The sequence below is a fragment of the Pseudonocardia sulfidoxydans NBRC 16205 genome (assembly GCF_007989085.1).
In the GTDB taxonomy this organism is placed as follows: domain Bacteria; phylum Actinomycetota; class Actinomycetes; order Mycobacteriales; family Pseudonocardiaceae; genus Pseudonocardia; species Pseudonocardia sulfidoxydans.
Window position 1 is genome coordinate 1 of sequence record NZ_BJVJ01000044.1, and the last position, 51,775, is coordinate 51,775.

Here is a 51,775-nt window from a genome sequence, read left to right on the forward strand (position 1 = left end):
TAGAACGAGTCGCACGCGAAACCAACCTCCCTGAGAACACGATCGCGACTCGGGGACGCGATGGTGTCGAATTGTCGTGTGGAGACGAACGGCTCGGGTGGTGACCCGTGGCAACGGGGCCGCGAGCCACCACCCGATCGGCTCCTTCGGTGCCTCTGACCGGCGGGTCTGGCCTCAGACGGAGCGCACTCGCACCCCGGACCGTCCCGCCGCCTCCGGCTCCAGGCGGACACGTAGCTGTTCGGTCGCGTCGGCCCTGGCCGCAACCAGGAGTTCAGCCGTCGGGGCAAGCACGTGCCGTCGAAGTGCTCGCTGCAGGCTGCGTGCGCCGTGCACGGGATCGAATCCGACATCGACAAGCGCCTCGAGGGCGCCCGGGCGGCACTCCATCTCCACGCCGCGCCTGCGGAGGAGCTCTCGGGCCTCGTTCAGGTGGAGTTGAACGACGTCATGCGCGACATGCCGGGAGATCTCGTTGAACCGGAGCACCCGGTCGATCCGATTGAGAAATTCCGGATCGAAGAAGTCGCGAAGCGCCGCGTCGATCGTGGCGTGATCCTGGCTGCGACGCAGGCCACCGGTACCGGGGATGGCGTCGAGAACGCGTTGACGCCGTGACCCGCGCCGGCGAGCGATGTCGGCCGAGCCGAGGTTCGACGTCAGGAATACGAACGCGTTCCGGAACGAGATCCTCTGCTCGCCATTGGACAGCGCCAGCATGCCCCGGTCGAGCAGCCCGAGCAGCGCCCGGAGAACGACGGGGTGCGCCTTCTCGACCTCGTCGAAGAGCACGATGCCCGGGATGAACGGGCTGCCCTCGATCGCCGGGCGATCGAACACGCTGCTACCCTCCCGGCTCCCGGAGTAGCCGGGAGGGGCTCCGGACAGGGCCGCGGCATAGTGCTCCTGGGCCAGCTGCCCCATGTCGACTCGGCAGAAGTCGTCGGGACCCGACCGCAACTCAGCTGCGAGCCGGCGGACGATCTCGGTCTTCCCGACGCCAGTGGGCCCGACCAGTAACAATGTCGACAGCGGGCGTTCCCGGTCGTGGAAGCCTGCCTGTACGACGACGAGAGCCTGCCGAATCTCCTCGACGATGTCGTCCTGACCCAGCACCCGTCGGCCGATGCGCTCCGCGATCGCCGCTGCATCGAACGTGCCGGTCCTGTTCAGCCCGTTCAGTGCGGGGGTGCCCCCTTGCTGCTGGTCGTGGAAGCGATCGCTGAGGAACGGCAACCTAGGCCTCGTTGGTCTTGTCGTAAGGCAGATCGTAGACCGGCGCCGAGGCCACCCCGATGGTGTCGCGCGTGATCGCCTCGACCGCCTCCTGGGCCTTCTGCGCGTCGGTGACCCACAGCTTGTAGAAGTCGAAGGGACAGGTCGCAACACCCTTGTCGCCGTCGCCGGCTGCGTGGACCCCGGTGTAGCCACGGTGGAGCAGCTTGAAGAGATGGTTCTGAGACTGGTCGTTGGTCCGGGCGTCACGGATCGCGCTGACCGACAGCTGCGCGTACTGAATCCCGTTCTCTTCCTCACCACATTCGCCCAGGCTGCGGCCGTCGAACCCGATGATGGCCGAGTGGCCGAAGTATGAGTAGACCCCGTCGAACCCAGCTGCGTTCGCCACGGCCACGTAGCAGTTGTTCGCCCAGGCCATGGCCTTCGCCATCAGGACCTGCTGATCCTTGGCCGGATACATGTAGCCCTGCGGACGAACGACAAGTTCCGCACCCTTCATGGCGCAGTCCCGCCAGATCTCCGGGTAGTTGCCGTCGTCGCAGATGATCAGCGAGATCTTGAGGCCTTTCGGGCCCTCGGTCACGTAGGTGGTATCGCCCGGATACCAGCCCTCGATGGGTGTCCACGGCAGAACCTTGCGGTACTTCTGCACGATATCGCCGTTGGAGTTGATGAGAACCAGGGTGTTGTAGGGGGGCTTGTGCGGGTGGTCCTCGTGTCGCTCTCCGGTGATGGAGAAGACTCCCCACGTGTTGGCTCGCCGGCAGGCGTCGGAGAAGATCTCGGTCTCCTCACCCGGGATGATGGCAGCCGTCTCGTACATCTCCTCAGGGTCGTACATGATCCCCATCGTCGAGTACTCCGGGAACACCACGAGGTCCATGCCCGGCAGGCCCGACTTCATGCCGATCACCATGTCGGCGATTGCCCGGGCATTCTCGAGGACGTCGGCCTTGGTGTGCAACCGCGGCATCTTGTAGTTGACGACCGCGACTCCGACCGTATCGGGGCTGGACGAGATGTCACCGTGACGCACGGTTCCTCCTGCACTTGCTGTCGTTATAGACAGTACCGTCATGAAATATTCGAATCGGAACCTACGAGTTGACGGAGTGGTCGTCAAGACCTCCGGCTCCCCGACGATTCCAGCGCGCGGCCTGCTGCAGGCATGACTGCCTCCTGGGCGCCACAGGGACGCGCTGTCAAGGGGCCGACACCCACGGAGATGTTCGAGCTGCCATCACTGAGAGCGAGGACGGAGGGCGAATCCGTCAGGCGAGCCGGCAAGGAGACGCACCGCCGCGCATCGCGAAGGTCCCGCGGAGCGGGCTACCGCAGCCGGCCTCACGCCGGACCGGGCCGAGCCAGACGGGAGGCGAGTGCCGGGATCAAGGAGGTTCCCTCCGAGATGATCGCCGTCCTGCCGTCGATCTCGAAGCCAGATCAGGCGGATCGCCTATGCCCTGGGCTGTAGCAGTCTCGCCTTCGCGACCTGGCCCAGAATCTGGTACATCATTTTTGGGTCGACGCCGATCTCGACGAGGAACTCTCGCTCCACTCTCCGAGCCATGGGGCTGAGCCTGTGATAGACGAGCTGGCCGCGATCGCCGAGAAGCACCAGAACCCGTCGGCGGTCGGCTTGGTCTACGCGCCGATACACCAGCGATGCGTCGGTGAGGCGGTCGACGATCTTGGTCAGCGTTGCACCCGGAACCAATAGATGGTGAGCGATCCGCGACATGGGTAGCCCGACCCCGTCGGCGAGCAGCTCCAGTACCCGCCATTGGTCGATATTGAGGCCTTCGGTGGCCAGAACGGACTCGAGGTGCTGCGTGAGCTGCCGCTCCAAGCTGCCGAGAACCCGAATCAGCGATAGCACTTCAGCCCTCCTTCCGGCGGCCGGGCATGGCCCCGGACGCGCCGTCGCCTTCACGGTGTCGGCCCCCGCCGAGGGGATGCCTGGGCGAGGCTCCATGTGCTGCACCCGAGCCTCGCCCGCCAGTGGGCCGTTCCGTCTCATCGCCGGAGTCCGCTGCTTGCCCGGCACTCATCACATTAGAACACTTTCGGTTGACATACTATCTAAGGGAAGCAACTCTTCATGGGCGCGTCGCCTAGAGCTGCTGCCGCGGTACCGGGGCGCGCCTCACCGGATGCTGGAGAAGTTGGGGCGCGGTAGCCCAGACACGAGCGGTGCACGCACAACGCTAGTTCAATGCCTGCGGGGTTCGTTCAGATGATCAACGACTGCGGCGTACTGGTCGAGCTGCGTGCGCTGGTGGGATGCGTGGACGTCATGCGGGCGGTCCCGCTGTGCCGGCCCGCGAGCCGGGTGGCCCCCCTCGAGCAGGACCTCGCGATGATCCCGCTCCCAGCAGGCAGTTGCGGGGCGGTGGCGGGGTCGCGCGCGAAGATGATGCCGAGACTCGGCTTTAGGTGGATGACGCCCGGCGTCTACGCCGCACTGATCCACGCATCGTACCGCGGGCCGATCGGCTACTTCGAGATCGAATACACCGCCTACTCCGGCTGGGAAGCGGCCGCAGTCTGGGTCGAAGGCGTGCTCGCCTACGGGCCGGAGCACAGCGCTCCGCTTCGAACCGGCCCCCTCGGTGACGCGACTCCGGTGGCGGAGGCACTGCGACGTCTCGGCGCCCTGGTCGACGAGGTGCCTGACGAGGTTGTGACGGTCGGGCTCGACAGGTTTCGATGTACGAAGGACTGGTTTGCCGCGGCGTCTGAGCCTGCTCGGTAGCCCGGCCACGCCCCTTGTAGAGCGTGGTGCGACAGACCGGGTTGCCTCATCCGTCGCGGAGGTTCGCTGTTCTGGGGCAGGCCGGACGTGCCGGCGGCTGACGTCGGACAGCATGTTCCGGCGACCCGACACGGTCCTCCGCCCTGGACGGAAGCGCTACATCCAGAGAAATTTCCGTTGTGATGTATTGATATTGAGCACTGTTCGAGTAGGTTGCATCACAGCACAGCTCGTCACAGCGGGCGTGCGGACCGCGCTTCCCGAGACGGAAGGGGAGGCCGGAACCAGGGTGCCGCACCATCCCGCGGCCCGCCGGGGTTGATGACCCGGCCGCACCGAGAGGATCCTGGCTTCACCTCAACCGACGGGGCTGGGGGAGCCGAGCGGGCGCAGGTCAGGCGCCGGCCGCACTGACAAGCACTACGGCAGTCGCGCGGTGTGGGGGATTCATGGTCACACCTCCGCAGAAGGTTCCGTCGCGATCGCGTCAACATGAGGAATGGGAGATCGACATGACAGGTGCCAACGGCCACGGCCACGGGCACGACCACGCTCCGGTGACTGACCTGTCCCGCATCGAGGACCTGGTACAGCGTCGGACTCACGAGGCGGGAGACCACGAGGGCCCGTTCTCGATCCATGTCCTCGGGCTCGGGAAGACCGGCGCCAACGTGGTGGAAAGCTTCGTGCGCGCCGCCGCCGACTCCTCCCTGTCCGACGGCGGGTTCAGCGCCCTCGCGATCGACATCGGCGATGGCGACCTGGCCGGGGTGCGTGACGCCGCCAAGTCGTCCAGTGGCCAGGTCCGCACGGTGGCCCTGCCCGCTCTGGACTCGGAGACCCTCTTCAGTGGGCTGCGTCGGTACCGGGAGTACCTCAAGGCGGAGTTCCCGCGCTACTACTGGAACCCGAACTACGAGCCGTGGCTGCCGAACGACCTGGAGATCCCCGCGGCGGACGGGCACTTCGACCGCGCGCTGTCCAAGGCCATCTACGGGGTTGAGTACTACCAGGGGCACGAGGTCACCCAGGAGCTCGACGCCTTCGTCGCCGGCATCCAGGACAGCCAGGCCACGCCGATCGTCTGTGTTGTGTTCAGCCTGGCCGGCGGCACGGGTAGCGGCATCGTCGTCGACCTGGCCCGCCACCTGTCGAACATCAAGCTCGGCCGGCGCCCCTGGGTGCTCGGAATGGGCGTGCTGCCGTGCGACGGCGACCCCGACGAGGTCTTCGACGGCCGGCTGTTCCCGGCGATCAACGAGCTGGACTGCATGGTCGACGCCGAGAAGAACCAGGGCGTCATGACGGTCTGGGGCGACCTGTACAAGAACCCGTTCACCGCGGGCTTCTTCGCCATCCCGCAGAACGCGGTCTACGAGCGCACCGGCGACCTCGAGGCGACGCACAAGGCGGTCGACGCCGGCCTGGCTGCCTTCCTGGTCCGCGACGGCGGTAAGCACGTCTACGAGTCGATCAAGGCTCTGAACTGGCTGAATGTCGACGCCAGCAGCTGGCACCCCGCTATCCGCGGCGAGCAGAGCGACCGTTGGCTCAACCTGCTCGCTGTCGACGACGCGGACAACGCGCCGGCCATCAGCGACCGCGAGCTGGTCGACGGTGTCGAGCCGCCGTTCGCGGAGGTGCGGTGGTACGGAAAGTCGGCGGCCGGTGACACGGCTGCTGTCGAACTGCCCAAGACGAGGGTCGACGCGGCGGTGGTGACCTACGCGGACGCGAGCCCCGCGGGCGCGAGCGCCTTTGTTCCCAAGGTCAGCAAGCTCGACCTCCGGTGGTTCGCTCCGACTCGCGACGCCTACGACACCTTCGACTGGGAGCAGAAGCTCATGGCTCACTCCTGGATCCTCGATCTGGGTGTGCTGCTCTGTGAGCCGTCGACTCGCTTCGAGTCGATGGGCGGGGAATGCTTGCTCGGGTGCGCTTGCTGGGTTGTCGTCCCGCACGCCGCCATCCGTGGCGAAGAGCTCGAGAACGTGCCGCTCGCCTGATCAACTGAGGAGTGAACAGCGATGCCTTTGGACTGGTCGTACGTCCTGGAGCGTTACCGCGACGGCGCCGAGGTTGCCTCTCTTCCCGGCACCGCGACGCTGTCGGTGAGTGGTGCGGACGAGGAGAAGATCTACGTCAGCCACCGTCTCTGGAAGGCATCGCTTAGTCGAGGAAATCTCGAACGCGCGATCGACCTGGTCGAGAAGGGTGAGATGACCAGGAGCGCCGCAGATTTCATCGATCAGTACCGCACCGTCATCGCGGACGAACGTCCGACAACGGCTGCGACTGTTCTCAAAGACTTGGGTTATCTAGACTAGGAGCGAAGGCTAGACATGAGTGGTCTCTCTCTTTATCACAGCGCGACCGGGAAGCAGGCTCCGCACTGCATCCACGCCGTCGGTATCGGCAAGACCGGCGCGCAGATGATCGATGCTCTTCTGCGCACCGGTGAGCTCGAGGACATGCTTGACGACCCCCGAGCCCGCTTCACCGCGCTGTCGATCGACATCGGCGACGCCGACATGGCGCAGATGCGCCAGTACGGTGACTCCTTCATCGACCGACTCCGCGACCGCGAGATTCCGACCGACCGGGCTCAGATCCGCACGGTGAACCTGTCGGTCCCGAGTGCCGACGAACTCTACCGCTCGCTGTCGGATTATCCCGAGTGGCTGGGCAAGGAGTTCCCGCGCTTCGACTACCGGCCGGCGTTCCAGCCCTGGCTGACCTCGTCGACGACGATGCCGAAGGCCGACAAGCACTACGTCGGCCAGCTCGAGGTGCCCGGCGAGGAAGAGCACTTTCCCCGGGCAGTGGCGAAGGCCATCTACGGCAGCGCCTACTACGGCGCCGACCGCACGCTCGCCAACGAGCTCGACGACTTCGCCCGCAGCATCGACCAGACCCGTCTGCCGTCGATCGTTCTCGTCTTCTTCGGCATCGGTGGCGGCACCGGTAGTGGCATGGTCGTCGACCTGGCACGCCACCTGACCAACGTCAGGCTCGGGCGCCGGGTTCCGGTCGTCGGTGTCGGCCTGCTGCCGTGCTCCGGAGACCCGGAGTACCAGCGCGGTGCGAGCGTCTACGCCACGCTCAACGACCTTGACTGCATGCTCGACGAGACCAAGAACAACGCGATCACCTCGGTCTGGGGCGATCTCTACAAGAACCCCTTCAACGGCGGTTTCCTCGCCCTCCCGCAGGAGCACGCGTGGGAGCGGCTGCACCGTTACACGACCATCAAGAAGGGTGTGCTGCCGGAGGTTCGGCACCAGCAGGCGTTGCACGTGACGAACAAGTTCGTCGACGACTCGTTCTGCCGCTACGTGCTGCACGACTACGGCCGTGAGCTGTTCCGGGTGCTGCGCCCGTCCGGCTACACCGGCGCCCCGCACGAGCGGGTCAGCCCTGGTGCACGGAACTGGACGCTGTTCGACGTCGCCAAGCTGACTCACCCGGGCGTTCAGGTGCTGCCCGGCGAGCCGATGAGCAAGTGGCGTGACATGATCTCGACCTGGATCGGGTTCATTCCGCAGTATCTGGGCGTGCGTGAGGGCTTCAAGACCGACTACATCGAAGCCCACACGTTCTCGGCACGGTCTCGCTGGAACGACACGATGGAGAACAAGCTCCAGGACACCCTGAAGCAGTTCTTGCTGCCCGGTGAGGACGGCACCCTCACGACGAGCCAGGGCGAGTTCTTCGATGAGCTCACCGTGTACACCAACGTCGTCGTCCCCGGGGTTGCCCGGCCCGACCTGACGGCGTTCCACACCGGCCGTGACGCGTACGACGCTCTTCCGGAGCAGGAGCGCATCCTTCAGCACTCCTTCCTGCTCGAGCTCGGAATCGCGCTCAACGAGCGGAACCAGGAGTTCGGCGACTACGCCGGCATGGCGCTCGGCGAGGGCGGCATCCCCCCGATGATCAGCTATGACGACATCCGGGGCGAGGCCAGCCTCCCCTCGACCGGCGTGGAGATCCAGACCGCCAACATCGCGGCGGCGGTCACCACGGTGGTTCCGACGCCGTAACGCGTCCACCACCCGAGAAAGCACCCTCGCGTCCCCCAGCAGGACGCGGGGGTGCTTTTTCCAGACTGCCTGCTCACGCGACTTCCGATCCACTCGGCGCTTCCTGTGAGCGCTGCGCCACGAACGGGGGCGGACTACTCATGACACATCCCCTTCCACCTGCACTATCAGACGGTTTCCCCTCCGACTCCTACGACGACTGGCTCGATCGAGTTCGATCTACCTACGAATCGGTCAGCTTTTCCTGTATGCACCGGCTCGGGGATCGCCTTCTCGCCGACCGCGTCGGCGCCCAGGTCGTGGCTGGGATGCTCAGGAAACCTGGCGTGTTCAGGTTCTTCGGGCTTCCGTACTCGGCAAGAATCGGGCATCTCGCAGAGGCTCGTATCGCCGAGGCCAAGGCCGGCCGACGAGACCAGATCGCGGAGTGGGACAGGATCCTGCGCAGCCTTCGGTCGATCCCGGCTCCGGATCGCGATGCGTTCGTCCTGACGTGCGTGCAGGGACTAGAGGTGCCTGAGATCGCTGGCCGGCTTGGGCTGACAGACCAGGAGGCTCGCCGCCTGATTGACACAGCGCTCGGGCGGATGCGTGCGATCGCCGACGAGGAACTCGGAGACGAGACGTCGGCAGCGTCCCAGACCGAGTAGGTCGGCTCGCTGGTCTCCTCGCATTCCGCAGGGACGGCAGGTGGGGTCGCGAATGGACTCTCGCACACTTCAACTGACGGAGGCGTTCGTGCAAGTCACCGCAATGTGGCGGTACCCGGTGAAATCGATGCTGGGGGAGCCGATCATGGAGGGCCGGGTCGACGCTGAGGGTCTGCGCGCGGACCGCGTCGTCGCGGTGATCGATGAAGAGTCCGGGCTCGTTGCCACCGCGAAGCACCCGCGTTTGTGGCGGAACCTGCTCAAGTACTCCGCAACGATGGACGTCGACACGGTCGTGATCACCTCCCCGGCGGGGTGGAAGCTCAACGCCGCGTCCCCGGACGTCGACGGGCGGTTGTCCGCCGAGCTGGGCCGGGCCGTGCGCGTGGCCACCGACCGGCCCGACGGTGCGACCGTCGAGCGTCCCGACCCCGAGGACGTGCTCGCCGAGGGTGTCGACGCCGCCGTCCCGGCGGCCACGCTGGAGATCGGAATGGGCACGCCCGGGACGACGTTCGTCGACTACGCGCCCTTGCACCTGATCACCAGTGCGACGCTGGCCGAGGTTGGTGTCGAGCCCCTCCGGTACCGTCCCAACCTCGTGCTGCAGACACCGGACGGGACTCCGCCGTTCGTCGAGAACCAGTGGCTGGGTCGCGAGCTGCGCATCGGCGACGAGATCGTACTGCGGGTCTCGGTGCCGACGCCGCGCTGCTCGGTGCCCACCCTCGAACACGGCGACCTGCCCCGGTCACCGCGAGCGGTGCGGACGGTGCTTGTCCGCAACCGCGTCGACGTGCCCGGGTTCGGCGTCCTGCCGTGCGCGGGCTGCTACGCCGAGGTGGAGCAGGGCGGCACGATCCACGTCGGCGACGAGGTCACCCTGCACTGACAGGGCGCCTTGACCACCCCATGCCGAAGCGGGGATCGGCCCGTGGGCTCGAACCTCGCTCCACAGCTCGCCGGGCCGGCGTCCTGGTCAAATGTCCGGGCATATGACAGAACTGTCCTATGGTGACGATCCGCGCGGTTCGGCTGGTGGACGATCTGGATGGTTCCGAGGCGGTCGAGACCGTAGAACTCGGACTTGACGGCCGAGCGTTCGAGATCGATCTGAATGCCGCGCACGCCGCCGAGCTTCGCCGCAAGCTCGCCCCGTACATCGCATCAGCTCGGCGCGTTCGGCGAGATACCAGACCACGGCCCGGGGCAGGCACCGTACATAGCCGCCGAGAGGCCGCAGAGATGCGCGAGTGGGCCCGTCTCAACGGCATGGAGGTCGCCGATCGCGGACGAGTCCCGACCAGCGTGCACGTCGCCTACGCCAATCGCCAGGGCCCTGCTGAGCCGACGCCCCGCTCGCTACATAGCCGGTCGCACGACAGCGGTTCCGAAGCCCGGCGAAGTCGTACGCGCCCGATGGAGCCGAACGCCTGAGCACGGGCGTCTCCCTCAAGCGATGTCTGCAGGCCCCCCGAGGCATGTCCCTCAGGTTCGGCTGCATCAAGACGGCTCAGGGTATGTCGGCGCCTTTTCGCGCTCCGGTCCCCTCGGGTGAGGTTCTTTGTGCCGTCCGTCCACAGGAACGTCGTCCGCCAACGGGGTTCCGAGACCGGACGTCGACAGCCAGCTGACGACGGCCTCGAGGGCTCACGATCACCCACTCCACACGATCACGCACTCCAGCAGGAGGTTGGTAGGTGCGAACGCCCGGCTTGGCCCGGCCGCCCCGGGCCAGGCGGACACCCGCCACCCCACTGCAACATTGCTTCGTAAGTGAATAGGTTCTTGTCAATTACTTCATGTCGGAACTAACATGGTAGGAGAGGTGATGATCTAGATCACCTCGTCCGCGTGGGGCAGGGGGCGGGAGCCGCGGCTCGCGCTCACCACTCCGGCTGCGTGCGCGGGACAACCGGAAGTTCTCCGAACGTTACGAGCGACCCACATCTTGGCTCAGGAGACATCGATGAACCTTGGAAGACGCCTCGCCAATGGCTTCGCCTCTGATGATGCGGCGACCGAGACAGCTGAGGAAGTGCTCAGCCGCCTCGTGCCCGAGCCGTCAGTTGACTCGTCGTCACGCGACTACGAGGGAGCGCATTCGCCCGCGATGCCAGCCTCACCGCTGCCTGCCATTGCACCATGATCAATGGTCGCGGGACCCATGAACTTTCCAGCACCCCGCTGACCGGATACAAGATCGCAACTCCCATGATCTCGGCAGGGGGAGAGCGAACCGCTTTCACTGGGGTCGGAGCTGGCCGCAAACATGTCTATCTCGCGTCAGACACAGCGATCTGCATCAATGACGCCAGGCACGCTGTTCCGAACGCGGTCTGCAAATGCGGGTTCTACTGCCTCCACACGCTCAACGCGGCGCGAGATCTGACCTGCGCGCCGGAGAATCGCGGCACAGTACTGCTGGAGGTGGCGGTCTCGGGCCGCTACCGCCGCTACGAACAGGGTCTGCGCTTCGAGCATCAGCGGGTGCGGAAGGTGTGGACAGGACGGTGCGAGTGCGGACGGGCCGCGGAGGTCTTCACCGACTCCGGCGACGGAGTCATGGGTTGGCGGCAGCTTTCGCCGTGTTGCGCCTCGTGTGCCGCGGGTAAGCCGGTCCTCCCGTTGCCGACGTTCGCCCAGCTGACGGGCCAGGACGGCGTGGTCGCCGCGGTCGACCGTCAGCCGCTGCGACACTTCTGCTCGCAGTCCGGCCTGTTCTTCACCGACGACCGGGTCGTTGCCGAGGGCAACCTGCCCGGACGAGACCCCTTACTGGACGCTGAGCTCGCGGTCGTCAATGCGCGGCTCGACGAACTCCAACGTCAACTAAGTCGCTTGCTGGACTGCGAGTAGGCAGAACGCGCCGGCACCGGAGCCATGACCCGACAGCGGGTTCTCCGGTGCCGGCGACCGGAAGAGTCCAGGCGGCGGCCCGCCTCTCAAGAACGTCATAGCGCAGACCCAGGTCCAGTCATATGTCTACTTTGTCAGATGTTCAAGCAGTAAAAATCGAGAATCGTTTCTGAGCTCTGGTTCCACGAGCATGGAGGCTCAATATGCACATCGCCGAGGGTTACCTTCCTCCGCTTCATGCCGTCGCGTGGGGCGCAGCCTCTGCACCGTTTGTGGTGTGGGGCGCACGTGCAGTCGTCAAACAGATCAGAGACAACCCAGAGTCGAAGTTGCTGCTGGGCGCGGCAGGAGCGTTCTGCTTCGTGTTGTCGGCATTGAAGCTGCCGTCGGTCACGGGGTCGTGTTCGCACCCGACCGGCACTGGGTTCGGAGCAGTGCTGTTCCGACCACCTGTGATGGCCTTGCTCGGAACGATCGTACTGTTCTTCCAGGCGACTCTGCTTGCACATGGCGGGCTGACGACCCTGGGCGCCAACGTCTTCTCCATGGCGATCGCCGGGCCCTGGGTCGCGTACGGAGTCTTCGTCCTGACACGTCAGCTCGGCGGCGGCCTGATACCCGCGGTATTTCTGGCAGCCGCGCTCGGTGATCTCGCCACCTACTGCGTAACCAGTGTTCAGCTGGCGTTGGCTTTCCCCGACCCGGTCTCAGGGGTCGTGGGCGCGGTCGCGAAATTCGGCTCGATCTTTGCCATCACACAGATTCCTCTGGCGATCAGTGAGGGTCTGCTCACCGTGCTGATCGTGCGCCTGCTGTCGCGAGTCAGCCCCGCCGAGCTCACCCGCCTCGGCCTGATCAAGTCCGCCAACCCGGTCGTGAAGGAGAGTGTGGCGTGAAGCGGTCGACCATCGTGAACTGGCTGCTCGTAGTGGCCGTGGTGGCTCTTGCGGCGTTTCCGTTGCTGTTCATCAGCGGCGACTACGGCGGGGCGGACGGGATCGCCGCCGAGCGCATCGCGGCGGACCATCCGGACTATCAGCCCTGGGCCTCCTCGTTGTTCGAACCGTCGGAGGAGGTCGCGTCGGGGCTGTTCGCCGCGCAGGCCGCGATCGGGGCCGGCGTGATCGGCTACTACTTCGGGGTCGCGCGCACCAGGCGCAAACTCGCAGGCGCCGTCAACGCGCCTAGCGACGCGATCGACTGATGCTCGCTCTCGATGCGATCGCCTACAGCAACCGGTGGCGTCCCCGTCATCCGGGCGAGAAGGCGTTGCTGGCGCTGGGTCTGTTGGGCGCGGCCGTCGCCCTGCCACCCTGGCCTGGTGCACTCCTGACCGGTTCCACGGCAATGGTGTTGCTGTTGGGCCCGGCCGGCGTGACCCTGCGGCAGGTGTGGCAGGCAGTTCGAGTACCCCTCGGATTCGTTTTGACGGGTTCCGTCCCCCTGCTCGTGGCTGTGGGCGGCAGTCCATGGTTGGCTTGGGAGCCGAGCGGAATACCGCGAGCCGCCGAACTGGCCGGACGTGCCATGGCCGCGCTGCTGTGTCTGCTGTTGTTCGCCACTACTACCCCGCTCGCGGACAGCCTGCCACGGTTGACCCGTATCGGGGTCCCGCCCGCGATCACCGAGGTCGCCTCGTTGATCTACCGGATGGTGTTCCTGTTGCTCGACTCGGCGCGGGCGGTGCGGGAGGCCCAGGCGGGCAGGCTCGGTTTCCGTACGTGGGCCACGACCTATCGGGCGGTTGCAGGACAAGGCGGGGCGATCTTCGTGCGAGCCTTCGACCGGGCTCGTCGCCTCGAAGAAGGACTCGCGTTGCGGGGTTACAGCGGTTCTTTGACGGTGCAGGTGGAGTACCAGGCGGTGTCCCGGCGGTTCATCGCGGCCACGGTCGGGCTGTTGGCGGCGATCGTGACCGTGACACTAATGGCGAGGGTGGTAATGGTGTGAGCGTTCCAGTCTTGGCTGCTCGCGGCGTGTGTTTCAGCTACGAGGAGGGTCGCCCGGTCCTCGATGGAGCGGATCTCGACTTGTGCGTCGGGCATCGCCTGGCCGTGCTCGGTCCGAACGGCGGCGGTAAGACGACGTTGTTCCGTCTCCTGGTCGGGGCCTTGGCGCCGGCCGACGGGCAGGTCTTGCTCGACGGGGAACCGATACGCCGCAACCGCCAGGGGCTGACCGCGCTTCGGACCCAGGTGCAGCTGGTCCTCCAGGATCCAGACGACCAGCTGTTCGCCGCCAGCGTCTACCAGGACGTCTCGTTCGGGCCGGTCAACCTCGGGCTGCCGAGCAACGAGGTGGCCGCCCGGGTGGAGGCGGCATTGAAGGCACTCTGCATAGCCGATCTGGCCGATCGCCCCACCCATCTGCTCTCCTTCGGCCAGAAGAAGCGGACCGCGATCGCCGGGGCCATCGCCATGCGACCTCGACTGCTCGTCCTGGACGAGCCCACTGCGGGCCTCGATCCGGCCGGCGTCGAGGAACTTCTGCTGACCCTCGGCGATCTCCACGCCGCCGGGACGACGCTGGTATTGTCGACCCACGACGTCGATCTCGCGTACCGGTGGGCGGACGACGTCGCGGTCGTCGCTCGAGGCAAGGTTCATGTTGCTTCGGCCGAGGAGGCGCTGAGCGACGCGGCGCTGCTCGAGTCGGCTCGGCTGGGGCCGGCGTGGGCTCCAGCGGTCGCACGGCTGCTTGCCCAGGCGGGCCAGGACGCCAGACCACGCACCGCTGCAGAGCTTTACGCCTTTCTGGCGCGGACGGCCCTTCCGGTGTGATGCGCTCGCCCGTGTCGATGGTGCCGTCCGTCGCTCAGGACGTGCGGGGATCGCCGACACTCTGCCGTGCCCGGGCGCTGTGAGCGGCTACCTTGTTGCGGTTTCCGCACAGCTCCATGCTGCACCAGCGTCGGTTCCGGCTGCGGGACGAGTCAAGGAACATCAGAACGCAGGTGTCATGGTTGGCGCAGCGCCGCAGCTGCTGTGCCCGGCCATCGACCAGTACCCGGGCCGCGGCATCCGCGAGAATCCACGGCAGAGCGCTAGCGTCCCTGCCCAAGTCGATCCGCGGCCGACGCCGGAGAGCGCCGGCGTCGTCACGAACGAGCTCCGTCCCGGGATCGTCGGCGAGGACGGCGTTCAGATGAGCGAGCGCATCGTCGGACATCGGCTCGCCGGAGGCCAAGGCCGCAAAGCCCGCTTTCAGCGTCACTCGAAGCTCGACGGCCCGCGAGTGCACCGCCCGGGAGACACTGGTGGGCACACCGTAGTCCGCGCCCAGACTGGATTCTGCGACCCACGCCGCGAGCTCAGCGGGCTGCGACACCGTGTCGACGAGCGTTCGCTCCTGAACCATCACCGTGTTCACGAAGTCAAGAGCAACGTCACCTGCCAGGAACACGAACGAGTGCATGGTCCTCCTCACGCGGTCCGCAACGTCTTGTCGGACAACAGCTAACCTGCAATAGTGCCTCAAGACGGTTAGCCTAGTACATCGCAAATGGAGGGCATCATGGCACTTCGCACCGGCCACGTCGGCATCAACGTCACTGATCTCGATCGGTCTCGGCGGTTCTACGTCGAGCTGTTCGGTCTCGAGGTGCTGGGTGAGTCAACCGAGGACGGTCGCCGCTTCGCCTTCCTCGGCAACCCGGATGTGAGGTCCGACGTCTTCCTCGACCGTCTCGCGATCACACTGTGGGAGCAGAGCAGCGGGACGTTCTCGACGGGCACTCCCGGTCTGCACCATCTTGCGTTCCACGTCGAGTCGGTGACCGAGGTCGAGGCCGTTCGCGACCGAGTGCAGAATCTAGGGGTCGAGATGCTCCACGGTGGCGAGATCGTGCCGCACAGCAGCGACTTCGACTCCGGGGGCTTCTTCTTCGTCGATCCCGACGGCGTTCGTCTCGAGGTGTGCGCACCCGCCGGTGTTCCGACCGATCGTGCCGTCACCGAAGCCGCCCCGTCGTGTGGCTTCTTCCCGCCGTCCGCCGACTGACTGAGCCAGGGTGCAGTCCGTGCCTGACAAGGGTTTTCACGGCGGGGAACGGCTGGCGCAACACCGTGCCGGAGTCACCGCCGAGGCAGACCGCCTCGCCGGCATGCTCACCACGCAACACATCACCGAGGGCATGAGCCGATTTCTCGCTGATCAGGAGTTGGCATTCATCACAGGAGAAGACCAGGGTGGCCTGCTGTGGACCTCGCCGATCTCCGGTCCGCGGGGCTTCTGCACAGGCTCCGGGCCTGGCCTGCTGCTGGCCGGCGGCGCCGCCGACGGTGACCCGCTACAGAGCCTGCGCGATGGTCAGGCTCTGGGCGTGCTGTTCGTCGACTTCGCGAGGCGGCGTCGGCTGCGGATCAACGGCGTCATCAGCAATGCGGACGCCGGCGGGATTGATATCGCGGTAGAGCAGGCGTTCGGGAACTGTCCTCGTCACATCGTGCCCCGATCGCATCAGTGGAGCGGTTCCCGCAATGATGCCCGCGACCACTCGCGGCATCGCCGGCTCGCACCCGAACATCTCGCTTTGATCGCCGCAGCCCACACCTTCATCCTGGGCACGGCGCATCCGGCGCGCGGGGCCGACACGTCACACCGGGGAGGTGCCCCAGGCTTCGTGCGGTGGACCGGCAATGAGCTGTGGTGGCCCGACTACGTCGGCAACAATCTGTTCAACAGCATCGGCAACATCGTCACGCATCCATCCACGTCTCTGTTGTTCGTGGATTTTCAGCAGCAGGCGAGCTTACAGATCTCGGGTCACGGTGCGGTCGAATGGGAGGTGACGTCGCACCTCGAAAATGACGAGGAGACGGGCCGCAGGGTTCGGGTTGTTCCGGCCGCAATAGTGCATTCCCGTCGTTTCTAGGACGGGATAGGCCGGACCTCAGAATACGTCCGAGCGTAGGTGATCGCGGTGGTCCGTGTGGAGACGTCGACATGTCGGGTGTCTGTCACATCTGGCGGCGCAACTGGTCTGGTGTCGCTAGACTCCGCACGTGCACGACAGCGTCCGAGACTTCGTGATGCCGTCCGAGGACGATGTCCGTCGAGCAGTGGCGTCAATGCGCCTTCTCGCGGATCCGACTCGGATCAAGATCCTGTGGGCTTTACTGCAGTGCGAGACGTCGGTTGCGTGTCTTGCCGGTGTAGTCGGCGCTGCACCTGCGGCTGTGAGTCAACATCTGGGCAAGTTGCGGCTGGCCGGCTTGGTCGAGAGCAGGCGAGTCGGTTCGTACATCTACTACACCGCGGAGAGCCCGCGCGTTCGCGCTCTTCTTGCAGAAGCGCTGAACCAGTCGCAATTCATCCAGCAGGTCGCTGGCCGCCAGAGCTGACCGTGACGCCGGGTCGGCCGCGGCCGCTGCAATGAGGGCCGGAATTGACTAACCGTCTGGATGCCGCCGAGCCCACATCACGTCGGGCGACTTGATCGCCGAGCTCAGGGTCCGAGCCCGAGAGCAGGGGATGACCGACGGCCTGACCATCTGCCGGCTCGATGCTCCCGCGACTCGGATATGGCGGCGGCTCGCGAACTGCGGTTGTGGATCATCATGCAGGGTCGCTGTCGTGTGATTGTCGACGAGGCCGCGCGATGTTGCGGCCACTGACTTTTCTGGCTCTCGGTCGGGATCATCCCTCGAACTCGAGCACGAGCACGACCTCGTCGAGCAAATATTTTCCGACATGTTTGTTGAGCGACAGATCACCCCTTCATAGCTGGGCCATTGCGGCGCGGCGCTCTGCGCAGTTTCGCCGCTACGCTGGATCGGGACATGATGGACCCGGTCCTTCGTCTTCTTCGCGCGTTGTCGACCGGGACTGATCGGCGCGTCCTGGCTCCGCTCTACCTGAGGGAGATCATCTATCGCACTTTGGTGGCAGAGCAGCGTGTTCGACTGATCGAGAGCGCCGCCGAGCGAGAGCGCCAGCAATCCTGTCAGTGCGGTGATCGCCTACGTCCAAGAGCACATCGGTCAGCTACTGAGTGTGGACGATCTCGCCGAGCATGTTCTCATGCACCCATCGGCGCTCGCGGACCTTTTCCAGGATGTGACGGGCAAGCCGCCATGCCTGTTTTTCAGGAACATGCGTCTCAGTCGTGCTCGTGCCATGCTCATCGAGACAGACTCGGATGCTGCCCGCGTCTCACAAGCGGTGGGGTACCGGACCTTGTCACATTTCACCAGCGAGTTTCGCGACCGCTACGGCATGACGCCTCGGGCCTTAACGAGGCGTTCACCGTTCGCGAACAGCCGGAAGCGTGACGCGCGCTCCGTGGAGCGTGACGTACGTGGTGTGTGGCCTGGGCGGCAGCCAGCGTTGCGCCATCGCTGCCGGGGGCGTGGGTCGGGGGCCGTTGGATCCGACGGCGCCGTCGGCATGAACGCCGCGGAGCGACTTCACATGATGAGCGCACGGCCTTCGATGCACGTGGTTGAACTCGTTGAGAGACCTGAATAGTCGGACCTCGTGGTGTTAGTGGGAGTACGGGACGGACAGCCGTGTCCACGGCCATGCCACTGGGTGGACACGTCATGTCCGTCCCGTACCCGGCAACGCGCGGTGCACGCCCGGCGGCTTGCGCACCTCGCATCCCCTTTCGCGTGGCCCGAAGGTCGGTCGGCCCAGCAACCTCAACCTACACGAATAGTCGCCGATCGCAATACTTCGGTTCTGAACTACTAGTGGCGGTCTAAGGTCCCGGTGGCGTGAGCGTTATCCCACCGGGGGTCGAGTCCGCTCGCCGGCTTCGACCGCTCGCCGGCTTCGACCGCGCGCCAAGGGGGGCGACCTGAGCGCCGCGATGGATCGCAGGACGGTCGTTGTGACCGTCATCTGCAAGGCAGGGCTAGGCGAATCGCTTCCGATGTGAAAAGCTGAATACGTAGACAGTTCGACAGTGAAGCGCACGGATGCGACGACTGTTGCGCGACCGGGCGGAGCGAGTTCTGTGTCGGAGGCCGGTATGGACTGTGAGTCTTTACCTGACGGACTGTTCAAGTCAGACTTTGCCGGGTGTGGAGGGGTGGTCGAGAGGTGCGACGGTCGGTTGTGTCGCGACGAGCGTTCTTGCTCGGATCCGTCGGAGCAGCAGGTTTGGGCATCCTTGCAGCCTGCGGCGGGTCACCGTCGGGCATCGAGACGTCTGTATCCGGGCCGCCTCGAGCCGGCGGCAGGCTGCGCGTGGCGCTGGCGGGCCAGTCGCCGTCGGCCGACAAGCTCGATCCTCACGTCGCGGGATCGGCGGCAAGCGGGGCGCTGGGCAAGAACGTCTGGGACCGTCTCGTCTCCTACAACAACGACCTGACGCTGCGCTACCGGCTGGCGGAGGCGCTGGAGCCCGACGCCGACGGCACCGAGTGGCGGGTGCGGCTGCGCGCCGGCGTGCTGTTCAGCGACGGCACCCCGCTCACCTCGCGCGACGTCCTCTACAGCATCCGGCGGATGCTCGACCCGGCCAAGCCGTCGTCGGCCGACCTGTCGATGGTCGACCTCGCCCGCACCCGCGCCGAGGACGACCGCACCGTCGTCGTCGGCCTGAAGCAGCCGCTCGCCGACCTGGGCTCGGTCCTCGCAGGCTGGTACGTCTACGTCGTCAAGGACGGGTCCGACGTCTTCGACGCGACGACCCTGCCGGTGGGGACCGGCCCGTACATGCTGAAGAGCTGGTCGCCCGGCGACCGGTCGCTGCTGGTGCGCAACCCGCGCTACTGGGAGGCGGGGCTGCCGTACCTCGACGAGGTCGAGATCGTCCAGATCGCCGAGCCCGAGGCGCGGGTCAACGCGTTCCTGTCCGGCGAGGTCGACATGATCGACCAGGTGCCGGCCGTGCGCGCCTCGACGCTGCGGACCGAGCCCGGCGTCTCCCTGGTCGACGCCGAGTTCGGCACGATGGCCGCGCTGCAGATGCGCGCCGACGTCGCCCCGTTCGACGATGTCCGTGTCCGGCAGGCGATGCGGCTGGCGGTCGACAGGCAGGCCATGGCGGACACCGTCTACCTCGGGTTCGCCGAGCTGGGCAACGACCTCTACGGCCTCGGTGCCCCCTTCTACGCGGCAGACCTGCCGCAGCGGACCTACGACCCGCAGCGCGCCCGCGACCTGCTGCGCCAGGCCGGGCACGAGAACCTCGTCGTCACCCTGACCACGGCCGACTCGTCCCCCGGCCAGCTCGACTCGGCGACGTTGTTCGCGCAGCAGGCCAAGGCGGCGGGCATTACCGTCAACCTGGAGACGGTGCCTGCCGCGAACTACGCCGCGCAGGTGTCGGGGCAGAAGCCGTTGACGCACAACAACTGGTGGAACTACAGCCTCGACTACTACTACGGCCAGACCATGACCTCCGACGCCCCGGGCAACTCCGGCTGGCGGCGCCCGGCGTGGGACGCCCGCTTCTACCAGGCGCGTGGGACGCTCGACCGGCAGACGCGGGCCGGGCTCTATGCCGACCTGCAGAAGGAGCTCTACGACGAGGGCGGGCTGATCGTGCACAACTTCGTCAAGCAGCCCGCCGCCGTCCGGTCCACCGTGCAGGGCGTGCCGCGCTTCACCCTCGGGTCCGACGACTGGGCGAACTACCGCAGCGCCTGGCTATCGGCGTGACCCGATGACTGCGCAGACTTTCGGGACGATCCGATGACGGGGCAGGCCTCCGGCGACTGGGCAGCCGAGATGACGGGGCAGTCGCGGTGACCCGCTACATAGTGAGTCGTGTGACCGGGGCCGTGCTCGTGCTCGCGGTCGTCACCTGCCTGGTGTTCGTGCTGTTCGAGCTGCTGCCCGGCGACGCGGCGGTGACGGTACTCAACCGCGGCGGGGCGTCGGGGGCGATCCCGCCGGAGCAGCTGGCCGCGCTGCGTCACGAGCTCGGCCTCGATCGGCCCGCGGGCGAACGTTTCCTGTCCTGGGTCGGCGGGCTGCTGTCCGGTGACCTCGGCACGTCGCTGCTCTCGGGACGGCCGGTCGGCGACGTACTGGCGAGCCGGATCGACAACAGCCTGGTCCTCGCCCTGGTGACGGTCGTCGTCATGCTGCCGGTCGCCGTCGTGCTCGGGTTGTGGGCGGGCATGCGGGTCGGCGGCCGGGCCGACCGTGGGCTCAGCACCGCCGCCGTCGCGATCGAGGCGGTACCGACGTTCGTCGTCGGGGTCGTGCTCATCGCCGTCGTCGCGCTGGGGTGGCGGCTGCTGCCCGCGGTGTCGCTGGTGCCGGTCGGGACGAGCCCGTTGCGCCGGCCCGCGGTCCTGGTGCTGCCCGTCGTCTGCCTGGTCGCGGCGCTCGCCCCGCACCCGATCCGGATCATCCGCGCCCGTGCCGCCGAGCTGGCGGCCGGCGAGTTCGTGCGGACGGCGCGCAGCCACGGCGTCGGGGGCGTCCGGCTGGTGTCGCGGCACATCGCGCCGTCGGCGGTCGCGGCCGCGCTGCAGCCGATGGCCGGCTCGGTCGCCGGGCTGGTCGGCGGTGTGGCCGTGGTCGAGACGGTGTTCGCCTACCCCGGGCTCGCGCAGGAGCTGATCGGCGCGATCTCCCAGCGCGACTTCCCGATCGTCGCGGCGGCCGCGATCCTCATCGCGGGCTTCGGGATCGCGGTGTACCTGGCGGCCGACCTGCTCGCGTTGCTGCTCAGCCCGGTCGCCCGCCGCGCCGTCCTGACGGGACGACGATGAGGACCCGGCTCGTTCCCGCGGTCGTCGCGGTCCTCGTGCTGCTCGTCGTCGTGATCGGGCCGTTCGTGGCGCCGTGGCCGCCGGGCGAGACCGTCGGCCGGCCGTTCACCGGTGCCTCGGCCGAGCACCTGCTGGGCACCGACAAGCTTGGTCGCGACGTCCTGTCCCGGTTGCTGCACGGTGGCTGGCGGCTGCTGCTGATCACCGCGGCCGCCCTGACCTGCGCCTACGCCGTCGCCCTTCCGCTGGGTCTACTCGCGGGCCTGCGCCGCCGGGCCGACGGCTGGGTCATGCGACCCGTCGACGTCCTGGTCGTGCTGCCGTGGTTCCTGCTGCTCGCGGTGCTGGCCACCGTCGCCGGCCGCGGCGCCCCCGCGCTGCTCGTCGCCGGCGCGCTCGCGACTCTTCCGTGGGTGGTCCGGCTCGTGCGCACGGCGACCGTCGAGGAGGCGAGCGCCGGCTACGTCGAGGCGGCCGTCGCGCGGGCTGAGCCGTGGCGGCGCATCGCGTGGCGCGAGGTCGTGCCCAACATCGGGCCGGTCGTCCTCGCCGACGCCGGGATGCGGCTGACCGCGACGCTGTCGGTGGTCACGGTCGGCGGCTACCTGGGGCTCGGTCTTCCCCCGGACGTCCCGGACTGGGCCCTCGCCGTCGCGACCAACCAGTCGGGGATCACGTTGCAGCCTTGGGCCGTGCTGGCGCCGGCGCTGATGATCGTCGCGCTCGTCGTGTCGGTGAACCTGCTGGTCGACACCCGCGACAGCCGGGCGGTGCCCGCCGTCGCCCGCCTCGCGCGCTCCGGGACGGGAACGCTGAACGGCAGGATGGGTGAGGATGACACGGTCGTCGAGGTCAACGGACTGACCGTCCGGGGTGCAGAAGGACGGCTCTTGCTCGAAGGCGCCGACCTGGCGCTGTGCGCAGGTCACGGACTCGCCGTCGTCGGGGCCTCCGGCGCCGGCAAGAGCACCCTTGCCCGCGCGATCGCGAACTCGCTTGGTCCGGGCCTCGTCGCCACCGGCGACGTCCAGCTTCGACGACCAGGCGGAGGTCCCGGCCGCGTCCTCGGCTGGGTTCCCCAAGACCCCGCACTAGCTCTGAACCCCAGCCTGCGGATCTCGGCCCAGCTGCGCGACGTGCTGCGCGCCCACCGCCGTCCCGCCGACGCGGCCGCCGTCCGCGCAGCCCTGTCAGGAGTGGGGCTGCCGGCCGACCGCGAATTCATGCGCCGCTACCCGCACGAGCTCTCCGGCGGTCAGCAGCAACGCGTCCTTGTCGCGCTCGCGCTCGTCGGCGATCCCGCAGTCCTCGTCCTCGATGAGCCCACCACCGGCCTCGACCCCGCCGCCGTCACCGGCGTCCTCGACCTCCTGCGCAATCTGCGCGCACGCGGGATCAGCCTGATCATCGTGACTCACGCCCTGCCTATCGTTCTCGATCTGGTCGACGACGTTGCCGTCCTCGATGCCGGCCGCATCATCTCCGTCCTCCCGGCCGCGCCGAGGACTGGTCCGGCGGTGGTCCAAGAGGCGCGGCGGAGCGCGCGGCCCTCCGCCGCGCCTCTTCTCACTGTCCACGAACTCGCGGCCGGGTACGGCCAGACGCAGGTCATCGCGGACGTCGACCTCAGCGTCTGCGCCGGCGAGTGCCTCGGCGTCGTCGGCCGCTCCGGCTCCGGTAAGTCAACGATCGCACGCTGCCTCGTCGGCCTGCATGCGCCGTCGCGCGGCACCGTCACTCTTGACGGAACTGCGCTCGCCCGCCGCGCGGCCTCCCGCAGCCGGGCCCAGCGCGGCGCGATTCAGTTCGTCTTCCAGAACCCGGCCCGCTCGCTCAATCCCCGGCGCACCGTCGGTGAGGAGCTCCGTGCACCCGTCCGGATCTTCGGCACCGCCGAGGAGCCCGCCGATCTGCTGCACCGCGTCGGGCTCGGTGTCGAACTGCTCGACCGCCGCACCGACCGGCTCTCCGGCGGCCAGCAGCAACGCGTCGCGGTCGCCCGCGCGCTCGCCGCCCGCCCCCGGCTATTGATCTGCGACGAGGTGACTGCCTCGCTCGACCCTCAGAGCCGCCAGGTCGTGATCGACCTCCTCGATCGCCTGTGTAACGAGTCAGGCCTTGCCATCCTGTTCGTGAGCCACGACGTCGAGGCGGTCGCCAGCCTCACCGACCGCATCCTCACAGTTACAGAAGGTCGGCTGGTCACTCCCAGGCTCATACAACCAGCGCGCACCAGATGACGGCTAACGGAGCCGCGATCAAACCGCTTCGATCTCTTGTTCCTCGTTGAATGGCGGGACGAGGGCACCACGAAGCGGGCTACTCGCCAGTGATGGGGTGAGGCCTCGACCATGGCCTCCCCAGGGGCGGCGGGGGAGCAGCCGCGCAAAGAATCTTGTTGACAGTAATAGTGTCATCATGAATATATGAGCACCTGCACAGTTGGGTGATACTCGGTTTCCGTAGGAGTTCAGATGACGAGGGACGCATCGCTGTTGCCGTTGACTGCTCGAACACCGTCACCATTGATCGTGGACGGTCGGCCCGGGCCGCGCTTTCTTCTGTCCGCTGGCCACACGGCGGGAATGACACGCTGCAGCAACCTCGATCCCGAGGCCTTGAATCATCTCGTCGACGCTGTGGCGGCGCTGCGCGGAACTTCGAACCGGCCGGTTGCGGCCTCGTTGTGGATGTCCCAGTGCGCGAGCTGGATAGCCAGCCCTGCAGTCGCTCAACGCTTGCACGACCAGATCCTTCGGGCACCGCTGTCCGCGGTCCGGCTGAGGGTCTACGGCGGAGTGATCGAAGCCGCCACGTTCAGCGAGCCCCCCTACGCCGGTGTCGGCGACATCGCGGCGGACGACGAGGCGATGCTGACCGACCTCATTGATCGCAACCTGAGCGTTCTCGCCAGCCGATTGCGAACCCAGATCCGCATCAGCTCGCGGACGTTGTCAGGGAACATCGCGGCAGCCATCGCGACCGGCACTCGAGTCATGTCCTGGTGCGCCACACCCGACGACCAGGTTGCCGACGCGTCATTTGCTGCCGCCTTCGCCCTCCGCCTACTGCGTCGCCGCAACCTCGACCACCTCTGCGACGTGGATATACAGACGGTCGAGGACCGCTCCTGGCTGGTCGTCCAGCGCCGATCCTGCTGCCTCGCCTATCGCACTCCGGCGGCCTCCTACTGCGCGACCTGCCCCCTCATCAGTAGAAGCGACCGAACCGATCGCCACCGTCGCATGATCCTCGACCACATCCAGGAGAGCCGATGACCCACCCAGCCCACTCCGCCCGCCGCGGCGCACTGCGGCTGCTCCTCGCCACGGCCGTCGTCGCCCTCGTCGCGGGCGCATGCAGCGCGGCCCCGCCCGGCTCGGGTAGCAGTGCCGCCACCACCGCGACCGACGCGCCGCGCCGGACCGAGACCGTCATCGACGACCAGGGCCGCGCTGTCGAGCTGCAGGTCCCCGTCCGCAGCGTCGTCGCGTTCAACACCTTCAACGTCGAGTTCATCCGCGCCGTCGGCGCCTACGACACCGTCCTCGGCCTCGACGGCGGCTCCGCCGGCGCCGACTACACCGGCTACTGGCCCGGCCGCGACACTTCGACGACCGTCGGCAAGGGCCAGGCCGAGCCCAACTACGAACAGCTCGCCGCACTCAAGCCCGAGGTCGTGATCTTCCCGCGCAACGGGTCCTGGCAGGACGCCGAACCCAAGCTCGCCGCCTTCGGGATCAAGACCCTCGTCGTCACCGGCTGGGACCAGGCCAAACACGTGTTCAACGTCGACCTCATCGGGAAGATCTTCGACCACCGCGACAAGGCGACCCAGCTCAACGCCTTCTACACCCGCTACAAGGACCTGCTCGCCACGAGGCTCGCCGGGGTCACACCCAAGCGGGTCTACCTGGAGAACGACAAGGACTACGGCTCACCGATCCCCGGCTCCGGTTGGCACGACATGATCGTCTCCGGCGGCGGCACGAACATCTTCGGCGACGTCGTGTTCGGTACCGACGGCGCCGCCCGCGGCTCGGTGCACCAGTTCGACATCGAGCCCGAGGCGGTTCTCGCCCGCGACCCGCAGCTCGTCATCCGCAACACCGGCGGCGGATACGCCCTCGCCTCCGCTGACGACCCCGCCACCGTCGGGCGCGCTCTGCTCGCCCGGCCCGGCTGGGACCGGATCTCCGCGGTACGGGACAACGCGATCCAGGTGACCAGCTCGTTCCCGATGAACGCCTGCTCGAAGATCATCGGCTCGCTCTACGTCGCGAAATGGCTGCACCCGGAGAAGATGACCGACATCGACCCCGACGCCGTGATGCGCGAGTGGATCGAGACCTACCAGGGCGTGCCGCTGCCCGACCCGGGCGCCTACCACCGCCTCGCCACCCGGTGACCGCGGCGCCGGGAACCACCGTGACGGGGGCGGCGGCGCCCCGGCCCGCCGGCCGGTGGCGGCTGCTCGTCCTACTGGCCGCCGTCGTCGCCCTCGGGGTGCTCGTCGTCGCCTCGGTTGCGCTCGGCTCCAGCGGCGTCGGGTTCGCCGACGCCGCCTGGGCCATCGGCGCCCGCATCCTCGGCTCAGACGTCACCCCCGACGGCGAGCGGGTACAGGCGGTCGTGTGGGGGCTGCGGCTGCCGCGCGTCGTGCTCGCCGTCCTCGGCGGCGCCGCGCTCTCTGTCGCGGGCGTCGTCATGCAGGGGATGCTGCGCAATCCGATGGTCAGCCCGTTCACTCTCGGCATCTCGTCGGCCGCGGCGTTCGGCGCGTCCGTCGTCATCCTGTTCGGCGGGGCCGCCTCGGCGGGTGGGCGGACCGACCCGCTCGTCGTCGCCGGCGCACTCATCGCGTCGGCCGGCTGCGCGGCGCTGCTGCTCGGGCTGTCCTGGATACGCCGGGCCGCCGCCGTGACGCTGATCCTCGTCGGCATGGCGCTGAACTACCTGTTCAGCGCCGTCACCGCAGCTCTGCAGTACGTCGCCACCGACCAGCAGCTCGCCCAGATCGTGCGATGGACCTTCGGCAGCGTCAACGAGGCCGACTGGACGCAGGTCGCCGTCGTCGGGTGCGTCGCCGCCGTCGCGTTCCCGCTGGTCATGGCCCGCGCCGGAGCCCTCGACGCCGTCGCCTTCGCCGGTGACGACGCCGCCCGCGGCCTCGGCGTCGACGTCACCGGGCTGCGGATCGTCGGCAGCATCACCGCCGTCGCGCTCGCCGCGGTCGTCGTCAGCTTCACCGGGGTCATCGCGTTCGTCGGGCTCGTCGGACCGCACATCGCCCGGCTGATCATCGGCGCCGGGCACCGCTACCTCGTGCCGTTCGCCGCCGTGTCCGGTGCGCTGCTGCTGCTCGCCGCGGACACGGTGGGGCGCACCGTGTTCGCCCCCGTCGTCATCCCGGTCGGAATCGTCGTGTCGTTCCTCGGGGCGCCGCTGTTCCTTAACCTGGTGCTGGCCCGGAAGCGGTCGTTCCTGTGACCCGTTGCGACGAGCCACGCGGGACGCTGCAGGTCACCGGCCTGCGCGCCGGGTACGGGCGCACGACCGTCGTGCACGACGTCGACCTCGTCGCCCGCGGCGGGCGGGTGCTGGGAGTGCTGGGGCCCAACGGATGCGGCAAGTCGACGCTGCTGCGCGCGCTGTGCCGGATCGTGAAGCCCACCGCCGGCGCCGTCGAGCTCGACGGCGTCGACCTGGCCGGGCTGCACCGCCGTGACCTCGCCCGCGCCGTCGCCCATGTCCCGCAGGCCACCGCCGGGGCGTTCTCGCTGCCCGTCGCCGAGGCGGTCCTGCTCGGGCGCATCCCTCACATGGGGATGCGCCCCACCGCCATCGACCACGCCCACGTCGACCGGGCCCTCACGATGCTCGACCTCGACGCGCTCGCCGCCCGCCGCGTCGACGAGCTCTCCGGCGGTCAGCAGCAACGCGTCGGCATCGCCCGAGCCATCGCCCAGGACCCCCGGGTCCTGCTGCTCGACGAACCGACCAGTGCGCTGGACCTGCGCCACCGCATCGACGCCATGGACCTCGTCCACCAGCTCGCCCACGAGGCCGGGCTCACCGTCGTCGTCGCCGTGCACGACCTCGACCTCGCGGCCGGCTACTGCGACGAGGTCGCGTTCATGCACGCCGGACATCTGCTCGTCCAAGGCACACCCGCGGAGACGTTCATCCCTGAGACGATCAAGCGTACCTACGACGTCGAGGTGGTCGTCACCTCCGCCGACGACGGAACTCCGCAGGTGCGTCCGGTGCCCACGGCGACCCGCCCGCTGCTGCCAGCGTTGCGCGTGACGTGCTGACTAATCCCTGCAGTCTGCTCAGTCGGTCTGCCGGAGAGCCTATCGATACTGATCTCGTCTCTTCGAAATTGCGCGATGGTCAGGGCGACGGAGCCGACGAAGCGATTCCGATTTATCCGTGGGAGGAGGGGGCACAGCGCACGTCGTTGCCGACAGATGGGCCAACACCCCCTGCTCGACGGGACCCGCCGACGGGGTGGGTAGTGATCGGCCGCAGCACACCCCGCTCAGGAGTTGGTGGGGAAATGCAGGCTTATGCTTTCTCGTGTGGCTGGCTCCGGCCACCGGGTCGTCACGACTTTGCCTCGCGTGAAGAAGTGAAAGCCGTCCATCCCGTGCGCGTGGGTGTCGCCGAACAGCGAGGACTTCCAGCCTCCGAAGGAGTAGTAGGCCATCGGCACCGGGACGGGCACGTTGATGCCGATCATGCCGACCTCGACCTCGTCCTGGAAGCGTCGCGCAGCGCGACCGTCGTTGGTGAAGAGGGCGGTGCCGTTGCTGTACGGGCTCGAATTGATTAGCGCGATGGCGTCGTCGAGCGTGGCCACCCGGACGACCGACAGCACGGGGCCGAAGATCTCGTCGGTGTAGATGGACATGTTTCTGGTGACGTCGTCGAACAGTGTCGGGCCGACGAAGAAGCCGGGTCCGTCCGCGTCGTAGTTCGCGCGACGGCCGTCGACGACGAGGGTGGCGCCGGCCGCCTCGCCGGCGTCGATGTAGGCGGTGACCCGCTTCTGCGCCGCCTTCGAGACCAGGGGGCCCATGTCGTTGGAACGGCGTCCGTCACCCGTCTCCAGTACCTTCGCGCGGTCGGCGATGCGCCCGACGAGTGCATCGGCGATGTCGCCGACCGCGACGAGCGCCGAGACCGCCATGCAACGCTCGCCTGCCGAGCCGAACGCGGCGTTGACGGCCTGGTCCGCAGCGAGGTCCAGGTCCGCGTCCGGGAGGACCACCATGTGGTTCTTGGCCCCGCCGAGCGCCTGCACCCGCTTACCCTGCGCGGCACCGGCCTCGTAGAGGTGCCGGGCGACCGGAGTCGAGCCCACGAAGGACACGGATCGGACATCGGGGCTCGTGAGCAGCGCGTCGACCGCGGTCGCATCTCCATTCAGGACGTTGAACACGCCGTCGGGTAGTCCGGCCTCCTGCCAGAGTTCCGCGATCCACAGCGCGGCCGTCGGCACCTTCTCCGAGGGCTTCAGCACGACCGTGTTCCCGGCGGCGATCGCGATGGGGAAGAACCACATCGGCACCATGGCGGGGAAGTTGAAGGGGCTGACGATCGCGCAGACGCCGAGTGGCTGACGGATCGACGACACGTCGACGCCGGTGGAGGCGTTCATCGTGGCCGACCCTTTGAGCAGGTGGGGCGCCCCGCACGAGAACTCCACGACTTCCTGGCCGCGAGCGACCTCGCCCGCCGCGTCGGAGAGGACCTTTCCGTGTTCGGCGGTGATGATCTCGGCGAGGTCTCCGGCACGGGCGTCGAGCAACTCCCGGAACCGGAACAGGATGCGGGTGCGCCGGGCGAGCGAAGTGTTGCGCCACATCGTGAACGCGGCGCCGGCGACGGTGATCGCGGCTGCAGCCTCCTCGGCTGAGGCCAGCGGCACGCGGGCGCTGACCCGGCCGGTGGCGGGGTCCGTGACGTCGCCGTAGCGGCCGGATGTTCCTCGAACCTTGCGGCCGCCGATCCAGTGATGCAGGTCGTTCGTGCCGTGGTGCTGCGCAGGTGGTTCGGTGCTCAGCACGTCACGAATACCTTCCGCACGGTTTCGACGACGTCCCAGCGTCCGCTCCAGCCTGCCGGCAGCACGAGCAGGTCTCCGGCCGAGATCTCGAAGGTCCGACCGCCGTCGCGGTCGGTGATGCGGGCCCGGCCGGACAGGATGACGCAGGTCTCGGTGTCGAGGCGGTTCTCCACCGCCCATCCACCTGGTGCGCACTCCCAGACCCCGATCCGCTCAGGTCCGCCGCTCGTGACCGGGCGCGACCTCACCTGGGGGTCGCCGGTGTCGGCGCCGGGTCGGCGCCCGGCGGGTGCGAGATCGCCCTCCACCTCGCGTCTGCTCAGCCGAATCGCAGCCGGCACGTCCTGCCTCCTGTTCGTCGGAACCGTCGTGGTCGTGGTCGCTCGGGGAGTGCTCACCTGCGGGTTCCGACCCTCACGCCGAGCTTGCGTGGGAGGTCGGCTCCGATCCGTGCCCACAGCGGTGGTCGTGTACCCGAGTCGGCGCTGCTCTCGATGCGCATGATGGCGGTGCGGACCGCGCGCCCACCGAGGTAGCGCAGCGGTTCGGGCGGCAGCGGGGGCGCCGACGCCCGGCAGAGCGGCAGCGACGTCCACTCGTCGGACCTGCCGGTCGCGAGGGACGCCAGAACCTGGCCGACGATCCATGACGGGTTCACCCCGTGGCCGGACAGGCCCATCGCGTAGTGGATTCGCGTGCCGGGCTTGGTGTGGACGATCGGGGCATGGTCGGAGGCCATGTCGATCGGCCCGCCCCACGCGTGCGTCAGTTCGACGTCCCGAAGCGCGGGGAACAGCTCTCGGAAGTCGTTGCACATCCTCGCGACGGTCGCCTGGTCGTAGGACATCTTGTCCGCGTTTCCGCCCCGGAAGCCGATGGGTCCCGATCCGGCGCCGAATGCGATGCGACCGTCGTGTGTGGCGCGGAAGTAGTGCAGGAACATCCGGGCATCCCGGATCCCCTCGCCGCCGGTCCATCCGAGCTCCGCGAGGCGGTCGGGGATCGGCTCGGTGACGCACATGTAGCTGCTCAGGTTGACCATGGATCGACGGCCGACCGGGTCGGTCGTCAGCGCCGAGTTGGTGGCGAGGACGACCTCGCGGCACCGGATCTCTCCCAGCTCGGTGACGATCCGGTTCGATGAGCCCTCGACGACGTCGATGACCCTGGTGCCCTCGTGGAGCCGCACACCCGCGTCGACGACGGCACGCCGCAATGCCCGCGCGAGTCGTGCGGGCTGGACGGTGCCGGCTTCGCGGAACAGGACGCCGCGGCCGAAGGCCGAGCTTGCGCAGCGGGCGGCCACGTCGTCGTGTGTCAGTGCCTCGACCTGGTCGGGCACTCCGAGGCGGGCGGCGTTGTCGATCGCGCGATCCAGCGCGGCTTCCTGTGCCTGCGACGTCGCGACCATCATGATGCCCGCCTGCGTCGCCCAGATGTCCTCGTCGCGTGTCTTCGTGAACTCGACGACGGCCTGCTGGGCTGCGGATCCGGCGTAGGCCAGCTCGAGGGCAGCACTCTTACCGAAAGCCTCGACCAGACCGGGAAGCTGCTCCCAGTAGCCGTGGAGGAAGCCTCCGTTCCGGCCGCTGGGACCTGCTCCGACGATGTCCCGTTCCAGGACGGCGACGTCGAGATCGGGGTTGCGCTCACGCAGCGCCAGCGCGGTCCACAGGCCCGAGTAGCCGCCGCCCACGATGACGACGTCTGCTTCGGAACGCCCGATGCACGGTGGTGCCGGCGCTTCGTCCGGGCCCGACGACAGCGCCTCCTCGAGCCACCACGGGAAACTTGGGTTCAGCATTGTCTCTGCTTTCGTGGTCGTGTCGGCGGGGGAGCCCGAGGGGGTCAGCCCTGCGCCCCGAAGTGTCTGGTGGGTCGTTCTTCCGACGGAGTCCCGCGCGGGCTGCGGTGTGTACAGGAACGTGGTGCGAGCGGAACCCACGCGCCTGCGCCCGGGCAGCCTCCCGCGAGGTAGGCGGACTCGCACTCGGCACATCGCCGTTCGGGCCTCGGGTCCGGGGGGACGAGAACGTCGCCGAGGGCATCGAGGAGTCGTCTGAGCCGGGGGTTCATCAGGGTCTCCGAGGATTCGTGAGACAGCTCGGAAGCGAACGGTCGATCGATGTCCAGGTATCGATGAGCCGAGCGCGGCGGAACGGGTGCCGAGGACCCCGTTCCGCCGCGGCGAATCAGTTGACCAGCTCGCCGTACATCTCGGGGCGACGGTCGCGCCAGAACGGAACCTTGCGGCGGGCATCGCGCACCGTGTCGAGGTCGATCTCGGCGACGAGCAGCTCCTCCTTGTCGACCGACGCCTCGGCGATCACCTTCCCGCCGATCGGCGAGATGATCTTCGATGAACCGGTGCTCTCACGGTCTCCTTCGACGCCGGCCTTGTTCGGCAGGACGGCGAAGAAGCCGTTCTCGTAGGCCCGGGCCTGGGTGAGGATGCAGAACGCATCCTTGCGGTAGTCCAGGCCGTAGGTGGAGTAGTTGACCGGAAAGGCCACGATCTCGGCACCCTTGAGCGCGAGCGCCCGCGACCCCTCGGGGAAGAAGCGGTCGTAGCAGATCTGCACGCCCACCTTGCCGTAGCGGGTCTGGAAGACCGGGAAACCGTCGCTGCTCGGCTTGAAGTACAGCCGTTCGTAGCTGCCGGTGGCGCCGGGGCGGTCGGCCGGAAAGTACGCGGAAATGTGCGTCTTCCGGTACTTACCGACGACGCTGCCGTCGGCGTCGAACACGAGCGCCGAGTTGTAGTACTCGTAGCCGGCCCGCTCCGCGTACGGGAGGATCACGACCATCTCGTGCGACCGCGCGACCTCGAGCAGCGGCTCGATCAGTGGCGATGGCAGGTCGTCGAACTGCTCGTCGAAGTTCGCCTCGTCGAGGCCCCCGAAGAAGCCCTGCGAGAGCGAAAGCTCCGGGAAGCACAGGACGTTCACCCCGGCGGCCGCAGCGCGCTCGGCGAGCGCGGTCATCCGCGCGACGGTCTCGGTCTTGTCCTTGGTAGAAGGGCCGAGCTGGACGGCCCCGATCGTGACGGGCTGCATTGCGTCTCCTGGGTCTCGTTGCTGCCGGTGGGTGAGGACAGGGCGGTGCGTGTGCGGGCCGCTGTGTCGACCGCGATCAGGCCGGGTCCGGGACGGGCGAGGCGGTCGTCGGAGCGGGATCGGTGGTTCTGGTCTCGCGCAGGAACAACGTCACCCCGATCAGGGAGATCAGACAGAGCCCGGCGATGTAAAACCCGGGTGCCGTCGTGCTGCCGGTCTGAACGGTGATCAGGATCGCGACGTACGGCGCGGTGGCGCCGAAGATGACCTGCGCCCCGTTGTACAAGACGGATCCTCCGGTGTAGCGGACGGCGGGCGGGAAGTTTTCGACGAGAATCGCTGCCGTCATCGACGCCGACGCGGCCATCGGCAGTGCGAGTAGAATCTGGCCGACAACCGCGCCGGAAATGCTGCCGCTGCTGGCCAGCATGAGTGCCGGCACCGGCATCACCACGAATCCGGCGGCGCCGATCTGCAGCACCCGTCGACGTCCGATCCTGTCCGACAACGATCCGAAGAGGGGTAGGCAGAGGGCGCAGACGACGACGGCGACGGAGTTGGTGATCAGGGCGACTGTTCGGCCGAGCTGAGTCGTCTGTTGGATGTAGGTCGGGAGATAGGTGAACAGGATGTAGAAGCCGACAGCGGTCGGGATCACGCCGAGGAAGACCGCGAGCATCACGCGGCCGTGTTCGGAGAAACATGTCCGAAGCGGCCTGGTCTCGATGTCGTTGTTCTCCTGAAGTTCCTGGAAGGCAGGAGTGTCCTCGAGTCGGAGCCGGATGAACAGGCCGATCAGGCCGAGGGGGAGTGCGAGCAGGAACGGCAGTCGCCAGCCCCATTGCTCGAATGCAGGCCCGGTCCAGACGGAGACAACCGTCACGACACCGAGAGCGAGCAGCAGTCCCACTGATGTGCTGACCACGAGGAAACTGGAGAACAGTCCCCGCTTCTTGCGGGGGGCGTGCTCCACGAGGAACGCGGCGGCGCCCGCGAACTCGCCGCCGGCGGCGAATCCCTGACCGAGCCGGCACGCCACGAGCAGGATCGAGGCGACGACTCCAGCAGTCGCGTGGGTCGGGAGCACGCCGATCAGTGCAGTGCAGCCACACATGATCAGGATCGCGATCGACAGCGTGGCGCGCCGCCCGATGCGGTCACCGATGATTCCGAAGACCACGCCACCGAGCGGACGGAGGAAGAACGCGATGCCGAAGACCGCGAACGTCGTGAGAAGTGACGAGGCCTCGCTGGTGGACGGGAAGAACAGCTTCGCCATCGTCACGGCCATCAGGCCGTACACGGCGAAGTCGAACCACTCGACCGCGTTACCGATGCCGGCCCCGACCACGATCGCGGTTCTGCTCGACCGCTTCTCGCTGGATCTGCTCGAATTCATCAGGACGACTCCCTCTCATCGCGGCACTGCGTTCTCGGGTGTTGTCTCTTCCGGTCGACCGGGTGCGTGTCGTGCACTTGCCACCGAGTGGGACTCGGCCCCGGCTACTACGCTTGCTGAGGAACGGTTGCCCGGACGTCGCTGCGAACCGTGAGAAGGCGCTGCGGGTTGTCGGTGAGCATTATTTCGACGTCGCGCTCGGTCAGTCCGTCGTGGAGCAGTAATGGGACGATGTGCTCGTGGACGTGTGCGAATCCCCACCCGCCGAACTTGCGCAGCCGTGTCAGCACAGCAATGTCGTGGGAGAGGATGACGCGGTCGGTGAAGCCCATCTTTCCCAGCCGGACGACGGCCATTGCGAGGTCGTGGTCGGACGGGGGGTACTTCCCGTGGCTGTGCATCGAATGGTCGTAGCCGAAGAGGTCGAAGCCCAGTGTGGGCCCCCGGTCCAGTAGGGACAGTTGGTAGGTCTCGTCGTCGAAGTCCATGCTGACGTGGTTGAGGAGGATTCGGGTGGGGTCCGCGCCCTCCGCGAGTAGGAGGTCGAGTACCGAGTGTCCTTGCTTCGCCCACGGCTGCAGGTGGATCGACAGCGTCAGTCCTGTCTCCTTCTGCGCCCACGCGGAAGCCATGAGTACGCGCCGCTCGGTGTCGGAGACGGTCGCGCTGGTCCCGATCTCCCCGATGATGCCGGGACGGATCCCCGAGCCGTCGGCGCCGTCGGCGTAGTCGGCGATCATCTCGTCGGCAATGGACTCCGCGCTGCGGTCGGCCAGGCCGTCGGGGTGGTGGCGCTGGATGTAGTACCCGGCGCCCATCACGACATGGACACCTGCGCGCTGAGAAATCTCTGCGAGGGCGGCGGGATTGCGGAACGGGCGGGGGGTGCAGTCGACGACGGTGCGCCCGCCGGCGGCGACGAGCGGGCCGAGCTCCTCGGCGACCAGGGCGATGTCGGTGAAGCGGCGGTTGCTGACGAACGCGGATGGGTCCCAGCGTGCCTCCGCGAGGTCGCTGGTCGTCAGCAGTTCATCGCCGAGCACGCGCTGGTCGTCGAAGGCGAGTGCGCCGAAGTCGGCGTACAGGTGTTCGTGCATGAGCGTCTGCCCGAGGTCGGCAGCATCGATCGGGCCGCACACCGTCATCGCCGCGCCCGGGAGCGGCGGCTGCGGGTCAGGGCTGGTCACGGTCGTGCCTCCTGCTCTCTGGGGTGGGTGTTCACCGGAACCGGCTGATGACGTCGTCGCCGAACGTCCGAATGGCGGTCTCGGCCTCCTTGCGCCCGATCCCGGGAAGCCACATGCGCGGGTGGAAGTGGAAGTCGCCGATGCGGTCCTGCATGCGGCGGATCTGCTCGTAGACCTCTGCGGGTGTGCCGAGGATCGCGGCCTCCTGTTGCAGGCTCTCCCTGATCGCGGCGTCGTCGGAGGACGCGGAGTAGAGCCCCTCGAGCTCTCCGGACGTCAGCGCCACGTACAGCCGATGGATGTAGTCGTAGCTCTTCTTGTACTTGCCCCATGCGTCGCCGTCGCGGTCGACGAAGCAGTACTTCGTGACGCAGACGTCGAGGTCGTCCCTCGCCCCGGCGGCACGGACCTTGTCGATGCGCTCGGCGAGGGTCTCGAAGTCGCTTGTGCCGCTGGACAGAAACCCGTCGGCGCCGCGGGCGGCGCGCATGACGGCCTCTTCTGCGATGCCGCCCAGGTAGATGGGGACCGTTTTCGAGCCGGGTTTCGGCGTCACGTCCACTCCGTCGTAGGAGTAGTACTTGCCGTGGTGGTCGACCGGCCCGCGCCAGGCGGCCCGGAGGATCTCGACGATCTCGTCGAGGCGGCCGCCGCGTTCGGAGCGCTTTACGCCGAATGTCTCGAACTCCTCCTGGCGGTAGCCGACCGCGAGACCGAGGTCGAATCGCCCCTTCGAGAGGATGTCGAGCACCGCGGCGTCCTCGGCGAGCCTGATGGGGTCGTAGAACGGCGCCACCGCGATGCCGGTGCCGATGCGCAGGCTGGTGGTGCGGGCCGCAATCGCCGCGGCGACGGGCATCAGCGACGGGAGCCAGCCGTCGGGCACGCCGTGGTGTTCGGAGAGCCAGAACGAGTCGAAGCCGACCTGTTCGGCGAGGACCGCCAAGTCGAGGAGGTCGTCGTAGATCTGCTCGAAGGAGCGCTCGTCGTCAGGGTGTTTCTGAAAGCTGACGCAGGCCAGGCCGAACTTCATCGCCATCGAGAGGTCTCCCTGCTTCCGTCGGTGTCCATCCCCGCAGGAAGCACGCGTCGTACGACCGCGCCGTGACCAACGGCGGTCCTCCGACGACCAGCTCCAGATCGTGCAGTGGATGTTGCAGTGGCGGTGCAATGCAACGACTGTTGCTTACACGGAGGGTCGTGTCAATGCTCCGAGTGGCTGTGCGGGCACCGAAATCCAGAGCGGTGCCGCAGATCGGTGCGACGCCCGCGGCGCCGGCCCACACAGTCGGTGCGGCGCCGACCGTGCGTGCATCAGAGCCGCTGAACTGCAGTAACAGTGCGCAGCCGGCATGCAGCTGCGCGTGGGATCTCGACGACGATTCGTCCCGTCGACGAGAAGGTCAGGCGAAGCGTTGCAGTCCATGCCGTTCTGCAGCGAACGTTGCACCGGGTCCCGCCCCGCCCTACGCTGCAGCGCGTGACTCAATCGGCCAGCGCTGCAGCAGACGATGCGCCCGGCGGCTCGACCGCGGTGCCGGCGGCGTCCCTGAACGACTCCGAGCCGGACTGGCTGACCTCGCTGGTCGAGGACGCACGGCTCACCCCGAAGGGACGCACGGTCGCGCACTCGCTCGCGTCGAACCCACGGCTCGGTGCCTTCGGCTCGGTCGCGGAGTTCGCCGAGAAGTGCGACGTCAACGCTGCAACGGTGATCCGGTTCGCTCAGCGGCTCGGGTTCAAGGGCTGGAGCGACTTCCAACTCAACTTCCGGCACCGCTACCTGGCGAGCCTGCTGCAGACCGACGCCGAACAGAACCCCGCCGATCGTCAGGGCAGCTCCGTCTTCAGATCGGCCGTTCAGCGCGACATCGAGAACCTCCACGCGACTCTCGACTCGGTCGATCCGGGGGAGTTCGACAAGATCGCGGAGCTCATCGCGCGCGCACCCAAGACGCTTGTGATCGGTGGCGGCACCTACGGACTGCTGGCCAGGGTTCTTGCGCACCACGCCTCGTACATGGGTTACGACGTGAGGTGCGAGGCCCATGACGGCGCGCGGCTGGTGGTGGCGCTGTCGCAACTCGACCCGGGAGACATGCTGGTTGCGGTCAACTTCTGGCAGCCCGTTCGCCAGATCCTCGACGCCGTCGAGTGGGCCCGCGAGCAGAAGATCGAGACGGCGGTCGTCGTCGATTCGCGTTTCTCCCCGCTCGCGGATCGGGCTGACCACGCCTTGATCGTTCCGTCCGAGGGAATCGCGTACTTCCAATCGCTGAGCGCAGGAATGTCTCTGATGCACGCGCTGCTAGCGAAGCTGCACGAACTCGGCGGTGAAAGGGCGACGGAGCGTATCCGTCGAGGGGAGAAGCTCTGGGGCAAGCTGGGCGTCCTTCGTTGATCATGACGGTTTCGGCCCCATGGATGATGTCGCTCAGTAGTACGAGCCCTTCGCGGACGGAACGCTGATAACTGAGACGATCGAGGAACCATCGGCTGTGTAGCGACGCGAGACCGTAGTGAGACCGGAACCGTCGCCGTCGGTCGAGGCTCGCCACTGTTATGTACAGCAGCTGGAGCGAGAAGACGGCGAACTGATGGTGGTGCCGCCTGGCGGCGGCGGGCCTGATGGCCCTTTGGCTGGCACGGCCTCACTCACGGTCAAGGGCGCTGCGCTGCGCTCCGCGTCGCTGCGCGACAGACCTTCGGTCTGCCCGTGGACCGTGAGCCTCGACGGCCGTGCGGGTGCGCCTTACGGCGGCGGGGAACACAGCGCCCCGCCACCCCAAGGGGACAGGGCCACCAGGCCTGGTTCTCTTCGATGCCGGGAGGCCGCCATGACCACCACCAACACCCCCGACACCACCACCGGGCGTGCCGCTGGGGGCGCGCGGAAGGGCCGCCGCCGTGCCGACGCGGACGGCACCCTGCCCGCGGACGTCCCGCAGACGGTCGAGGCGCCGGTGGGGGCGTGTGCGGTGATGGGTGTCCTCGTCCGGGTGGCCGGGGCGGTCCCGATCCGGCTGGACATGTCCCACGTGGGCACCCACGAGATGCAGCTCGGCCTGTCCCTGGGCACGATCCTGATCTACCTGCGGACCGCGATCACCGCGCACGCGATCGCGGACGGCTGGGCGAACGCGGCGCTGCTGGCTCGGGGTCTGCCGATGAGCGCGGTGGGGAAGCGTCCGATGCCGGTCGGGCCGTCGACGGTGGGGGCGATGGCGCGGATGGCCGGGGTCCCGCGCGTGGTCACCGGGTGGCAGGACGCCGTGGCGGGGACGACGCGTCCGGCGTTGTTGCGGATTCAGGCGGGTCCGGTGACGTGGGAGGTGTGTGACACCGCTGCATATCGGTCGATGTTGCGGGGGTGGCGGCAGGCTGCGCAGATGCTCGACGCGGGCGCCACCCTGGACACCGAGGATGCCGACGGCGGCGAGTGATCCGGGGCGGGGTGGTCAAGGGCTGATGGGCGGGGTGTGGATGGCTGGGCCGGGTTGTGGACAACCCGGCCCGGCCATCACCGTCGCAACGTCGAACGAGGTGAGGATGCGGCCATGGACGACATCACGGGGACAGCAGGAGACAGCGCAGGCAGAGGTGCGCGGTGGTCGGTGGGGGTGCTCGCGTCGGGCGTGGAGAACCTCGAGTGGCTGGACGGGGGGACCGCGCCGTCGGTCGGGGCGGCGTGGGCGGCGGCGACCGCGGCGATGATGGCGGCGCTGCAGGTGTGGGGCCGTCAGGAGTTCTGGCTGTCGGTGGCCGGGGCGCCGGTGATGATGATCCCCGGCCTGACTGCCGATGGGCGGGTGGACGTCGACGACGTCCGCGCGGGCCTCGACGAGCTCGCCGCCCACGCCATCTATCCCTGACCGTCGACCGGTGGGGTCGGGTGTCGCCGGGGTGTTCGTGCGGGGTGCGCTCAAGGCCGCGCGGGCCGAGAACCGATTGCGGACCGGCCACAGGCCGGCGGCCGGCATCGCAGTGTGTCGGTGGCTGGTGCCGCCGACAGGGCGACGCGCCGGCAGGCCTTGCACCTCTACGATGCGAACAAATGTTCGAGCGTGAGTTGCGGGTGTGGGTGAGGTGTGGGGTGCGGCGGGAGGTGTGGGTGAAGCTGGAGTTCCTGTACCGGCAGCGCAACTTTCCACCCCGCCGGCCGGCGGACACGCGGTTGGTGGTGGATGCGTCGGGGGAGGTGCCGGGGGTGTTGCACCGGTGGGTGCGCCAGGGCACGGGGGAGTGGCTGGCGGTGGTGTCGTTCTCGGTGCCGTACGTCGACCGTGACCCGAGCGTGGGGCTGGAGCTGGTGGAGCAGCTGGTGCCGTCGGAGGCGGTGCGTCCCCGCAAGTACGGCGGCTCTCGCCGCGCCCGTTGAGGACCCGACCCGGCCTGGCTGCCGCGACCGACCGTCACCGGGGGCCGGCCGCGGCGCCTCGCCTGCGCGGGGCTCTAGTGGTCGGCTGACTGGTAGAGGCTGTAGCCGAACTCGCCGATCGGGACCGCGTACCACGCGGGGCCGTTCTCCTCGTGGGAGCTGGTGACGGCGACGACTGTGCCGGCCCCGGTCGCGGGGTTGAATCCGGTCATCCAGGGCCCGCCGGAGAAGCCGGGGGTCATCGCGCACGGCATGGTCAGCGCGTTGTTGACGGTGGGGGCGACGGCGATCGCGCGGGTCGAGCAGCGCCGCAGGCTGCGTCCGTCGAATGGGGGCTCGGCGGGGTAGCCGAGTGCGGTGACCGCGGTCCCGGCCGGGGGCGGGGTGAACGAGATGCCTTGGGAGCCGACGACGTCTTGGAAGCTGCGTCCGTTTTGGCGGGCCAGCTGAATGAATGCGACGTCGTAGGCGGGGTCACCGGACTCGCGCCAGCGTGAGTCGACCCAGGCGGCGGTGATCGGCCAGCTGCCGTAGGGGGCGTCGTCGCCGGCGCGGCCGGGGATGAACGCGTCGAAGTCCTGGCCGTAGGTGGAGAAGTAGCGGGCCATCGGCCCAGTCTTGGGGTGGTAGACGCAGTGGGCGGCGGTGACGGCGACGTTGCCGCTGTTCGAGGTGACGACGGTGGCGGTGCAGGCGTAGTCCTTGGACTGCATCTGGCCGACCGAGACCGCCCCTTCGGCCCGGTAGAACCCGGCGCTGGCATCGCCGGCGGCGCGCGGAGGCGCCTTGACGGCGGCGGTCGTGACCGACGAACAGCGCTCGGGCGAAACCGTGTCGTCGGGTGATGTGGTGCAGCCGGTACCGCGGGCGTCGAGCGCGAGACGGTCCGCGACAGCTTGGGCGTCGCGCCCGAAGTCGTCGGGCTGGGAGGTGGACAGCGCACCGGGCACCGCGGCCGACACCCCGGCGGGCAGAGCCTCGGCGGGAAGCCGCGCTTGGTCTGATGCCCCGGCAACCGCAGCGGAGGGTGTTGCTGCGGTGTCCGGTGCAGCTGCAGAGTTCACCGCCGCGGAGGTGGCGATGGTGGAGGTGGCGACGGCGGGTCCGACCGCCGCGAGGAGCGCCAGCACGGCTGGCAGGGCGCGACCGGCGACTCTCGCGGGTCTCGACGGAGAACGCCGCGTCGGGGTCGTCATGTGAGCCGGTCTAGGGCAGTGGTCTAGCGGGGGGTCGGGCCCGCGATGCCGCCGGCCTCGATACTGCCGCAGACGCGTTGCGGCGCAGGGGGTACACGCAAACCAGCTCCTCGAGGGTTGGCCGCGCAGCGCGGCGCACCGTGTGCAGGTCGTGATCATCGAGGCCGTCGCGGCGTGGCGGGCCCGGTTCGGCCAAACCGTTCACAGTCGCGACGGCGGCTCGCCGGTGCCGTTCGTCGCCGGTTTCGTTGCCGGCCTGTGGACCTCTGCCCGGTCAGGCGGCCTGCAACCGTCGGCCTGGGAAGACCGTCGGACGGCCGGGCTCCGGACCGAACCCGTTGCGCCCGCGCTCCGCGACCCACGCCGGTGATCAGGGCACGGCGGTCGAGACGTCGAACATGGACGTGATGATCGCCTCGGGGTCGAGCGCTTCGAGGCGCGCTCGCTTGCTCGGCTTGTGGGCGAACGCCACTGCCGGCGAGCCGACCAGGTGCGCGACCTCGATGTCGGTCTCGGAGTCGCCGATCATGACGCACTCGGCGGCGGTTGTGGCGAGTGCGGTCATGGCTTCCCGCAGCAGGTGCGGGTGCGGCTTCATCAGGTCCGGGCGTCGTGGCACGCGGCCCGCGACCCCGGCGACGAGTCCAGTCAGGCCCGCTCGTTTCAGGTAGGCCCTGACTGCGTCGGCCGAGTTGTTGCTGACGATGGTGATCGTTCTGCCCGCCGCGACCAGCGCGGACACGGCCTGGGCAGCGCCCGGCGTGGCCGTTGCGGTGGCGACGGCAGCGACCTCCTGGCCGACGAAGTCCGACTCGATCCGGGACAGGCACCCCGCGTCGATGGTCGCGGCGTGGCGGAGGACGTCGAGCGGGTCGTCGGTGGCGGCAATGTCTGCGGGAACGGGTGCCCCGCCGTCGCGGAGGCGTTCGCGGAGGTGGTTGGCGACCACGCGGGAGGAGGTGCCGCCGTAGACCGCGCACACCGGCCCGTCGAAGTCGAGCAGCACGTGCGGGCGCGCGAGCAGGCCCGCCAGGTCCTCAGGCAAGGCCCGCCACCTGGGCGATCGCGACGAGGGTCTTGTCGTCGTGGCGTTTCGCTCGCGGGAGGACGCGGCCGTCGGGGTCGTCCTCGGCCTCCCACCGGTGAAACTCGGCCAGGAGCGCGTCGAGCTGGCGCTCGTCGGACCAGGCGATGTCCTGCCAGTCCCGACCTGTGTGCGTGATGAGGTCGGCGGCGCCGTCGCTGGCCACGACCGCCCACTCCATCGCGGCGCGCTCGACCTGCTCGACCACCCCGTGGTGCGCCGCGTCGGGGTCGGTCTCGGCGATCCAGTAACCGCCCTCGGTGTTGCGGGCGCGGCGCTCGGCTCGCTGGAGCTCGGCGAGCGTGGCCCGATGCTCGTCGTCGTAGCCGCCGCCGGCGATGAGCCTGTCGCGGTACCGGTCCCGCACCGGCACGGCGACGCGGGCGAGTCGATCGTCGGACAGATGGTGGGCCGTCGAGCCCCCGCCGCGGCGGGTCGTGCCGTAGACGATCGGGCTGTCGCCGAGGACGTAGAGGTCGACGATGTCGCGACGAACACGCAGGACCGCGACCGTGCTCGACGGCGATGCGCGGGGTGTCAGGTGCAGCTCGGCGGTGGTTGCGGCGATGGCGGTGGCGACCGCATCGGCGACGGGTATGTCGTCGTGCTGCTGCAGGGCTGCGGTGATGCGAGCGGCGAGGGACTGCACGTAGGTGACCGGGGAGACGTCGACCGGTTCGAACGCGCTCGCACCGTCGAGCAGGACGACCCCGAACGGAGCCACGATCGCGAGATCGGCGTTATCGGCGTCGTCGCCGCCGGGGCGACTGCAGGGTAATCGCGTTCATGTCGGGTCCTCAGCGGGTCGGGGGCGAGATCAGCTCGCGGCCTCGTGCGGGTTGTGCAGTCGAGATCGCCGACGGCGATCATGGGCGAACTGTGGCGGGCCGCGACGGTGCCGCCCGCCACCTGAACATCGGATCGGTGGCTGGCGGCCAGCGGAGGGTGTCGGATCTACGGCCAGCGGGTGATCCTCATTGTGGGGCGGCTGCGTGTGATTGGTGGCGGGGTTCAGCCCTCGTTGTAGGGACGGAGACCGACTGCGCCGGTGCAGTGGGAGACCGGTCCGTCAAGGAGCTCGACGTCGGCGACTGCGGCGTAGCCGTAGGTCCGGTGAGCGGGATCGTGGTAGGTCACCGTGATCCCGTACCGGTACGGGGTGAAGTCGGCCGAGCCGACGTGGTGGCTCCAGCAGTCCACGCTGACCCGGTCGGTGGCGCCTGCGTGGGCGATCACCGGGCACGTGGCGCGGGCGCACTGGTAGATGGCGACGTTGTTACCGGTGAGCTGGGCGGCGGTGGGTTCATGGGCGTACTGCGGGCCGACGGGGACCACCGGGGCCGGTTGCGCAGCGGCCGTCGACGCCGCGAGAGGGAGGGCGAGGACGGCGACGAGCGCGGCGATCAGGCAGGTGAGGGCCAGTGCGGCGCGGCGCGGCAAGGACATGCGGATCAGCTCCTCGAGACGGGGGCGCGTGGCTGCGCGGGGCGTGATCATCACTGCGGCCGCGAGCTTGTGGGGTCGGTTCGACGATTCCGTTCACGGGTGCGATCGGAGCCCACGTGCTCTGCTGGCGCTGCCCCGTCGACGTCGGCCCGACTGCCCAACTCCACGCGCTCGGCTCGGCGTGGTGGTCGGATCAGCTGGGGCCGATGTCGGTGGGGGTGAGGTCGACGCGGACGCGTCGGTAGGTGACGGGGTGGCGCCAGCGGCCGTGGTCCCAGCACACGTCGGCGTCGACCTCGACCACCACCTCGGGTTCGACCTTCGTGTAGACGAGGGGTCCGGCGCCGTACTGGCCGAACCTCGCTGCCGGGATCACCGGCGGCCACGGATGCGCCCCTACCGGCGCGCGCAACACGGCGGCGAGCTCGGCACGCTGCCCGGGCGCGAGCGGCCGGCTGCGGCCGACGACCCGCAACCTCCCGTCTCGGTCGTGGCGGCCCAGGACCAGCGCGTCGGGGTGGTCGAGCGGGCCGATGACGCCGCCGACGATGGCGTCGGTGGTGTGGTGGATGCGGACCTTGTCCCAGGCGTGGCGGTCGGGGCGGTAGCTGCGGCGCCGGTCCTTGACCACGACCCCCTCGATCCCGTTGCCGCCGTGGTCGGCCATCCACGCTTGGGCTCCGGTGAGGTCGCGGGTGGCCGGCATCAACGCCAACGGCGGCGCAGCGTCGTCGAGGAGCCGGCGCAGGGTTTTGCGCCGCTTGCGGTACTGCTCGGGCCGCAGGCCGCGGTTCTCGGCGACCAGGACGTCGAAGACGACGAACGTCGCCGGGGTGGCCTGGGAGCGGCGGGCGGCGTGCATCGCGGAGGGATGGATGCGCCGCTGCAGGGCGGTGAAGTCGAGCCGGCCGCCGGTGCGGATGACCAGCTCCCCGTCGAGGACCGTCCCGTCCGGAACCTGCTGCAGCAGGGAGGTGGTGATCTCGGGGAAGTAGCGGGTCAGGAACCGCTGCTGACGCGATTGCAACACCACCCGCCCGTCCTGCACGAACGCGAGCGCGCGGTTAGTTGACTGAACTTGCGAGCGGCGCCGAAGCCGACCGGCTCAGGTAGGTCTCTGGCCCGCTCCAGGGCCACCGTGTCCAGCGATACTTCTTCCGTACCAAACGGGGCAGATGACCTACGCGAGGGACGAACGCGATGACGGCGCACATTGCAATTGATCACGAGCAAACGCCACAACATCCGTCGCGGTGCTGGTGTTGCGGCAGGCTCGAGGACCCGGACAGGTTGGTGTGCCTGGGCAGCCGCCCTGAGGTCGGGGTGTGCGTCCGCTGCGCACACTCGTTGAGCAAGTGGGCCTGGGAGATCGAAGACCAGTCTCGCAGCGGGCTCGCCGTCCGCGTCCGCGAACGCTTTCGGCGGCTGCGCAAGTACGTGGTCCGCCGGGGCTGGCACAACCGCAAGTTCATCGGCGGCCTGCTCCGTTGGGTCGGACGGTTCACGCCCTGATCAGTGCCTCTCGCAGGGCCTCAACATCCGGAACTCCAGCCGGACCGCCGGCCGTCGCATACAGTCGGCACGTCACCCCGGTCGGCGCATCCGGGACGGCGAACGGGTCGACACCGTCGATGAGGAACGTTGGCGACCCGATGAAGCCTCGCCGCTGTGCCTCCGCGGCCGAGTCGATCACCGTGATCGTCACCGGAGCCGCCTCCAGACCCGCCGCCTCAGCAGCAGCGTGCACCACCTCCAGCGCTGCGGCCTCGTTCGCGCATTCCGGCACGACCAGTAGTTCGATCACCACAGCGCCACTATCTACCTCGCTGGGGCCTCGAGGCCACTAGAACTCAACCCGCTCTCCTGCTGGGTCGGGTGAACGTGTCGGCGCGCCTGAGCCCCTCGGCGGGTACGGCTGGCCACGCTGGGCTGATGGCGTCAGCCGGGCGGGTCGGTCGGGTCGAGCGACGACGGGACTCCAGCCTGGGCTGGCTGGTGGTATTCCCTGACGTTGAGCACCATGCGGGGTCGTCCTACCTGCGCGAGCTCGCCGCGTCGGACTGCAGCCCGGCCACAATCCGCAGCTACGCCTACGCGCTGCTGCGCTGGTTCCGGTTCCTGCACGAACGGCTCGTGCGCTGGGATCGGGCCGAACGAACCGACGTGCGCGCGTTCGTCGAGCACCTGCGCGAGGTCCCGAACCCGCAGCGGCGGCGCGGCCGCCCGGACGCGCCGCCGCTCGGGGTGGTCAACCCGCGCACCGGCAAGCAGGCGCCGGGCAGGCAGTACGCGGCCCGCACGATCAACCACCAGCTCAGCGTGCTGTTCGGGTTCTACGACCATGCCTGCGCGGCCGGTTTCGGGCCGCTGGTCAACCCGGTCCCGGCGCAGCGAGGACGAGATGGCGGGCGAGTGCTGGCTCACCACAACCCGATGGAGGACTTCGTCGTCCACCGACGGGCGACCTACCGGCAGAAGCAACCGAAACCGACCTGGCGGGCGATCCCGGACCAGGCGGCCGAGCAGCTGTTCGGAGTGTTGCGCTGCCACCGCGACCGCGCGCTGATCTCGTTCTGGCTGTCCTCGGGGGTCCGTGCCGCGGAGCTGCTCGGGCTGCGCCACGGCGATCTCGACGTCGGCGCCCACACGATCACTGTGGTCAGCAAGGGCAGCCGGGCCCGCGAGGAGGTCCCGGCGAGCGTGGACTCGTTTGCCTGGTTGGCGCTCTACCTCGCCGAAGACCGCCCACCACTGGTCGAGGGCGGACCGCTCTGGTGGACCCGCACCCAGCCGCCGCGGCCGTTGACCTATCACGCCGCCCGCGCCGCCCTGCAGCGCGCGAACGCCGTGTTGGGCACTAACTGGACGCTGCACGACCTGCGGCACACCGCGGCGCAGCGGATGCTCGCCGACCCGGCGTTCACCCTGGTCGACGTGCAGACGATCCTGCGCCACGCGAGCGTGACGACCACCCAGATCTACACCCAGCCCAGGCTGGAGGACCTGATCGAGAAGGTGCTTGAGCACTACGCTCGACCGCCGGCGCCGGCGCCGACGCTCGACCCCGGCTACGACGCGTCCGCTGTCCACGAACTACTCGGCATCCGGCGATGATCCCGCCCTCACAGATCCCGCCGTCACGCGCGATCGCCGCAGCGACCCGACGTGGGAGCAGCCCCCGCATTCAGCTGCTGTCTCGGCCCGGGTCGCCGGTTGCGGCAGCGATCCCGCCGGATGACCGGTTCGGCGCGGACGGGAAGGTCCGGCTGATGGTCGCCTACGACGCCGGCCAACCACCGCCCCCGCTGCCTGCCCATGGGGCCGGCCACGCGGTGCAACACCTCGACGTCGATGACACCACCGCCGCGGTGCTCGATCGCCTTGACCCCGACCGCAGGTCTGTCTTGATCGGCAAGACTGTTCCCCGACGCTGCCGGGTCTTGTTGGGCTGGCTCGATCGTTTCGAGGGTGACACGTGGGAACAGCGCTGGCTCGCATCTGGCGCTGACGCCGCCCCGAAGACCTGGGCGACCACGGCCTTCCCCGACTTCACCTCGACCTGGCAGCGCGCCGATCTCAGCGGCGGGCTCTACATGCTGATCCAAGCGCGCGTGCTGCGGCCCTCCTACGGCTGGCTGCTGACCTGCAGCCGCGTCTATGTCGGGCTCGAGCGGTTCCTGCAGATCAACGCCTCTGACGACCTTCCTGGCCTCCGCGACCTCCAGCCCTACCGCCACGCACTGGCCCGGCACCAACGCGACGCCGAACACGGCATCGCCCGCGTGATGATCCGGACCGGCAAACCGCTCGTCGACCTGCAGGGCGAGGACCTGCTCCACTATGCCGACGTCGTCCGCACCTCCGGCCGGAGCCGCCGCGAACACCTCGCCTGGGAACTGCTCGTCACGCTCGGGGTGTTCACCAACGAACCACCGACGCTGCGCGCGGCGTGGTCGGCCAAGGGCAACACCCGCCAGCACTCCGTCGCCACCCTCGTCGACCGCTACGGCATCGCGCCATCAGGCGTGCGTGACCTGCTCGTCGACTACCTCAACGAGCTCAAGCCCGGCATGGATTACGCCTCGCTCAGTGGCCTGGCCTACCGCCTGGTCCGGCTGTTCTGGTGGGAGATCCTGCAGATCAACCCCAGCCAGGCCGACCTGCGGCTGGACCCGCACACGACTGCGACCTGGCGAGAGCGGCTGGCCGTCACCAGCGACGGACGACCGCGCCGCGAGATCCACTCTATCCTGTTCGCGATCCGAGCGCTCTACCGCGACCTCGCCGAATGGGCGCACGACGACCCGGCCCGCTGGGGCGTGTGGGTCGCACCCTGCCCGGTCCCACGCGCGCAGTCCCGCGCCGCCGCGAAAGACAAGCGCCGGCAGAAGGCCCAAACCCAAGCCCGCACCCGCGCTCTCACCCCACTGCTGCCGGCCTACCTCGCAGCCGCCCACGCCCGCATGGACTGGGGCCAACGACTGCTTCAGGCCGCTCAGGACACGCCGGAAATCGAGACGTTCGTCGTCGACGGCGTCCACTACACCCGCCGCCCGACCACCAGCCGCTATGACTACCTCCGCCCTTCCCAGACCTGGGCCGACGTCCTTCACATCGAGCCCGGCGCCCGGCCCGTCCCGCTCGACCGCGGACACGTCAACATCTCCAAGCTCGAGGAGGACGCCTTCTGGGCCTGGGCCATCGTCGAGACGCTGCGCCACAGCGGCATCCGGATCGAGGAGCTCCTCGAGCTCACGCAGCTGTCGCTGCGCCACTACACGCCGGCGACGACGAATACCCTCGTCCCGCTGCTGCACATCGTCCCGTCCAAGACCGACGCCGAACGACTCATCCCCATCAGCCCCGAACTGGTCACCGTTCTGCTCGCGGTGCAACGGCGCGCTAAGAACGGCGCCGACCAGGTCCCGCTCTCGGTCCGCTACGACCCGCACGAGAAGACCCACGGCGAACCCCTGCCGCATCTGTTCGCCCGCCGCCTAGGCACCCGCCAGGAAGTGATCTCTCCGTTCTACGTCCGCACCCTGCTGGGCGGCACCGCCGCCTGGGCCGGCCTGCGCGACGCCGACGGCCCCGTCCACTTCACCCCGCACGACTTCCGCCGCCTGTTCACCACCGAACTCGTCGGTTCCGGGCTGCCACTGCACATCGCGGCCAGCCTGCTCGGCCACCTCAGCCTCGACACCACCCGCGGCTACACCGCCGTGTTCCCCGAGCACGTCATCGCCGCCCACGAAGCGGCCATCGAGCGGCGTCGAAAGCTGCGACCCGACGGCGAACTGCGATCCGCGACCAGCGACGAATGGGCCGAGTTCGAGCAGCACTTCCTGCTCCGCAAGGTCGCTCTCGGCAGCTGCCACCGCCCCTACGGCACACCCTGCGTCCATGAACACGCCTGCACCCGGTGCCGCTTCCTCCGCGTCGACCCCGCCCAGATCGGCCGCATCGAGGACATGACCGCCAACGCGGAAGCCCGCCTGTCCGAAGCCCGAGACAAGGTCTGGCTCGGCGAAGTCGCAGCGCTCGAAGAGAGCCTCGGACACCTCCGTCGACGCCACGCCGAAGCCATAGCCCAGCAGAACCAGGACACCCGAGAGTTCAGTTAAGGAAGCCATCGAACTTGGGCTCGAAACTGAACCGCTCCGCCCGCTCGACGTCCGGGAGCGCGTCGGCGGGCCGGGCGGTCATCGGCCGCACCGGCGGCCGCAGCACCACCGCACCTGCTCCCGTTCCCGCCATTGAACGAGGGTAGGCACGTCACGACGGGCTGACCTGCAGCGGACCGACCGTCACCACCTCCGGCGAGCACTCACCCGGAGCGGGATCGCGCCGATGGGCGAGACGTCACCCTCTCGAACGCTTGTTCGATCATGGTGGTCGGCGGAGCATGGTCGGGTGCGTGCGCATGAGGAGAAACGGGATCGGGAACGCCGCGAGACCCGGGAGCGGATCGAGGCCGGCGCGAAGGCGTTGCGCAAGCTGGGCAGCGCCCGGCAGTTCGCCGACAACTACCGCGAGGCCTACATGCTGTTCTGCGTGGCGGCGGTGTTCGACACCCTGGCCGGGCACACGGAGCGGGTGCCGTCGGTGATGGTGTCGGATGCGCTGCGCGCGTGTCAGTATCTGCTCGAGCCTCTTCCGGGTGATCGACGTCGCGAGGCCGGTCGGCCGGCGGGTGTTCGGCCGTTGGACCAGTCGTGAGCGACGAGCAGACTGTGCCGACGGTCCGTGACCGCGCCGTCGGCGCCGGGATCTCCGAGGCGAAGCTCCTCGCCTACGTCGAGGGTGGGCAGTTGTTGCTCGATGGGGACGTGGTGTGCGAGCTCGACCAGCCCGCGCCGCCCGGGACCCGGATTCTCGTCGCCGGAGGCTGAGTCCTGCACCGTCGCCGCGGCTCCGTTTCGGGCGCGAAACGCCTGTCCCGTTGCGTCTCGGCCGGCCCGGCCCGCGCCTCGTGGTCGGGCGCCGGTCAGCGCGTCCCGCCCTCACCGACCGGCCGGGGCGACCATGAACGCGAGCGTCGCACCGACCGCAGGTGCGGCGGTGACCTGGTCACTGTCGAGCAGGCGGCGGAGAGCTGTCCGGACTGGCCGATGACGTCGTTGCGGCTCCTCGCCCGCCGCGGCGAGCGCGTCGGGTCGAACCAATACGTCCCCTGGTAGAGCTGGTCGAGGCCCGTCTCGGTGGGCGGGTGGCTGCTGGGTTATACGTCGAAGGCGGTGCAGCTGGTGGGCAATGGGGTTCGGGTGTGTAGGGCGGTGGTGGCGGTCCACCCGGCGAGGTCGACGGTTTCGATCTTGGAGTAGGCGCCGAACTGGCACACCACGGTGACGTCCTGGCCGCGGGGTATCTGTCGGAGTGGGGGCGGGTCGCCGGGTTCGCGTCGTGCGGTTGGGCGGCAGTCGAACTGCCACGCGCACGCCCACCACCCGTCCGGGGACTGCGGGTAGACGGGGCTGTCGACGACGACCCGGGCGGCTTGGGCGTCGACCTGCAGCGGCCCGGCGGTGGCCGTGCTGAACGCGCCGATGGTGGCGATGGTGGCGAGCCATGTCGCGACCGCGGCGCCGATCAGGAGCCATCGCCGCCGTCGGGTGGCGGGCGGCGGGGTGTGCGGGGGCTGCATCGTGGGGTCTCGACCTTCTCGGCCCGGTCGGGGCCGGCTCGATCACGAAGGGGCAGGACGCGCGACGGCACGCGCGACGGCACGGCCGCACGCCCGAGTGCGGGCCCGGCGCCCGGGGACGGCGGCATAGTCGACACGACCGGGGAGGGCCGCGGCGGGCGTCAGAGGTCGAAGGTGGAGCACAGCGGCGGGGCGCCGAACAGGCCGTGCACCTCGCGGCTCGGGGCCCACCCGTCCCGGTTGCCTTGCTCGACCTTCGAGTAGGCGCCGAGCTGGCACACCACCCGGGCCCAGGCGGTCCGTGTGCCGATCCAGGCCGGTTCGGGATCCCCGGGGAGCCTTGCGGCGTTGGGCCGGCACCCGCGCCTCACCGCGTCGTCGTCGACCTCGTCGAGCCCGCCGCTCGCTGTGCCCGTGCTCGGTTTGCCTGTGCTCGCTGTGCCCGTGTTCGGTGCGACGGTGCCGATCGGGTGGTCCTGGCTGCAGGCAGACCATACGTCGGGCGAGCTCGCGTAGACCGGGACGTCGGGGCGGGTGAACCACCCGGGCTGGCCCCGGTGCGGCGCGGTCGTGGTGCCCAGCAACGGGAGCAAACCGGCAAACACCAGCGCTCCCGCCAGCACGATGATCTGGAACTCCCACCGGCCGCAGCCTCGGGGCCGATCCTCGTACCCGAACTCACGCTCGAACTCGGCGTCGTGCTCGTGGTCGTGGTCCATGACTGCCTGCGCCCCGTCCCCACGTCCTTGGCCCCAGCCGTCGCCGGGCGTGTGAGGCGGAGAGTCGCAGCGCACCGGGGTCGACCGCCGGTGATCACAGTGAACTGTGTGCGGGTGCGAACCCGCGCCCCGACAGGAGAGGCCGCCGCGCACATCTGGAGTCACCGCGAGGTAGCCGCGGGTGCTGCTCGGCGAGACGAGCGCGGATGGGCGCGATCGGGGTGATGACCGGTGTGCGGGCGGTCGGGTGACTGTGCCGTCGGGGATGCTGCGCTCAAGGCCGCGCGGGCCGAGAAAGTCTTGGTGGTCACGCCTTCGGCGTGCGGCGTGGTGCCCCTGAGCTTGTCACGGCCGCTCTCCCCATCAAGGGCGCTGCGCTGCGCTCCGCGTCGCCTGCGGCGACAGACCTCCGGTCTGCCCGTGACGGCGAGCCTCGGCGGCCGCGCCTGGGCGCTCGCGCGGTGGAGGGGCACGCCCCACCACCCCGACGGGACGGGGCACCACGCCTCGCATCCCCCAGAGACTGGGAGCTGCCGCCATGAGCGAAACCACCACCCCCGCAACGACCACCCCCGCAATCCCTACTGCTGCATCGACCACTGCCGCAACGACTTCTGCTGCAACAGCTGGGGGTGTCGAGCTGGTCGTCGTCGACCCGGCGACGCTGATCTTCGCCGCGAACGTGCGCGTCGACGCCCGCCTCGACGCCGGGTTCGTGAACAGCGTCCGGGAGCAGGGGGTGCTGCAGCCGATCGTGGCCCACCGCGACAGCGAGGGTGGTTTGGTGGTGCGGTTCGGGCACCGCCGCACCCTGGCCGCGATCGAGGCCGGCCGCGCCCAGGTCCCCGTCTAGGGCGTGTCCTGTAAGTCAG

52 protein-coding genes and 2 pseudogenes are annotated in these 51,775 nt (G+C 68.7%); 34 read left to right on the forward strand and 20 right to left on the reverse strand.

What is annotated here, in order from left to right; translation table 11 throughout:
- Positions 1 to 174: 174 nt before the first annotated feature.
- The 3 genes from PSU4_RS19760 to PSU4_RS19770 form a co-directional block, all read right to left on the reverse strand.
- Positions 175 to 1,236 (reverse strand): AAA family ATPase, encoded by a 1,062-nt coding sequence (locus PSU4_RS19760; RefSeq protein ID WP_147110434.1) that lies wholly within the window; start codon positions 1,234 to 1,236, stop codon positions 175 to 177.
- A 1-nt stretch (position 1,237) separates the two neighbouring features.
- The gene (locus PSU4_RS19765) at positions 1,238 to 2,275 is read right to left on the reverse strand and encodes an aliphatic amidase (protein ID WP_147110435.1); all 1,038 of its coding nucleotides are present in this window, start codon (positions 2,273 to 2,275) and stop codon (positions 1,238 to 1,240) included.
- A gap of 420 nt (positions 2,276 to 2,695) precedes the next feature.
- Entirely contained in the window at positions 2,696 to 3,118 is a 423-nt protein-coding gene (locus PSU4_RS19770) for a MarR family winged helix-turn-helix transcriptional regulator (protein ID WP_186817069.1), read from the reverse strand.
- A 357-nt stretch (positions 3,119 to 3,475) separates the two neighbouring features.
- Here PSU4_RS19770 and PSU4_RS19775 point away from each other — a divergent pair, with 357 nt between their 5' ends.
- The 12 genes from PSU4_RS19775 to PSU4_RS19830 all read left to right on the forward strand — a co-directional run bounded on the left by PSU4_RS19775 (position 3,476) and on the right by PSU4_RS19830 (position 14,326).
- Positions 3,476 to 3,994, forward strand: coding sequence for a hypothetical protein (locus tag PSU4_RS19775; protein ID WP_147110439.1), 519 nt, complete (start codon positions 3,476 to 3,478; stop codon positions 3,992 to 3,994).
- 557 nt (positions 3,995 to 4,551) lie between these two features.
- The gene (locus tag PSU4_RS19780; protein ID WP_246115227.1) at positions 4,552 to 6,000 is read left to right on the forward strand and encodes a tubulin-like doman-containing protein; all 1,449 of its coding nucleotides are present in this window, start codon (positions 4,552 to 4,554) and stop codon (positions 5,998 to 6,000) included.
- 21 nt (positions 6,001 to 6,021) lie between these two features.
- Positions 6,022 to 6,321, forward strand: coding sequence for a hypothetical protein (locus tag PSU4_RS19785; RefSeq protein WP_147110443.1), 300 nt, complete (start codon positions 6,022 to 6,024; stop codon positions 6,319 to 6,321).
- A 15-nt stretch (positions 6,322 to 6,336) separates the two neighbouring features.
- The gene (locus PSU4_RS19790; protein WP_147110444.1) at positions 6,337 to 8,037 is read left to right on the forward strand and encodes a tubulin-like doman-containing protein; all 1,701 of its coding nucleotides are present in this window, start codon (positions 6,337 to 6,339) and stop codon (positions 8,035 to 8,037) included.
- Between the two features lie 248 nt (positions 8,038 to 8,285).
- On the forward strand, positions 8,286 to 8,687 hold the full coding sequence (locus tag PSU4_RS19795; RefSeq protein WP_186817070.1) for a sigma factor-like helix-turn-helix DNA-binding protein: 402 nt from the start codon (positions 8,286 to 8,288) through the stop codon (positions 8,685 to 8,687).
- 88 nt (positions 8,688 to 8,775) lie between these two features.
- A complete protein-coding gene (locus PSU4_RS19800) occupies positions 8,776 to 9,579 on the forward strand; it encodes an MOSC domain-containing protein (RefSeq protein WP_246115228.1) in 804 nt (267 codons plus the stop codon).
- A 119-nt stretch (positions 9,580 to 9,698) separates the two neighbouring features.
- Positions 9,699 to 10,124 carry a histone-like nucleoid-structuring protein Lsr2 gene (locus tag PSU4_RS19805; protein ID WP_147110450.1) on the forward strand — a complete coding sequence of 142 codons (426 nt, stop codon included), beginning with the start codon at positions 9,699 to 9,701 and terminating at the stop codon, positions 10,122 to 10,124.
- A gap of 708 nt (positions 10,125 to 10,832) precedes the next feature.
- Positions 10,833 to 11,546 carry a hypothetical protein gene (locus PSU4_RS19810; protein WP_147110452.1) on the forward strand — a complete coding sequence of 238 codons (714 nt, stop codon included), beginning with the start codon at positions 10,833 to 10,835 and terminating at the stop codon, positions 11,544 to 11,546.
- Between the two features lie 203 nt (positions 11,547 to 11,749).
- A complete protein-coding gene (locus PSU4_RS19815) occupies positions 11,750 to 12,442 on the forward strand; it encodes an energy-coupling factor ABC transporter permease (RefSeq protein WP_147110455.1) in 693 nt (230 codons plus the stop codon).
- Positions 12,439 to 12,750 carry an energy-coupling factor ABC transporter substrate-binding protein gene (locus PSU4_RS19820; protein WP_147110458.1) on the forward strand — a complete coding sequence of 104 codons (312 nt, stop codon included), beginning with the start codon at positions 12,439 to 12,441 and terminating at the stop codon, positions 12,748 to 12,750. Before PSU4_RS19815 ends, PSU4_RS19820 begins: the two co-directional genes overlap by 4 nt.
- Complete coding sequence (gene cbiQ / locus PSU4_RS19825) at positions 12,750 to 13,496, forward strand: cobalt ECF transporter T component CbiQ (RefSeq protein WP_147110461.1); 747 nt, start codon at positions 12,750 to 12,752, stop codon at positions 13,494 to 13,496. Before PSU4_RS19820 ends, cbiQ begins: the two co-directional genes overlap by 1 nt.
- A complete protein-coding gene (locus PSU4_RS19830) occupies positions 13,493 to 14,326 on the forward strand; it encodes an energy-coupling factor ABC transporter ATP-binding protein (RefSeq protein WP_147110464.1) in 834 nt (277 codons plus the stop codon). The genes cbiQ and PSU4_RS19830 overlap by 4 nt, the downstream gene beginning before the upstream one ends.
- Before the next feature lie 34 nt (positions 14,327 to 14,360).
- On the opposite strand, the gene PSU4_RS19835 is transcribed toward PSU4_RS19830, so the two are convergent.
- Complete coding sequence (locus PSU4_RS19835) at positions 14,361 to 14,960, reverse strand: CGNR zinc finger domain-containing protein (protein ID WP_147110466.1); 600 nt, start codon at positions 14,958 to 14,960, stop codon at positions 14,361 to 14,363.
- A 99-nt stretch (positions 14,961 to 15,059) separates the two neighbouring features.
- Here PSU4_RS19835 and PSU4_RS19840 point away from each other — a divergent pair, with 99 nt between their 5' ends.
- The 12 genes and pseudogenes from PSU4_RS19840 (at position 15,060) to PSU4_RS19895 (ending at position 27,537) form a co-directional block, all read left to right on the forward strand.
- The gene (locus tag PSU4_RS19840) at positions 15,060 to 15,545 is read left to right on the forward strand and encodes a VOC family protein (protein WP_147110469.1); all 486 of its coding nucleotides are present in this window, start codon (positions 15,060 to 15,062) and stop codon (positions 15,543 to 15,545) included.
- A 19-nt stretch (positions 15,546 to 15,564) separates the two neighbouring features.
- The gene (locus PSU4_RS19845; RefSeq protein ID WP_147110472.1) at positions 15,565 to 16,419 is read left to right on the forward strand and encodes a pyridoxamine 5'-phosphate oxidase family protein; all 855 of its coding nucleotides are present in this window, start codon (positions 15,565 to 15,567) and stop codon (positions 16,417 to 16,419) included.
- 130 nt (positions 16,420 to 16,549) lie between these two features.
- Positions 16,550 to 16,888 (forward strand): ArsR/SmtB family transcription factor, encoded by a 339-nt coding sequence (locus PSU4_RS19850; RefSeq protein WP_147110475.1) that lies wholly within the window; start codon positions 16,550 to 16,552, stop codon positions 16,886 to 16,888.
- Positions 16,889 to 17,278: 390 nt separating this feature from the next.
- Positions 17,279 to 17,431, forward strand: a pseudogene (locus PSU4_RS33060) (AraC family transcriptional regulator N-terminal domain-containing protein); the annotation flags it as partial.
- 109 nt (positions 17,432 to 17,540) lie between these two features.
- A complete protein-coding gene (locus PSU4_RS33065; protein WP_373866081.1) occupies positions 17,541 to 18,014 on the forward strand; it encodes a helix-turn-helix transcriptional regulator in 474 nt (157 codons plus the stop codon).
- 723 nt (positions 18,015 to 18,737) lie between these two features.
- Positions 18,738 to 20,156 (forward strand): ABC transporter substrate-binding protein, encoded by a 1,419-nt coding sequence (locus PSU4_RS19865; RefSeq protein WP_222596334.1) that lies wholly within the window; start codon positions 18,738 to 18,740, stop codon positions 20,154 to 20,156.
- 101 nt (positions 20,157 to 20,257) lie between these two features.
- Positions 20,258 to 21,220, forward strand: a complete 963-nt coding sequence (locus PSU4_RS19870; protein WP_281290713.1) for an ABC transporter permease — start codon at positions 20,258 to 20,260, stop codon at positions 21,218 to 21,220.
- A complete protein-coding gene (locus tag PSU4_RS19875) occupies positions 21,217 to 23,460 on the forward strand; it encodes an ABC transporter ATP-binding protein/permease (RefSeq protein WP_147110487.1) in 2,244 nt (747 codons plus the stop codon). The genes PSU4_RS19870 and PSU4_RS19875 overlap by 4 nt, the downstream gene beginning before the upstream one ends.
- Before the next feature lie 234 nt (positions 23,461 to 23,694).
- Positions 23,695 to 24,498: a (2Fe-2S)-binding protein gene (locus PSU4_RS19880; protein WP_147110490.1), complete on the forward strand. Its 804-nt coding sequence runs from the start codon at positions 23,695 to 23,697 to the stop codon at positions 24,496 to 24,498.
- Positions 24,495 to 25,628 carry an ABC transporter substrate-binding protein gene (locus PSU4_RS31910; RefSeq protein WP_147110493.1) on the forward strand — a complete coding sequence of 378 codons (1,134 nt, stop codon included), beginning with the start codon at positions 24,495 to 24,497 and terminating at the stop codon, positions 25,626 to 25,628. The genes PSU4_RS19880 and PSU4_RS31910 overlap by 4 nt, the downstream gene beginning before the upstream one ends.
- A 20-nt stretch (positions 25,629 to 25,648) precedes the next feature.
- Positions 25,649 to 26,710 (forward strand): FecCD family ABC transporter permease, encoded by a 1,062-nt coding sequence (locus tag PSU4_RS19890; protein ID WP_222596336.1) that lies wholly within the window; start codon positions 25,649 to 25,651, stop codon positions 26,708 to 26,710.
- Positions 26,707 to 27,537 (forward strand): ABC transporter ATP-binding protein, encoded by an 831-nt coding sequence (locus PSU4_RS19895; RefSeq protein WP_147110498.1) that lies wholly within the window; start codon positions 26,707 to 26,709, stop codon positions 27,535 to 27,537. Before PSU4_RS19890 ends, PSU4_RS19895 begins: the two co-directional genes overlap by 4 nt.
- A 227-nt stretch (positions 27,538 to 27,764) precedes the next feature.
- On the opposite strand, the gene PSU4_RS19900 is transcribed toward PSU4_RS19895, so the two are convergent.
- From PSU4_RS19900 to PSU4_RS19930, 7 genes are all read right to left on the reverse strand, one after another.
- Positions 27,765 to 29,294, reverse strand: coding sequence for a CoA-acylating methylmalonate-semialdehyde dehydrogenase (locus PSU4_RS19900; protein WP_373866080.1), 1,530 nt, complete (start codon positions 29,292 to 29,294; stop codon positions 27,765 to 27,767).
- Positions 29,288 to 29,752: a cupin domain-containing protein gene (locus PSU4_RS32835; RefSeq protein ID WP_281290714.1), complete on the reverse strand. Its 465-nt coding sequence runs from the start codon at positions 29,750 to 29,752 to the stop codon at positions 29,288 to 29,290. The genes PSU4_RS19900 and PSU4_RS32835 overlap by 7 nt, the downstream gene beginning before the upstream one ends.
- Complete coding sequence (locus PSU4_RS31920; RefSeq protein WP_222596338.1) at positions 29,689 to 31,098, reverse strand: NAD(P)/FAD-dependent oxidoreductase; 1,410 nt, start codon at positions 31,096 to 31,098, stop codon at positions 29,689 to 29,691. Before PSU4_RS31920 ends, PSU4_RS32835 begins: the two co-directional genes overlap by 64 nt.
- Positions 31,099 to 31,486: 388 nt before the next feature.
- Positions 31,487 to 32,350 carry a carbon-nitrogen hydrolase family protein gene (locus PSU4_RS19915; RefSeq protein ID WP_147110507.1) on the reverse strand — a complete coding sequence of 288 codons (864 nt, stop codon included), beginning with the start codon at positions 32,348 to 32,350 and terminating at the stop codon, positions 31,487 to 31,489.
- A gap of 76 nt (positions 32,351 to 32,426) precedes the next feature.
- Positions 32,427 to 33,701, reverse strand: a complete 1,275-nt coding sequence (locus PSU4_RS19920) for an MFS transporter (RefSeq protein ID WP_186817071.1) — start codon at positions 33,699 to 33,701, stop codon at positions 32,427 to 32,429.
- A 155-nt stretch (positions 33,702 to 33,856) separates the two neighbouring features.
- Entirely contained in the window at positions 33,857 to 34,936 is a 1,080-nt protein-coding gene (locus tag PSU4_RS19925; RefSeq protein WP_147110513.1) for a phosphotriesterase family protein, read from the reverse strand.
- Between the two features lie 31 nt (positions 34,937 to 34,967).
- Positions 34,968 to 35,975, reverse strand: coding sequence for an LLM class flavin-dependent oxidoreductase (locus tag PSU4_RS19930; protein WP_147110516.1), 1,008 nt, complete (start codon positions 35,973 to 35,975; stop codon positions 34,968 to 34,970).
- Between the two features lie 441 nt (positions 35,976 to 36,416).
- On the opposite strand from PSU4_RS19930, the gene PSU4_RS19935 reads away from it, so the two are divergent.
- The 4 genes from PSU4_RS19935 to PSU4_RS19950 all read left to right on the forward strand — a co-directional run bounded on the left by PSU4_RS19935 (position 36,417) and on the right by PSU4_RS19950 (position 39,314).
- Complete coding sequence (locus tag PSU4_RS19935) at positions 36,417 to 37,337, forward strand: MurR/RpiR family transcriptional regulator (RefSeq protein WP_186817072.1); 921 nt, start codon at positions 36,417 to 36,419, stop codon at positions 37,335 to 37,337.
- A 436-nt stretch (positions 37,338 to 37,773) separates the two neighbouring features.
- Positions 37,774 to 38,379: a hypothetical protein gene (locus PSU4_RS19940; RefSeq protein WP_147110521.1), complete on the forward strand. Its 606-nt coding sequence runs from the start codon at positions 37,774 to 37,776 to the stop codon at positions 38,377 to 38,379.
- A gap of 114 nt (positions 38,380 to 38,493) precedes the next feature.
- A complete protein-coding gene (locus PSU4_RS19945) occupies positions 38,494 to 38,808 on the forward strand; it encodes a hypothetical protein (protein ID WP_147110524.1) in 315 nt (104 codons plus the stop codon).
- A 182-nt stretch (positions 38,809 to 38,990) separates the two neighbouring features.
- Positions 38,991 to 39,314: a hypothetical protein gene (locus PSU4_RS19950; protein ID WP_147110527.1), complete on the forward strand. Its 324-nt coding sequence runs from the start codon at positions 38,991 to 38,993 to the stop codon at positions 39,312 to 39,314.
- A gap of 74 nt (positions 39,315 to 39,388) precedes the next feature.
- Here the strand turns inward: PSU4_RS19950 and PSU4_RS19955 are convergent, their stop codons facing one another.
- From PSU4_RS19955 to PSU4_RS19970, 5 genes and pseudogenes are all read right to left on the reverse strand, one after another.
- Positions 39,389 to 40,264 carry a trypsin-like serine peptidase gene (locus PSU4_RS19955; protein WP_246115230.1) on the reverse strand — a complete coding sequence of 292 codons (876 nt, stop codon included), beginning with the start codon at positions 40,262 to 40,264 and terminating at the stop codon, positions 39,389 to 39,391.
- A gap of 616 nt (positions 40,265 to 40,880) precedes the next feature.
- Positions 40,881 to 41,555, reverse strand: a complete 675-nt coding sequence (locus tag PSU4_RS31430) for an HAD family hydrolase (RefSeq protein ID WP_186817073.1) — start codon at positions 41,553 to 41,555, stop codon at positions 40,881 to 40,883.
- Positions 41,548 to 42,318 carry a hypothetical protein gene (locus PSU4_RS31435; protein ID WP_186817074.1) on the reverse strand — a complete coding sequence of 257 codons (771 nt, stop codon included), beginning with the start codon at positions 42,316 to 42,318 and terminating at the stop codon, positions 41,548 to 41,550. Before PSU4_RS31435 ends, PSU4_RS31430 begins: the two co-directional genes overlap by 8 nt.
- 287 nt (positions 42,319 to 42,605) lie before the next feature.
- On the reverse strand, positions 42,606 to 43,040 hold the full coding sequence (locus tag PSU4_RS19965; protein ID WP_147110530.1) for a hypothetical protein: 435 nt from the start codon (positions 43,038 to 43,040) through the stop codon (positions 42,606 to 42,608).
- A 193-nt stretch (positions 43,041 to 43,233) separates the two neighbouring features.
- Positions 43,234 to 44,091 (reverse strand): annotated as a pseudogene (locus tag PSU4_RS19970) (ATP-dependent DNA ligase); the annotation flags it as partial.
- A gap of 296 nt (positions 44,092 to 44,387) precedes the next feature.
- Between PSU4_RS19970 and PSU4_RS31925 the strand changes: the two are divergent.
- Positions 44,388 to 44,552: a hypothetical protein gene (locus PSU4_RS31925; RefSeq protein ID WP_222596339.1), complete on the forward strand. Its 165-nt coding sequence runs from the start codon at positions 44,388 to 44,390 to the stop codon at positions 44,550 to 44,552.
- On the opposite strand, the gene PSU4_RS19980 is transcribed toward PSU4_RS31925, so the two are convergent.
- Positions 44,542 to 44,847, reverse strand: coding sequence for a hypothetical protein (locus PSU4_RS19980; RefSeq protein ID WP_147110539.1), 306 nt, complete (start codon positions 44,845 to 44,847; stop codon positions 44,542 to 44,544). The genes PSU4_RS31925 and PSU4_RS19980 overlap by 11 nt on opposite strands.
- A gap of 188 nt (positions 44,848 to 45,035) precedes the next feature.
- On the opposite strand from PSU4_RS19980, the gene PSU4_RS19985 reads away from it, so the two are divergent.
- Entirely contained in the window at positions 45,036 to 46,154 is a 1,119-nt protein-coding gene (locus PSU4_RS19985) for a tyrosine-type recombinase/integrase (RefSeq protein ID WP_222596340.1), read from the forward strand.
- 155 nt (positions 46,155 to 46,309) lie between these two features.
- Positions 46,310 to 48,664, forward strand: a complete 2,355-nt coding sequence (locus PSU4_RS19990; protein ID WP_246115231.1) for a tyrosine-type recombinase/integrase — start codon at positions 46,310 to 46,312, stop codon at positions 48,662 to 48,664.
- Here PSU4_RS19990 and PSU4_RS31440 read toward each other — a convergent pair.
- Entirely contained in the window at positions 48,657 to 48,797 is a 141-nt protein-coding gene (locus PSU4_RS31440; RefSeq protein ID WP_186817076.1) for a hypothetical protein, read from the reverse strand. The two genes, PSU4_RS19990 and PSU4_RS31440, sit on opposite strands and share 8 nt — an antisense overlap.
- Positions 48,798 to 48,953: 156 nt before the next feature.
- Between PSU4_RS31440 and PSU4_RS19995 the strand changes: the two genes are divergently transcribed.
- Both PSU4_RS19995 and PSU4_RS31445 read left to right on the forward strand, forming a co-directional pair.
- Positions 48,954 to 49,259 (forward strand): hypothetical protein, encoded by a 306-nt coding sequence (locus tag PSU4_RS19995; RefSeq protein WP_147110548.1) that lies wholly within the window; start codon positions 48,954 to 48,956, stop codon positions 49,257 to 49,259.
- Positions 49,256 to 49,432: a hypothetical protein gene (locus PSU4_RS31445; RefSeq protein WP_186817077.1), complete on the forward strand. Its 177-nt coding sequence runs from the start codon at positions 49,256 to 49,258 to the stop codon at positions 49,430 to 49,432. Before PSU4_RS19995 ends, PSU4_RS31445 begins: the two co-directional genes overlap by 4 nt.
- A 329-nt stretch (positions 49,433 to 49,761) precedes the next feature.
- Here the strand turns inward: PSU4_RS31445 and PSU4_RS20000 are convergent, their stop codons facing one another.
- Entirely contained in the window at positions 49,762 to 50,184 is a 423-nt protein-coding gene (locus PSU4_RS20000; RefSeq protein WP_147110551.1) for a hypothetical protein, read from the reverse strand.
- Between the two features lie 161 nt (positions 50,185 to 50,345).
- Entirely contained in the window at positions 50,346 to 50,903 is a 558-nt protein-coding gene (locus PSU4_RS20005; RefSeq protein WP_147110554.1) for a hypothetical protein, read from the reverse strand.
- Positions 50,904 to 51,441: 538 nt separating this feature from the next.
- Here PSU4_RS20005 and PSU4_RS20010 point away from each other — a divergent pair.
- Positions 51,442 to 51,756, forward strand: a complete 315-nt coding sequence (locus tag PSU4_RS20010) for a ParB N-terminal domain-containing protein (RefSeq protein WP_147110557.1) — start codon at positions 51,442 to 51,444, stop codon at positions 51,754 to 51,756.
- The last annotated feature ends 19 nt before the right edge of the window (positions 51,757 to 51,775 follow it).

Bases quoted from the DNA above. Each gene is read 5' to 3' on its own strand.
- PSU4_RS19775 (WP_147110439.1), top strand. From the start codon at position 3,476: ATGATCAACGACTGCGGCGTACTGGTCGAGCTGCGTGCGCTGGTGGGA.
- PSU4_RS19785 (WP_147110443.1), top strand. From the start codon at position 6,022: ATGCCTTTGGACTGGTCGTACGTCCTGGAGCGTTACCGCGACGGCGCC.
- PSU4_RS19790 (WP_147110444.1), top strand. From the start codon at position 6,337: ATGAGTGGTCTCTCTCTTTATCACAGCGCGACCGGGAAGCAGGCTCCG.
- PSU4_RS19795 (WP_186817070.1), top strand. From the start codon at position 8,286: ATGCACCGGCTCGGGGATCGCCTTCTCGCCGACCGCGTCGGCGCCCAG.
- PSU4_RS19805 (WP_147110450.1), top strand. From the start codon at position 9,699: ATGGTGACGATCCGCGCGGTTCGGCTGGTGGACGATCTGGATGGTTCC.
- PSU4_RS19810 (WP_147110452.1), top strand. From the start codon at position 10,833: ATGATCAATGGTCGCGGGACCCATGAACTTTCCAGCACCCCGCTGACC.
- PSU4_RS19815 (WP_147110455.1), top strand. From the start codon at position 11,750: ATGCACATCGCCGAGGGTTACCTTCCTCCGCTTCATGCCGTCGCGTGG.
- cbiQ (WP_147110461.1), top strand. From the start codon at position 12,750: ATGCTCGCTCTCGATGCGATCGCCTACAGCAACCGGTGGCGTCCCCGT.
- PSU4_RS19835 (WP_147110466.1), bottom strand. From the start codon at position 14,960: ATGCACTCGTTCGTGTTCCTGGCAGGTGACGTTGCTCTTGACTTCGTG.
- PSU4_RS19840 (WP_147110469.1), top strand. From the start codon at position 15,060: ATGGCACTTCGCACCGGCCACGTCGGCATCAACGTCACTGATCTCGAT.
- PSU4_RS19875 (WP_147110487.1), top strand. From the start codon at position 21,217: ATGAGGACCCGGCTCGTTCCCGCGGTCGTCGCGGTCCTCGTGCTGCTC.
- PSU4_RS19880 (WP_147110490.1), top strand. From the start codon at position 23,695: ATGACGAGGGACGCATCGCTGTTGCCGTTGACTGCTCGAACACCGTCA.
- PSU4_RS31910 (WP_147110493.1), top strand. From the start codon at position 24,495: ATGACCCACCCAGCCCACTCCGCCCGCCGCGGCGCACTGCGGCTGCTC.
- PSU4_RS31920 (WP_222596338.1), bottom strand. From the start codon at position 31,098: ATGCTGAACCCAAGTTTCCCGTGGTGGCTCGAGGAGGCGCTGTCGTCG.
- PSU4_RS19915 (WP_147110507.1), bottom strand. From the start codon at position 32,350: ATGCAGCCCGTCACGATCGGGGCCGTCCAGCTCGGCCCTTCTACCAAG.
- PSU4_RS19930 (WP_147110516.1), bottom strand. From the start codon at position 35,975: ATGGCGATGAAGTTCGGCCTGGCCTGCGTCAGCTTTCAGAAACACCCT.
- PSU4_RS19940 (WP_147110521.1), top strand. From the start codon at position 37,774: ATGACCACCACCAACACCCCCGACACCACCACCGGGCGTGCCGCTGGG.
- PSU4_RS19945 (WP_147110524.1), top strand. From the start codon at position 38,494: ATGGACGACATCACGGGGACAGCAGGAGACAGCGCAGGCAGAGGTGCG.
- PSU4_RS19950 (WP_147110527.1), top strand. From the start codon at position 38,991: ATGTTCGAGCGTGAGTTGCGGGTGTGGGTGAGGTGTGGGGTGCGGCGG.
- PSU4_RS19965 (WP_147110530.1), bottom strand. From the start codon at position 43,040: ATGTCCTTGCCGCGCCGCGCCGCACTGGCCCTCACCTGCCTGATCGCC.
- PSU4_RS19990 (WP_246115231.1), top strand. From the start codon at position 46,310: ATGGTCGCCTACGACGCCGGCCAACCACCGCCCCCGCTGCCTGCCCAT.
- PSU4_RS31440 (WP_186817076.1), bottom strand. From the start codon at position 48,797: ATGGCGGGAACGGGAGCAGGTGCGGTGGTGCTGCGGCCGCCGGTGCGG.
- PSU4_RS20000 (WP_147110551.1), bottom strand. From the start codon at position 50,184: ATGCAGCCCCCGCACACCCCGCCGCCCGCCACCCGACGGCGGCGATGG.
- PSU4_RS20005 (WP_147110554.1), bottom strand. From the start codon at position 50,903: ATGGACCACGACCACGAGCACGACGCCGAGTTCGAGCGTGAGTTCGGG.
- PSU4_RS20010 (WP_147110557.1), top strand. From the start codon at position 51,442: ATGAGCGAAACCACCACCCCCGCAACGACCACCCCCGCAATCCCTACT.